The following is a 55329-nucleotide window of genomic DNA, read 5'->3' as shown; positions in this document are numbered from 1 at the left end:
GTGAGATCGAGACGCCTATGAACATGCTGAAGACAGCCCTGGCCGCACTTTGCATGGCGCTCGCGCCAGCAGCGGCGCAGGCGCAGCAGCCGGCCCCCGCGCCGGCCGCGGCGGCACCCGCCGCCGAGGCCGAAGCCGGCACGGCCGCCGAGAACGCGGTGGCGTCGGCAGCCGCCGACAACGCGGCAGCGCCCGCCAACGTGGAAGCGGCGAAGCCCGCCTTCCCCGAAGCGAAGCCAGTCGATGGCATCGGCCAGCCGGTCAACGGCGCGATCGGCCTTCAGCCGCAGGTGACCAAGCTGGGCGGTGAAGCGCACTGGATGCACGATTACATCCTGATGCCGCTCATGACGATCATATCGCTTTTCGTGCTCCTGCTCATGCTCTGGGTCGTCGCGCGCTATCGCGCCAAGGCGAATCCGGTTCCCTCGAAGACCACGCACAACACCTTCATCGAGGTGATCTGGACGCTGGTGCCGGTGCTGATCCTGGTCGGCATCGCGATTCCCTCGATCAGCCTGCTGGCGCGTCAGTACAAGCCGGCGCCCAAGGACGCGGTGACGCTCAAGGCGATCGGCAACCAGTGGTATTGGGGTTACGAATATCCCGATCATGGCATCGAGCTGACCGCGAACATGCTGCCGGAAGACGAAGCGAAGAAGCGCGGCGAGCCCGGTCTGCTCGCGGTCGACAATCGCGTCATCCTGCCAGTCGGCGTGCCCATCAAGGTTCTCGTCACCGCCAACGATGTGATCCATAGCTGGGCGGTTCCCGCCTTCTGGATCAAGATGGACGCGGTTCCCGGCCGCACCAACGAGGTGACCTTCACCATCGACAAGCCCGGCGTCTATTACGGCCAGTGCTCGGAACTGTGCGGCGCGCGTCACGCCTATATGCCGATCGCCGTCGAGGCCGTTTCGCCCGAGCAGTTCGCTGCCTGGGTCAAGACCAAGGGCGGCAAGATGCCCGCCGAAAAGGCTGCCGAGGAAGCGGCTGCGGCCGCCGCCGAGGCTGCGAACGCGGCCAATGCCGCGAACGCCGCCGCAGCGAGCAACGCCGCAGAGGCCGCACCTGCCGCGAACGCCACCAATGCCGCCGCCGCGGCCACCGGAAGCTGAACCCATGACCGATATCGCTGCAACACCTGCCGAGTTTCATGACGCACACGCGCATGATCATCATCACGACGCCGACCATAAGCCGGGCTTCTTCGCCCGCTGGTTCATGTCCACCAACCATAAGGACATCGGCACCCTCTACCTGATCTTCGCGATCATCGCGGGCATCATCGGCGGCGGCATTTCGGGCCTCATGCGCCTCGAACTCGCCGAGCCGGGCGTCCAGTATCTCCAGGCCTGGGCGGCGACGCTCGAAGGCCCGGGCGCCACGGCCGACCAGGCCAACCATCTCTGGAACGTGCTCATCACCGCGCACGGCCTGATCATGGTGTTCTTCATGGTCATGCCAGCCATGATCGGCGGCTTCGGCAACTGGTTCGTCCCGATCATGATCGGCGCGCCGGACATGGCGTTCCCGCGGATGAACAACATCAGCTTCTGGCTGCTCGTTCCCGCGTTCAGCCTCTTGCTCGGCTCGACCTTTGTTTCGGGCGGCACCGGCCTCGGCGCCGGCACCGGCTGGACGGTCTATGCACCGCTCTCCACCTCGGGTTCGGCCGGTCCGGCGGTCGACATGGCGATCCTGTCGCTCCACCTCGCGGGCGCCAGCTCGATCCTGGGCGCGATCAACTTCATCACCACCATCTTCAACATGCGCGCACCCGGCATGACCCTGCACAAGATGCCGCTGTTCGTGTGGTCGGTGCTCGTCACCGCCTTCCTGCTGCTGCTCGCGCTGCCCGTGCTCGCCGCGGCGATCACGATGCTGCTGACCGACCGTAACTTCGGCACCACCTTCTTCGACGCGGCCGGCGGCGGCGATCCGCTGCTCTACCAGCACCTGTTCTGGTTCTTCGGCCACCCCGAAGTGTACATCATGATCCTGCCGGGCTTCGGCATCGTCAGCCAGATCGTCGCGACCTTCTCCAAGAAGCCGGTCTTCGGCTATCTCGGCATGGCCTATGCCATGGTCGCGATCGGCGTGGTCGGCTTCGTCGTGTGGGCGCACCATATGTTCACCGTCGGCCTGACCGTGAACATGAAGATGTACTTCACCGCCGCGACGATGGTGATCGCGGTGCCGACCGGCATCAAGATCTTCTCGTGGATCGCCACCATGTGGGGCGGTTCGCTGAGCTTCAAGACGCCGATGGTGTGGTCGCTGGGCTTCATCTTCATGTTCACCGTCGGTGGCGTCACCGGCGTGCTGCTCGCCAATGGCGGCATCGACAACTACATGCACGACACCTATTACGTCGTCGCGCACTTCCACTATGTGCTCTCGCTGGGCGCCGTGTTCTCGCTCTTCGCCGGCTTCTACTATTGGTTCGCCAAGATGTCGGGCAAGAACTACAACGAGTTCCTGGGCCAGTTGCACTTCTGGCTGTTCTTCATCGGCGTGAACATCCTGTTCTTCCCGATGCACTTCCTGGGCCTTCAGGGCATGCCGCGTCGCTACCCGGACTATCCGGCTGCCTATGAGTACTGGAACCACATCGCCAGCACCTATGGCTACACGCTGATGCTGGCCGGCATGGTGGTGTTCTTCGTGAACGTCATCATCTCGCTCGCCGCGGGCAAGAAAGCCGCCGGCAATCCCTGGGGCGAAGGCGCGACGACGCTGGAATGGACGCTCTCCAGCCCGCCGCCCTACCACCAGTTCGAGACGCTGCCCAAGGTCGACTGACCGCAGCGAAACGGCAAAGAAAGAACGCCCCGATGAAAATCGGGGCGTTTTTTTGTGCGCCGGAATGAAGGCGACCGTTCTCTGGGTGGCCTGGCCCGATGAACCATGACGATCCGAATCGCCTACACCCTTTTCTCCGCGCCGCCTTCGGCCTATAGGCCCGGCTGAAATGACCCCGGCGACTTTGCCCTCCACCTTGATTCCAGCCGACTGGCGGGATTTCCTGGCGCTCACCAAACCCTCGGTGATGCGCCTGGTGGTGTTCACGGGCCTCTGCGGCCTGCTCGTCGCCCCCGGCGGCATTCATCCGGTGCTCGGCTTCACCGCGATTCTCTGCATCGCGCTGGGCGCGGGCGCGGCTGGCGCGCTCAACCAGTGGTACGAGGCGGACGTCGACGCGAAGATGAAGCGGACAGAGCAGCGACCGCTGCCCGCCGGGCGGATGGATCGCCAGTCCGCGCTCCATTTCGGTGTCGGCCTGTCCTTCTTCTCCGTGATCCTGATGGGGGTTGCGACCAACTGGCTCGCCGCCGGCATCCTGGCGGTTTCGATCCTGTTCTACGTCGTCGTCTATACGATGTGGCTGAAGCCACGCACGCCGCAGAATATCGTGATCGGCGGCGCCGCCGGCGCGTTCCCGCCGCTGATCGGCTGGGCCGCCGTCACCGGCGACGTCTCCGCGCTGCCGGCCCTGCTGTTCCTGATCGTCTTCCTGTGGACGCCACCACATTTCTGGGCGCTCGCGCTATGGGTGCGCATCGATTACGCCGCCGCCGGCATTCCGATGCTGCCCGTCGTCGCGGGCGAACGCACCACGCGCCGCCAGATCTTCCTTTACAGCTTGCCGATGGCCGCCGCCGCGATCGCGCCGTGGCCGCTCGGCCTTGCCGGCCCGGTCTACGGCATCTCGGCGATCGCGCTCACCGGCTGGTTCCTGGTCCGCGCCGCGATCGTCGGCTTCCGCCAGAGCACACCCGATGATGCGATGAAGCCCGAAAAGGCGCTGTTCGCATGGTCGATCCTCTATCTTTTCCTCATATTCGGCGCGCTCGTCGCCGACCATTGGCTGTCATGACCCCCGAAGAACAGAATCTCGTCCGCAAGCGCCAGAAGTCGCGCGCGATCGTCATGGGGCTGCTGCTCGTCGGCTTCGTCGTGCTGATCTACGGCATCACCATCGCGAAGCTGGCCGGTTCATGACCGACATGACGGCAGGCACGCTGGAGCGCGGCAAGCGCCGCACGGCCGTTTCGATGGTCATGCTCGTCACAGGCATGGTGTGCCTGGGCTATGCCTCCGTGCCGCTCTATCGCCTGTTCTGCCAAGTCACCGGCTTCGGCGGGACGACGCAGCGCGCAGAGGCCGGCACATTGGTCAAGCCCGTCGCTGGCAAGACGATCTCGATCCGCTTCGACGCGAATCACGCGCCGGCGCTGCCCTGGAGCTTCGAGCCGGAAAAACACGTCGAGACCGTGACGATCGGCGCCAACGAAATGGCGTTCTATTCGGCGAAGAATCTGTCCGACAAGCCGGTGACCGGTATCGCCAGCTACAATGTCAGCCCGACTCAGGCGGGCAAATATTTCACCAAAGTCGAGTGCTTCTGCTTCAGCCAGCAGACGTTGGAGCCGGGCCAGCAGGTGCGCATGCCCGTGATCTTCTTCGTCGATCCGAAGATCCTGGACGATCCGGACGCAAACGATATCAGCGAAATCACCCTCTCCTACACCTTCTTCCCGGTGGACCCGGAAAAAGGTTGAGGTTAGGGAACAGCCAAACAGGGTAAGGGACACGCCAAAATGGCCGGAGCGAAGAACCACGACTATCATATTCTGGCGCCGAGCCCGTGGCCGATCATCGGCTCGTTCTCGGCGCTCGCCATGGCGGCGGGCGGCATCATGTGGATGCACGACGTCGCGGGCGGCGGCTGGGTGTTCCTGGCCGGCCTGGCGGGCGTGCTCTTCACGATGTTCTCCTGGTGGTCCGATGTGATCAAGGAAGCCAATTCGGGCGATCACACGCCCGTCGTGCAGCTTCACCTGCGCTACGGCATGATCATGTTCATCGCCTCCGAAGTGATGTTCTTCGTCGGCTGGTTCTGGGCCTGGTTCGACTTTTCGCTCTTCCCCCGCCCCATCCAATATGTCGAAGGCGCGGTTGAAGTCATGGCGACCGGGATTGGCCAGTGGCCGCCCAAGGGCCTGGAAGTCCTGAACGCCTTCGAACTGCCCCTGCTCAACACGCTGATCCTGCTCTGCTCGGGCTGCACCGTCACCTGGGCGCACCACGCGCTGATCCATGGCGATCGCGAAGGCCTGAAGAAGGGCCTGTGGCTCACCATCCTGCTCGGCGCGCTGTTCTCCGCCATCCAGGCCTATGAATATGCGCATGCGCCGTTCGGTTTCGGCGGCAGCACCTACAGCTCGGCCTTCTACATGGCGACGGGTTTCCACGGCTTCCACGTGCTGATCGGCACGATCTTCCTGATCGTCTGCCTCGTCCGCGCCTATCGCGGCGATTTCACGCCCCGCCAGCATTTCGGCTTCGAAGCCGCCGCCTGGTACTGGCACTTCGTCGACGTAGTGTGGCTGTTCCTCTTCGTCGCCGTCTATGTCTGGGGCGGCTGGGGCGCGCCGGTTCACGGCTGACCTGATTGAAGTACCTCCAATGACCCATCAGGCCCCCGATGTCGCGCACGCCGCGCTCGGGGGCCTTTGTCCGCGCTGCGGCGCGAAGACCTTGTTTTCAGGCTGGGTGAAATTCGCGCCCGCCTGCGGGAACTGCGGCCTCGACCTCGCCCAGTTCAATGTCGGCGACGGGCCGGCAGCTTTTCTCATCATGATCGTCGGTGCGATCGTCACGATCGGCGCCGTCGTCCTCCAGCTTTCCGTCGAACCACCCTTCTGGCTGCATATCCTGATCTGGGTGCCGCTGACTCTGGCGCTGGTGATCGGCCTGCTCCGTATCGCCAAGGGCGCGCTCGTCTTGCTCGAATATCGCAGTCGCGCACGTGAAGGCCGGCTGGTCGAATGAAACGCTGGCCCATCATCCCGACGATCATCGTCGCGGCCGCGATCCTCGTCATGATCGCGCTCGGCATCTGGCAGTTGCGGCGCGCCGACGAGAAGAACGCGCTGATAGCGGTCTATGCCGCGAATCAGAAACAGGGTGAGATCGCCTATCCCGCGCTGGCGCCGATCCCCGAATATGCGCTGTTCAGGCCTTCGTCCGCCAACTGCCTGGAAGTGACCGGCTGGCGTAAGGAGGCGGGCCGCAGCGCCGATGGCCAATCCGGATACCGTTTCATCGCCGAATGCCGCACCGGCGCGGAAGGGCCCGGCCTGCTCGCGGATATGGGCGTGGGCCGCGATCCGCAGGCGGTGCCGGAATGGGCCGGAGGCATGGTGCATGGGCGAATCGCCACCGAGCCTCAGCATGGCAGCCTGATCGGCCAATTGGCAGGCAATGCGCCTCCGCCCCGCCCCATGCTGATCGCTACCGAAGCGGCGCCCGGCCTCAGCCCGAGCGCACCGCCGTCGATCGAGGACGTTCCGAACAATCATCTGGCCTATGCGGTCCAGTGGTTCCTGTTCGCGGGGATCGCGGGAATCATCTATTGGCTGGCACTGAAACGGCGCGGGCGCGTCCAAACGCCCTGAGTTCGGTTGCGCGCCCGCGCGCGCGCCGCTAAGGCCGCGCGGTCATGCGATATGTCAGCACCAGGGGGAGCGCACCTGCGCTCGATTTCGAGAGCGTCACGCTCGCCGGGCTCGCCACGGACGGGGGACTCTACGTCCCGGAAAAATGGCCATCGCTGTCGCATGAGGAGATCGCCGGCATGGCCGGGCTCTCCTATGTCGAAACCGCCGTGCGCGTCATGACGCCCTTTGTCGGCGACGCGCTGGACGAAGATGCTCTGCGCGCGCTCTGCACCCAGGCCTATGGCCGGTTCGAGCATGACGCGGTCACGCCGCTCGTCCAGCTCGATCACCGCCATTGGCTGCTCGAACTGTTCCACGGCCCGACGCTTGCCTTCAAGGACGTTGCCCTCCAGTTGCTCGGCCTGCTGTTCGAGCGTTTCCTGAGCAATCGCGACACGCACCTGACGGTCGTCGGCGCGACATCGGGCGATACCGGCTCGGCGGCGATCGACGCACTCGCCGGCCGGGCGAAGGTCGACATCTTCATGCTCCATCCCGATGGCCGCGTGTCCGATGTCCAGCGCCGCCAGATGACGACGGTGCTCGCGCCCAACGTCCACAACATCGCGATACAGGGCGATTTCGATCAGGCCCAGGCGATGGTGAAGGCGATGTTCGCCGATCCCGCCTTCTCGGGCCGCTTCGCGCTCTCGGCGGTCAATTCGATCAACTGGGCGCGGCTGATGGCGCAGGTGGTCTATTATTTCTACGCTGCCGTGCGCCTGGGCGCACCGCACCGCCCGGTCGCCTTCTCGGTGCCGACCGGCAATTTCGGCGACGTCTTCGCCGGTTATGTCGCGGCGAAGATGGGCCTGCCGGTGGCGCGGCTGATCGTCGCCACCAACATCAACGACATCCTGCATCGCGCACTCTCCGCCGGCGATTATTCGCAGGGCACTGTGGTGCCGACGGCGACGCCGTCGATGGACATCCAGGTCAGCTCCAACTTCGAACGGCTGTTGTTCGACCTGAACGGTCGCGACGCCTTCCAGCTCGCCGAATCGATGCGCGAATTCGAAACCAATCGCGCGATCTCGCTGACCACACGCCAGCGCGAGGGTGCAAACGCACTCTTCACAAGCGCGCGCGTCGATGGTGACGATATGCAGATGGCGATGCGCTGGGCCTGCGAACGGGCCGGCCAGGTGATCGATCCGCACAGCGCAATCGGCCTCGCCGCCGCCGCGCGCGCCGAGGATCTGGGCGCGGGCGTACCGATCGTTACGCTCGCGACCGCGCATCCGGCCAAATTCCCCGATGCGGTCGAACGCGCGACGGGCGCCCGCCCGGCCCTGCCACCGCGCGTCGCCAATCTGTTCGAACGCGAGGAGCGCTATACGGTGCTGCCGGCGACGCTCGACGCGGTCACCGCCTATATCGCAGAGCGCGCGACACCGCGGGGATGACGCTCGAAACCCTGATCGCGGAACCCTGGGCCGATTACGGGCTGATCGACTGCGGTCATGGCCGCAAGCTGGAACGCTACGGCCGCTATCGCTTCATCCGGCCTGAGCCGCAGGCGATGTGGGCACCGGCATCCGACGATTGGGACGCGCACGGCGAATTCGTGCCCGGATCCGACGAGGATGGCGGCGGGCGCTGGGAATTCGCCAAGCCGGTTCCGCGCGAGGGCTGGCCGCTCGCCTGGGACGAGGTTCGCTTCACCGCGCATTGCACGCCGTTCCGCCACCTCGGCTTCTTCCCGGACATGAGCCCGGTCTGGTCGTGGATGCGCGACCAGACCGGCGATCTGCCCAACCCCGCGATCATGAACCTGTTCGGCTATACCGGTGTCGGCACACTCGCCATGGCCGCGCGCGGCGGCGAGATGGTGCATGTTGATGCGTCGAAGAAATCGGTCGAGGCGGGCCGACGCAACGCGACGCTGTCCGGCCTGGCGGATCGCCCGGTGCGCTGGATCATCGACGACGCCGCCAAGTTCACCGCACGCGAGGTGCGGCGCGGCCGCCGCTATGACGGCATCCTGCTCGATCCGCCCAAATATGGCCGCGGCCCCGAAGGCGAAGTCTGGAAGCTGGAAGAAGGGCTGCCCGGCCTGATCGGCGACTGCAGCAAGCTGCTCGATGCCGAATCGCGCTTCTGCTTCCTCACCGTCTATGCCGTGCGCATGTCCGCGCTCGCGATCGGCGAACTGATGCGTCAGGCCATGGCTGGCCTGCCCGGCAAGGTCGAGGCCGGCGAACTCGCGGTGCGCGAAGAGCGTCGCGGATTGCTGCTGCCCACCGCGATCTGGGCGCGCTGGTCGCGGTAATCGGCGGCCTCAGTCTCAGCGCCAGAGCGATTTCCAGTTCGATGGAATCGTCGAACGACTCGGAAATCGCGGTAAAATAGAAAACCTAGAGCATGTGATCCGCTTCCAGTGGATCACATGCTCTAAGGCACGTCGATCACGCTCAGCCGCTGCGGCAAGGTGCCCGCCGGAACTTTCCTGATCTCCTTCAACCCGTCGAGATCGACGACGGAGATGCTGTTCGATTTGCGGTTGCTGACGAAGGCCACCTTCGAATCGGCACGGACCGCGATCCAGTTGGGATCCTCGCCGACCGGCACGGTGCCGCGCAGCTTGAGATCGGGCAGGCTGTAGACCGCGACATAATTGCCGGTCGATGCCGCGGCGACGATCGCGCTGCCGTCGGGCGTGATCGCCAGCCCGTGGTCGACGGTATGCGGATAGGCCTCCGGAGCCGGCACGCTGGCGGGCAGCTTCGGCAGCTCGACGACCTTTTCGAGCGCGCCGGTCGCGAGATCGCGCACCTCGAAGCCGTGGAAGCGCGAGAGCTGGTAATAGACCTTGCCGCGTTTATCGAACTGGAAGGGGCGCACACCTTCCCGCGTATTGATCGTACGGACGACATCGCCGCTGGCCGCGTCGTAGACAAGCATCGCATCGATGAACATGTTGCCGACCACAAGATGCTTGCCGTCCGGCGTCATCTTCGCGCCGTGATTGCCCATCACGCTGAACAGGCGCTTCAGGATACGCCCGGTTCGCGTGTCGAGCACGACGATCCAGCTCCGGTCGGCGAGCGTCACATAGAGTTCGCGGCCATTGCTGTTGACCGCCATGTGATTGGGCAGGCCGTCGACGAAGGTTTCCCAGACCAGCTTGTTCGTCGCGGTATCGATGCCATGGACGAGACCGCCTTCGCCCACGGTGCTCCCCAACGGACTGTTGTTGGACAGCATGACGTTGGTGAATGCCATCGTTCCGTCGGGCAGCCCCACGACATCGTCGGTATAGCCGCCGATCGGAATCCGGGTGACCGGCTCGAACGTGTTGGCATCGATCACGACGACTTCTTCGGACTTGCTGGCCTGCACATAGACCAGTTCTCGCGCGCTGCCGGCGCTCGCCATGAAAGGCGCCATCGCCAGGGCGAGCAACGTCGCGCATCGGCGTCCACAGAACCTCATGCTTCCCTCCGTCTTATTGTCCTGTCGTCGCGGCGCTCAGAATTCGTAGCGCGCGGAAATGCCCATGGTGCGCGGGGCGCCGATGGTCTTCACCGTGTATCCCAGGCCGGCACCCGCAACCGACACGCCGCTGGTATAATATTTCTTGTCGGCGATGTTGCGGACCCAGACGCCCAGATCGAGCGGCTGGCCGAAGGGTTGGCGCCATTCCAGCCGCGCATTCATCGTCGTGTATCCGGGATTGATGCCTTCAGGCAGGATATTGTCGTCGGACAACTGGGTCTTCGACTGGCTGTAGACATCGAACTGCGCCGTCGCCTCACCGGCGTTGCCGCCAAGTTCATGGCGCAGCAGGATGCTGCCGCCGCCCGAATGCTTGGGCGTGTTGGCGAACATGAAGCCCGATCGATCCTGCACGCCGCCGCCCACGATCGGCACCAGCCAGCTCTTATATTTGGCGTCGGCCAGGCTGTAATAGCCCCGGATCTGAATCGCGCGGATCGGCGACCAGAGGACATCCGCCTCGAAGCCGCGCACTCGCGCCGACGCCGCGTTGACGACGCGCGTGATGAGAATGGTCGAACTGCCGGTCGAGACCGTCTGGGTCTGCGTCCGCTGGATGTCCTCATAATCCTGATGGAAGAACGCCAGATTGGTGCGCAGCGTGCCGCCGCCGATGTGCCAGTCCGCCTTCAGGCCGATTTCATAGTCGGTGACGAATTCGGGTTCGAACGGCGCGAACTGCGCGGGGATGTTCGCGCGCTGGTTGACGCCGCCCGACCGGTAACCCTTGCGGCTCGCCACATAGAGCAGGTGATCGGGGCTGATCTGCCAATCCAGGCCCAAGGTCCAGGTCGGCGCGTCGGCCTTGTAACCGGCCTCGCGAACGCAGGGGGAAAGCGGGGTGCCGCCGACATCGGCGGTCAGCAGCGCACAATTGCCGTTGTTGAACGACGTGCGCGCGATCTCCCGCTGATCCCAGGTATAGCGCAGGCCCGCCGTCGCGGAGAGCCCGTCCAGCCCCGGTATCTTCAACGTCGCCTGCGCGAAGAGCGACTGGCTCTCGTTCTTGACGCGGCCGATGCTCTGCGCGTTCTGGATGAAGGTGGGGCGGTAATCGAGCAGCGTGTTCTGCCGTTCGGTGCCCTTCTCCATGAACAGATAGCCGCCGCCGATCCACTCCAGCGCGCCACCGAACGACGATCCGCTGATCTGCAATTCGTTGCTGTACTGGTTGCCGCGCAGGTTGACGGTACCGTTATACTGGTTCTGCGTGGTGCCGTCATAATCGAAGGCGGTCGTCGAGCGGACCCGGCGATATCCGAATATGTTCTTGATCGTGACATCGTCCAGATCGAACGCGGTGGTGTTGGCGATGGTGAGCGTTTTCACGTCGGTGCTGTCCGCGGGTATGGCGGTGCGCACCGAATGGAAGGGTTCGGTCCGGCTCGACGCGAGTTCGCCCAGCGCGAGCTGGCCGAGCGTGGTCGACGACAGCGTCGAACGCGCATTGAAGAGCTTGAAGGCGGTGCCGTTTTCGCTGGCCGCGAAATTGGTCACGAACAGCGTATTGGTCAGCCGGTCGCTGAGCTTCGCCTTGATGCCGAGGCGCAGCGAATAATTGTCGGCATCGTCATAGCGAATGCCGGTACCGATGCCCCGCGTATAACCGCGATGCGCATAGGTGCGGCCCGACAGACGGATCTGGATGGCATCGCTCAGCGGGACGTTCACCGCCCCTTCGAAAGAGCGCAGTCCGTAATCGCCCAGTTCGGTCGCGACATAGCCCTCGAACGAGTCCGTCGGCGCCTGGGGCACGATCAGGATCGCACCGCCCGTCGAATTGCGGCCGAACAATGTGCCCTGCGGGCCTTTCAGCACCTGCACCGAAGCCAGATCGTACATCGCGCCATTAAGACCGTGCGCTCGCGCCTGGATGACATCGGCGAAATAGACCGCGACCGACGGATCCTGCGAGAAGAGCGGCTCGAATTGCGATTGGGCGCGGATCACGAAGCGCGGGATGTTCGCGCTGAAGGCGCTCGGCAGCACCTGCAGCGACGGCACCGTGCGGGTGAGGTCGGACAATGACACGACCGACTGTCGCGCGAGATCCGCGCCGGCGATCGCGGTGACCGCGACCGGTACGTTCTGAAGCTGCTCTTCCTTGCGCCGCGCGACGACGACAATTTCCTCGAAGCCCGGAGCGCGTTCCTCAGCGGCGGTTTCGCTCTGTGCGGCGGCGCCCCCCTCCTGCGCATGCGCCGTCGCGGCGGCGAACAGCGCGCCCGGACAGACCGACGCAGACAGCATGAAACGAACGACCGGGTGCTGGATGAAGCATGTCATGAAATCTGATCCCCCGAAATGTGAAGCTGACGGCCGGCAAGGAAGCCCGCGAGCAGGCAAGCCGGCGACACGGCGACAGAGAAACGCGAGACGGGCGACAGGCATCGACGCAAGCCGAAACCGGCGGCGTGAACCATGTTCGGATGATCCATGACACCCTCCCTATTCGCGGCCTCTCTGGGCTGCTCGAGACTCAATATGACCAATATGATATCAATCGTCAACCAGGATAACGATTCTTCCGGCAACCATGCTCATGCCATAATCCCGCGTATTTCTAGATAATATGTATTAGTATCATATACTTATCTCTATTTTTAGAATCGGCGCCATGCAAGTTTTTTGCTCGCCACTGATATTTAATCGTATTGCTGGTTTACGATCTCGACGCGACACGATAGGTCGCCGCCGCAACGAGGGAGACAGGAATTGCGGGAATTGCCCAAGACCATGCGCGCGATCGAGATCGTCGCCCATGGCGCGCCCGAGATGCTACAGCCGACCGAACGCCCCTGCCCCCGGCCCGGATCCGGCGAGTTGCTGATCGAAGTCGCGGCCGCGGGCGTCAACCGGCCGGACGTGTTGCAGCGGGAAGGGAATTATCCGCCGCCGCCCGGTGCGAGCGACCTGCCGGGGCTGGAAGTCGCGGGAATCGTGCGCGCTTGCGGCGACGGCGTTTCCCCGTCCTGGCTCGGCCAGACCGTGTGCGCACTGGTGCCCGGCGGCGGCTATGCCGAATATTGCGTCGCGGCACCCGCGCTGTGCCTGCCCGGTATTGCGGGATTCAGCGTCGCGGAAATGGCGGCGATCCCTGAAAACTGGTTCACCGCCTATGACCATGTCGTACGTGGCTGCGGGCTGGCTAAGGGCGAGAGCCTGCTGGTGCATGGCGGCACGAGCGGCGTGGGCATCGCCGCGATCCAGCTCGGGCTGGCAACGGGCGCGCGCGTCTTCGCGACCGCCGGCAGCGACGCCAAGACCGCCTGGCTTGAGCGCATCGGTTGCGCGCAGGCCGTCAATTACCGCGAGACGGATTTCGTGTCGGCGCTGCGACAGGCCACCGATGATGCCGGCATCGATGTGATCATCGACATGGTCGCCGGGCCCTATCTTGCGCGCAATATCGATCTGCTGGCCCAGCGCGGGCGCATTTCACTGATCGGCGGGATTGGCGGCGTGGTCGCCGACGGGATCTCGATCGCACCGATCATGCTCAAACAGGCGATGGTGACGGGCAATGTGCTGCGCACCCGCCCCGCCGCCTACAAGGCGGAACTCGCCGCCTCGCTTCACCGCGCGGTCTGGCCGCTGTTCGAGCGCGGCGACGCGCGCCCGGTGATCGATCGCAGCTTCCCGCTCGACCGCGCCGCCGACGCACACCGGCTGATGGAAAGCTCAACGCATATCGGCAAGATCATCCTCACGCCCTGATCGCCTCCACAGCGACACCGGCCTCTTCGTCCAGCGCCGCGAGATACGCCTTGCGGCCGGACATCAGCAGGAAGATCGCGATCGTCAGGACGACGCCGCCCACCAGCGCGATCGATTTGCCGACGGCCAGCGGATCGCCGAAAAGACGGTCGGTCGCCAGCGCGATCAGCAAGGGACCGACACCCAGGCCGACGGCATTGTTCACGATCAGATAGACCGCCGAGACGCGCCCCCTGAACCTGCCCGGCGTCATGAGTTGCAGCGACGCCGCGGTGATGCCGCTCCACACCGCGCCGAACAGCGCGAACAGCAACACGCCGGCGATGACGAGCGCATGCGACGTCGCAAGCCCCATGGTCACGCCGGCGACGCCAAGGCCGAGCCCGATGATCGGCCCCAGGACAAAAGGCGCGTCACGACGCCCCTTGCTCACCAGCCGATCGTTGAAAGCGCCCCAGAAGAGCGTTCCCGAAGCGCCGAGAATGATCGTGCCCAGGCCGATGAGCAGGCCGACCTGATGCACCGGGAAGCCGTGACTGCGCATCAGATAGGTCGGAAGCCAGGCGCCGGCGCCATAGCCGAACAGGGAGAACAGCCCGAAACCGCCCATCAACGCCAGATAGGCATGACGGCGCCGCGACAATTGCCGCCACAGACCGCCAGCCTCGACAGCGGCTACGGGAGCACGGCGCGACGGCTCGCGCACCGCCATCATCAGCGCGGCGAGCAGCAGCCCCGGAAGCCCCACGCTGACGAACACCACCTGCCAGGGGCGCAGCACGCCGAGCAGCGGCACCGCCACCTCCCCCACCGACATCGAGGCTTCGATGACATAGCCGCCGATAATCGACGCTAGCCCGCTGCCGAAGACGACGCCAAGGCCGAAGACGGACATCGCGCGCGACAAATGGCTGGCGCGGAAATAATCGGTGATCATCGAATAGGCGCCCGGCCCCAGCGTCGCCTCCCCCACGCCCACGCCCATGCGCATCAGGAACAATTGTGCGTAGCTGGATGACAGCCCGCACCCGGCGGTGAAGAGCGACCAGGCGGCGACCCCGGTCGCGATCACGCCCTTGCGCGAGACGCGATCGACCAGCGCGCCCATCGGCAACCCCATCAAGGCGAAGAAGATGGCGAAGGCCGGACCGAGCAACAGGCTCATCTGCGTGTCGCTGAGCGCCAGATCCCGCTGGATCGGCACCACCATCAGCGCGATGATCTGCCGATCGATGAACGAGCAGGCATAAAGCGCACTCAGGACGCCGACCGCGAACCATCCCTGCGACGCACGCGGATAATCTTCAGCCCTTTGCACACCGGTTGACGCTTCTTCCATGCCCCATGGCTCCTCTGCCCAGACGCGTCATGGCTGACCAGATCGGCCATTTCCCGCACATCATGTACTGACACTAGAAGAAAATTTCGGCGATCAAAACCACCAAATGGCTACCCGGTTGACCCTTGCCAAGAACGACTTCAATATCTATTCGCAGCCACCAATCGGATCGAAAGGCAACTGGGTTGACGATAGATATCGCGACATTGGGCTTCTGGATGCACGACGAGGTCGCGGCACTGCTGGGCGACGGATTCCGCCTGCACAAGCTGTGGAACGCGAGCGATCTCGACGCCGCCGGCCCCGCGCTGGACGGGATGCGCGCCATTCTGACCTATGCCGGCGCCCAGCCCGTCGGCCGCGCATTGCTGGATCGCCTGCCCGCGCTGGAACTGATCGTCGTCATGGGTGCGGGGATCGACGCGATCGACGTCCAGGCGACCTCGGAACGCGGCATCACCGTCCTCAACACGCCCGGCACCAATGCCGACGACGTCGCCGAGCTGGCGATCGGCCTGATGATCGCGGCGGGCCGAGGCATCGTTTCGGCCGACGCCGCGATGCGCGCGGGCGACTGGATCAACCGCACCAGCGATCGATTGAGCGGGCGGTCGATCGGGCTTCTCGGCATGGGCAATATCGGCAGGGCGATCGCACGCCGCGCCGCCGCCTTCGACATGCCGGTGCATTACCACGCACGCACGCCGCAGCCCGATCTGCCCTATGATTTCCATGCCGAGCCCGGCGCGCTCACACGGGCGGTCGACGTGCTTGTCGTGGCCGCCCCCGCGACACCCGAAACATATCATGTCGTCGACGACGCGATGCTGACGGCGCTGGGCCCCAGGGGCATATTGGTCAATATCGCGCGCGGCTCGCTGGTGGACGAGGATGCGTTGCTCGCGGCGCTTTCCGAAGGACGGCTCGGCGCGGCGGGCCTCGACGTGTTCGAGCATGAGCCCGTTTATGCCCCCGCATTCCGGACGCTGCCGAACGTCGTGCTGAGCCCGCACAATGGCGCCAACACCTTCCAGGCGTTCGCCGCGACCCGGACGCTCGCCACCGCGCTGATGCGCGCGCATTTCGAGCAGGAAATAATCGAGGGAGAGGTGTGAGATGACCCTGACCGCCGTTGCGCCCGTCGAGCGCCACAACATCAAGATCGAAAGCATCCCGATCGGCGACCCGGAAAGCTTCGTCACGCCACAGCGCCAGAGCGTCGAGGAGGAACGGCTTTCGCGCAAGCAGCGCCTGGCCGCCGCCTATCGCATTTTCGGCCGCTTTCGGTTCGACATGGGCGGCGCCGGCCACATCACCGTGCGCGATCCCGAGCATCTCGATCATTTCTGGGTCAACCCGTTCGGCGTGCATTTCACCAAGATCCGCGTATCGGATCTGATGCTCGTCAATCATACGGGCGAAATCGTGACCCCGCCGGCACGGGTGAAACCATGGCTCAACCAGGCGGCGTTCGCGATCCATTCGCGCCTGCACGCCATGCGCCCGGACATTACCGCCGCCGCGCATTCCCACTCGCTCTACGGCAAGGCCTTCGCGTCGCTCGGCCGCCTGCTCGACCCGATCAGCCAGGATTCCGCGGCATTTTTCGAAGCGCATGCGCTCTACGACGAATTCACCGGCGTGGTGTTCGACACCAGCGAAGGCGAACGGATCGGCACGGCGCTGGGCCGGCACAATGCCGCCATCCTGCAGAATCACGGGCTGCTCACCGTCGGCCAGTCGGTGGAGGCGGCGACCTGGCGCTATCTGGCGATGGAGAATGCCTGCCAGACGCAATTGCTGGCGGAAGCCGCCGGCACGCCCATCAAGATGTCGCCGGAGATCGCCCGCCACACCCGCGATCAGCTTGGCGGCGAATGCGGCGCCTATTGCGGCTTCCAGCCCTATTGGGAGCAGATCACCGCCGAGGAGCCCGACCTGCTGGATTGAGCGCACCGATCAGGGACGAACGCCAAACAAAAGAACAGGGAGAGATCATGCCGGACGCCACATCCCCGCTTGTCCTGTACGACGACGAAACACCGGGCGTCGCCCGGATCAGGCTCAACCGCCCGGAACAGCGCAATGCGCAGGACTTCCCTCTGCTCTACGCGCTCAACGACGCATTCGATCGCGCGATCGCGGATGAAACGGTGCGCTGCATCATCCTGGGTGGCGAGGGCCGCGATTTCTCGGCCGGCCACGACCTCAAGGGTGCAGGCATGGCGCTCGGCCGGGATCGCCCCGCGACCGGCCATTGGGGCGGCTTCGACGAAGCCGGCGCGCATGGCTGGTATGCGAGCGAACAGGAGATCTATCTCGGCCTCACCAAGCGCTGGCGCAATCTGGCCAAACCCACCATCGCCGCGGTCAGGGGCAATTGCCTCGGCGCCGGGCTCGCGCTCGCCTGGGCCTGCGACCTGATCGTCGCCGCCGACGATGCGCGCTTCGCCGATCCTGTCGTCACCTTCGGCATGATGGGCATCGAATGGTTCGCCCATCCCTGGGAACTGGGCCCGCGCAAGGCCAAGGAACATCTGTTCACCTCCGATTCCTGGGATGCGCAGGAGGCGTGGCGGCTGGGCATGGTGAACCATGTCGTTCCCGTCGAAACGCTCGACGCCTTCGTGCTCGACATGGCCTCCAGGATCGCCGCCAAACCGGCCTTCGCGCTCAAGCTGGCGAAGGAAGCGGTCAATCGCTGCGTCGATACCGGGCAGCAGGCCACCGCGATCGACTCCGTCTTCGCGCTCCATCACCTGTGCCACCAGCACAACCAGCTCCTGTTCGGCCAGCTCATGGACCCGACCAACGCGCCGTCCTTCCTGCGCAAACCCACCGGCCAGGGCCAATCCGGCCGATGAGACTGGAGACGACGCCCGAACAACGGATGCTGGAAGACAGCATCCGTCGGCTCCTTGATGATTACGATGATCCGGCCGCGCGCCCAGCACCGGGCGAATTTCGACCGGACCTGTGGAGCGCGCTGGCGGAGCTCGGCATTCTCGGCATCGGGATCGCCGGCGAACATGGCGGCAGCGAGGGCGGATGCGACGAGATCGCGATCGTGGCGCGATTGCTGGGTAAGGCGCAGGTCCGCGCGCCGTTCGTGGAAACCGTCATCACCTGTGGCGGACTGATCGACCGGATCGGGACCGACACGCAACGCGAGACGCTCATACCGGCGCTTGTGGCCGGAAAGACCGTGATGGCGCTGGCGACGGGAGCGATCGACGCGCACCCTGCCGGCGACGGCGCGGTCCGGATCACGGGCGCGGCACGACTCGTCCCTGCCGGGGGATGGGCGGACATGTTCCTGGTGGCCGCCCGGGAAGCGGATGGAACGACCGCCATCTATCTCACCGGCCGCGACCAACCGGGCCTGTCGCTCTCCCCGGTGGCGACGATCGACGGGCGCCTTTCGGCCGATCTCGATTTCGATCTTCCGCTCGCCGCCGGCCATCGGCTGGGAACGGGTGACGCCGCCGGAATCCTCGCCCGCATCGCCGATCGCACCATCGCAGCACAGGCCGCCATGATATCGGGCGCGATCGACGCGATGCTCGACGCGACCCTGCAACACAGCCGTATCCGGGAACAGTTCGGCCGGCCGATCGGCGCCTTCCAGACGGTGCAGCACCGTATCGCACGCATGGCGGTGCTCGCCCAGGAAGCGCGCGCGGCCGCCGCCCTCGCGGCCGTGGGAGAGCGCGAACGCCCGGCATTCCGCGCACGCGCGATTGCCAGCGCCGTGCTCAGGGTGGCGGCGGTCGGCGATCATGTCGCGCGCGAGGCGGTGCACCTCCATGGCGCGCTCGGCATGACCGAGGCGCTCGGCATCGGCAGGCATTTGAAGGCGGTGTTCGCCTTCGCGCATATGCACGATCTGCGCGGCAGGCGACGCATGCTGGCGACCGCGATGCGCGACGCGGATACCGCACGCGCGCCCCTCGCCCAGCCCCCCGACCCGGACGATGACGGCATCGGCAGGACGCTCGCGCTTTCCCGCGACGAAGACCTGTTTCGCGCCGGCATCGCCGATTTCCTCGAAGACGCCCTTGATGCGGACACGAAGCGCGGCGCCAGGCTGACCGTGGGCGTATTCGCCGAACCGGCGGTGGCGCAGCCCTGGCATGCGACACTGTTCGAACGCGGCTGGATCGCACCCTATCTTCCCGCCGAAGCCGGCGGCACCGGCTGGAGCCCACTCCAGGCCTATCTGTTCGAGAGCGAATATGGCCGCGCCGGCGCGCCGCCCTTGCAGTTGCAGGGCATTCGCATGCTTGCGCCCGTGCTGCTCCGCTTCGGCACCGATGAGCAACAGCGCCGCCATCTGCCCGGCATATTTTCGGGCAAGGACATATGGTGCCAGGGCTATTCGGAGCCGGGCGCGGGATCGGACCTTGCCGCGCTGCGCACGACGGCGGTGCGTGACGGCGATCATTATGTCGTCAACGGATCGAAGATCTGGACCACCCAGGCCCAGCATGCGAACCGGATGTTCGCGCTTGTGCGCACCGCAAGCACGGGGCGGCGGCAGGACGGCATCAGCTTCCTGCTGATCGACATGGCCACCCCCGGCATCACCGTCAGGCCGATCGAGACGATCCCCGGCGAGCATGAGGTGAACGAGGTCTTTTTCGACGATGTCCGCGTGCCCGTCACCAACCGAGTCGGCGAAGAGCATCACGGCTGGGCTTGCGCCAAATTCCTGCTCGAGCACGAACGCGGCGGCAGCGTGGTCGCGCCGTCGCTGCGCGGCTATCTGGCCGGGGCGCTCGAATGCGTCGACGGTGATGCGTTCGATGATCGCATCGCCGATATCGCGGCCGCGATCGACGCGATCGAGATGCTGGAACTGCTCGCGATTGCCCAGCCCGAGGACGGGCTGGAGCCCGGCCTGTCGGCTTCCGCCCGCAAATTGCGGATGGCGGAGATCCGGCAGCAGATCGGCGCGCTCGCCTGCGATGCCCTTGGCCCGGACGCATTGCGCTGGCCGCTCGCCCGGCCACTGCACGAACAGCCGGCCAGCGATCCGATAGCGGAACGCCGGCGCGCGGCGGTGCCGATCGCGCTCAACGACCTCGCTTATTCGATTTTCGCCGGATCGAACGAGATCCAGCTTTCCATTCTTGCGCGCGGCATCGGGATGCCCGACCCGCGATGAGGGGCACGACCATGCCGGACGATTCCACGAGCACACGCGACCTTTCGGCCCTGCTCGATCCGAAAAGCATCGCGATTGTCGGCGCTTCACCCAATCCCCTGCGCATCGGCGGTATTCCGCTCGCCAACCTGCTGGCGCGAGGTTTTCCGGCGGACCGGATCCTGCCGGTCAATCCCAATCATGGCGAGATCCAGGGGCTGTGCTGCTACGCCGATATCGATGCCCTGCCATGGGCGCCCGACCTGGCGATCGTGGCGGTCGCCGCCGACGCGGCGCTCGACGCGCTCGACGCGCTCGATCGGCTGGGCGCCCGCGCCGCGATCCTGTTCGCCGCCGGCTTCGGCGAGGATCCGACCCCGGAAGGCCTGGCGCGCGATGCGAAGCTGAAGGCCTTCATCGCCGGCAGCGCGATGGCGATCGCCGGGCCGAACACGATCGGCATCGGCAATATCGCGACCGGGACCACCGCGTCCTTCCTCACCACATTGGGCGAGCCCCTGCCTGCCGGGCCACTCGCGCTGATCGGGCAGAGCGGCAACAGCGTGAGCATGATGGCCAGCGACGCGCGCGATTTCGGGATCGGCATGTCCTATTTCGTTTCGACCGGAAACGAGGCGGGCGTCGATTTCGCCGCCTATCTCGATCATTTCGCGGCCGATCCCGCGACCGGGGCCGTGCTCGGCTATTGCGAACAGGTGCGCGACGGCGCCGCGTTCATGAACGCCGCCCTCCGCCTCCGCGACGCCGGCAAGCCGTTGTTCCTCGCCAAGGTCGGACGATCGGAGAAGGGACGCGAAGCGACGATATCGCACACCGGGGCGATGGCGGGGGACGCGATCGTGACCCAGGCCGCGTTCCGCCAGCTCGGCATCGGCATGGGCCGCGATCCGGCCGAAGTCATGGATCTCGCCCGGCTGTGGAACACCGGCGCCCGCCCGGTCCGGCCCGGCGTCTGCATCGTCTCGCTGTCGGGCGCCGGCTGCGCCTTTCTTTCGGACATGTTCGACGATGCCGGCGTCCCCGTCCCGACCCTGCCCGATACGGTGCAGGCGCGATTGCGCACCGCCATTCCCAGCTATGGCATGGTCAGCAATCCCGTCGATCTGACCGGCAATGTCATCAACGACATGAATCATCTGCGCACGGTTCTGGACGCACTGATCGAATCCGACGCGATCGATTGCATCCTGATCTACATCATGGGCTCGCTGCTCGATGCGGCCGCGCCGATCCTGCTCGAGATCCGCCAGCGCACGGACAAGCTCATCGTCGCGCTCGATCCGTCGCATGCGCGCTCGGCAACGTCCTTGCGCGCCGCCGGAGTCGAGGTGTTCGCCGACGCGCTCCGCGCCGTTTCCGGCATCGCCGCCTATCTTCGCTGGGCGCAGGACATGGCGGACGGCCAGTGGCGACCGGCCGCACGACGCGCGATCGCGCGCCCGGACTGGCTTGAAGGCCTCCATGCAGGCGGCAGGCGGAGCCTCACCGAAGTGGAAGGCAAGAAATGGCTCGCCGAAGCCGGCATCCCGACCGTCGACGAGGTCGAGGCGGCGGACGAAGCGGCGGCACTCACCGCCGCCGAAGCGCTCGGCTATCCGGTAGTGATCAAGCTCTCCAGCCCGGACGTGGCACACAAGACCGAGATTGGCGGCGTCGCGCTCGACATCCGCGATGCCGACCAGCTTCGAACGGCATTCCGGTCGATCATCGCACGCGCGACCGCCGAACGGCCCGATGCGGAGATCAGGGGCGTCGTGGTGCAGAAACAACTTGCCGGGCAGGACATGCTGATCGGCATCACCCGCGATCCGACTTTCGGACCGGTGATGACATTGGGGCTGGGCGGCGTGCTGACCGAGCTCTATCGCGACATCGCCGTGCGCCTGCTGCCGGTGGATCGCCGGACGGCCAGGGCGATGCTGGAAGAACTCACCTGCGCGCCGTTGCTGACGGGCTTTCGCGGCCGGCCCATGGCCGATATCGACGCGCTGGCGGACGCGATGGCAGCAATTTCGGACCTGGCGCTCGCAACCCCGTATATCGCCGAACTGGAAGTCAATCCGATGATCGTGCGTCCCGCAGGCGAAGGCTGTTTCGCGGTCGATGCGCTCGTGCGATTAGCCGGTTGAACGGTCCTGCGGCCGATCCCCGCTATCGCGACAGAAATTCGAGCGCGGCCGCGTTCACCGTTTCCGGCCGCTCGGTCATCGGCCAATGGCCGACCCCTGAATAGACGATCACGGTCGCGTCGCTGCAACCGGTCGCGAATTTCAGCGCGCCCGAAACCGGGCAGATGCCATCCGCCGCGCCCCAGATCACAAGAACCGGCAGGTTCAGCGCACCGAGGCGGGCGGTGAGATCGGGCAATCGCATCGTGCCCAGCACTTCGGGCGGCTGCGTGCGTGCCACCAGCGTGCGCGCGGCCACAGCCCCGTCGCTGACGGCCGACGGGTCGGTGACGAAGCTTTCGAGCATGGTCCGCATGCGGGCTTCGTCCATCGCGCCCGGCTGCGGAGCCAGCATGCGCTGCACCATCGGCTGCGCGAAATAGGTTTCCCGGCTTTCGAGCGCGCCGGGCGCGATCAGCACGGCACGCGACACCAGATCGGGATAGCGCAGCGCCGCATCGATCGAGACCGCCCCACCAAGCGAATTGCCCAGGAAAGCGGCGCGGGCGATGCCGGCACGCGCCAGCGCCTCGACAAGGGTGTCGGTGAAGCGCTCGAGCGGATAGCCCTGATCGTCGACCGGTTTGCCGGAGGCGCCGAAACCGATCAGGTCCGGCACGACCACCCGGTATCCGGCATCGACAAATGCGTCGATATTGGCATGAAAATGCACCGGCCCACTGGCGCCGAGCCCCGCCCCGTGCACCATGACGACGGGTGTGCCCTGGCCGAATTCGGCCAGGCGGATATGCCCGCCGCCGTCGAGAGGCACGTCGCCAACACGCGGCTCGGCGCGAATCCTCATCGCGATGCGAGCTCGGCGGCCTTGCGCTGCTGTTCCCACAGCGCGAATTCCTGCGCCACGCCCTTGTCGCGCTCTTCCATGCCGCTCAGATGATTGGCTTCCGCCCAATCCCAGGACCGGCTGCGCGCGTCGTTCATGCGCTGGATATGCGGGATCACATATTCGGCGATCAGCTCATAGTGCCGCTTGGTCGCCGGATAGTCGGCCCAGTTGTGCGCACAATCGAGAATGGCGCCGAAGCCGCCGTTCGACTGTTCCCACAATTTGTCGATGCGCGCGATCAGATCGTCGGGCGTGCCGATCACGGTATGCTGCGCGATCATCGCGTCGATCTGTTCGTCCAGCGTCGCCGCATGCGCGCCGGGCTTGGCCACCGGGAAGGTCGCGACGCGCTGGAAATAATCCAGCCACTGGCCCAGCCCGTGGCGCACATTGGCACGCGCCTGCTCGCGCGTTTCGGCGATGTGGAAGTTCCCGACCACGCGCCAGTCGGCGCGGTTGATCATCTGGCCGTTCTGCCGCGCCGCATCGTTCCAGATGTCATAGGCGGCCTGGAGCGCATTGAACGCCGCGTCGGAAGAGGTGGTGGCCGAAAGCAGCCCCAGGCCATAGGTGCCCGCGATGCGCGGGCCGCCCGGCGACACCGCCGACGACATGAAGATCTGCGGGTGCGGCCGGGTATAGGGCAGGATGTGGCAGCGCGCGTCCTTGAGCTCCCAATGATCGGTCTTCATCGACACCGTCTCGCCGCGCAGCAGCGGCAGCAGCGCATCGAAGCCCTGCATCACATTGGTGCGCAATTCGGTCTGCGCCCGGCCGATCATATGCACGTCGGAGGGCAGGGCGCCGGGTCCGAAGCCGAACATGACGCGGCCGCGCGTCTGGTGATCGAGCTGGATGATGCGATCCGCCGTCATCAGCGGATTGTGATAGGGCAGAGAGATCACGCCGGTTCCGAAGCGGATATGCTTGGTGCGTTCGGCGGCGGCGGCGATGAAGATCTCGGGCGAGGCGATCACTTCGACGCCGGCGGAATGATGCTCGCCGATCCACGCCTCGTCATAACCCAGCCGATCGAGATGTTCGACAAGGTCGAGATCGCGATGGAGCGCCAGATGGACGCTCTTGTTCAGATTGGCGTGATAAGGCGCCATGAACGCACCGAACCGCAGACCCTGTTTTTCCAACACCTCGCGCATCGCGCCACTCTCCCATGACGCCGGACGCTCCTCGACGCCGGCACGGGAAAACTATGTCCGCACGCATCAATCGTCAACCCGGTTTATCTATCGCGAAATATCGCTTCGATTTCCAGGCCTTGGATCAGCCCCGGCCGATAAAGGGCATGGTGGTCGGCATGATCGTGAGCGACGCGATGTTCGCTCCGAGGGGAAGCGCGGCCATCTGCGCGACCGCCTGGGCGACGAGATCCACGGGGATCGTCGGTTCGCTGGCGATCCGCCCGTCCGCCTGCATCACGCCGGATGCCATCTGGCCGGTCATGACGGTCGCCGCATTGCCGATATCGATCTGTCCGCACGCGATGCCGTGGCGGCGACCTTCGAGCGCCGTCGCCTTGGTCAATCCGCTGACCGCATGCTTGCTGGCAGTATAGGCCGCCGCATCCGGGCGCGGCGAATGCGCCGAGATCGAACCGTTGTTGATGATGCGGCCGCCCTGCGGATCCTGCGCCCGCATCATCCGCATCGCGGCGCGCGTGCACAGGAAAACGCCGGTCAGGTTGGTATCCACCACCCGGCGCCAGTCCGCCGGATCCATGTCCGCGATCGGCGTTGGCGCCATGCCGGTGCCGGCGTTGTTGAACAGCAGGTCGAGCCGGCCGAAGCGCGCCGAAACATCGGCGAACAGTCGGTCGACGGAGGCCGCATCCGCCACGTCCGCGGCGATGGCGTGCGCACCCGATATCTCTCCGGCGGCCAGATCGATCGCGTCGCGCCGCCGTCCCGTCAATATGCAGGTGAAGCCGAGTTTCGCGAGTTCCATCGCCGCTGCCCGGCCGATCCCGCTGCCGCCGCCCGTTATCAGTGCCACCTTCATCCGCCGCCTCCCTGATCGATCGCGGATCGGTGGCATCGGCCATCGAAAAAGTCGACCAAAAAGACATCCGGGTTGACGAATCGATATTCGACGACATCATTCGGGAAGAAGCGAGGGGAATGACGTGAACGAAAATCGAAGCGGCCGGCGCTCGTCGGCATGGTTCGGGCTCGACAGCCCGACCGGGCTGATCCACCGATCCTGGCTGCGCAATCAGGGCATTCCCGCATCGATGCTGGATGGCCGGCCGGTCATCGGCATCTGCAACAGCTGGTCCGAACTGACGCCCTGCAACGCCCATCTCCGGGACCTTGCGGACTATGTGAAGCGCGGGGTCTACGAAGCCGGAGGCTTGCCGCTCGAATTTCCGGTCATGTCGCTCGGCGAGACGCTGATGCGGCCGACGACCATGCTGTACCGGAACCTCGTCAGCATGGATGTCGAGGAATCGATCCGCGCCAATCCGATCGACGGCGTCGTGCTGCTGTGCGGCTGCGACAAGACCACGCCCGCACTGGCGATGGGTGCGGCGAGCGTCGACCTGCCGACGATCGTGGTCTCCGGCGGCCCCATGCTCAACGGCAAGTTCGAAGGCGCCACGATCGGTTCAGGCACCAGCCTGTGGAGCATGTCGGACGATGTGCGCGCAGGGCGGATGACGATGGCGGAGATGGCGGGCGTCGAAGCCGCGATCTCGCGCTCGGCGGGAAGCTGCATGACGATGGGCACCGCCTCCAGCATGGCGGCGATGATGGAGGCCATGGGGCTGGCCTTGCCGCAGAACGGCGCCATCCCGGCGGTCGATTCGCGCCGCCGCATGCTCGCGCATGAATCGGGCCGGACGATCGTCGACCTGGTCGAGCGCGACATTCGCATGTCGCGCCTGCTCACGCGCCGCGCCTTCGAAAACGCGTTGCGGGTGAACGCGGCGCTCGGCGGATCGACGAATGTGGCCATTCACCTGCTCGCCATTGCCGGTCGCATCGGCGTTCCGCTCGACCTGGACGATATCGACCGTCTCAATCGCGACATCCCCTTGCTGGCGGACGTGATGCCCGGCGGCAGCCGGTTGATGGAGGATTTCTATTATGCCGGGGGCGTGCCCGCGGTGATGCGGCGGCTGGGCGGATCGATCGACCATGACGCACCCAGCGTCATCGGCCGGATCGGGGATATGGTGTCGGACGCGCCCTGCTGGGACGACACGATGATCCGTCCCGTCACCGATCCGATCAAACCCGCCGGCGGGATCGCCGTGCTGCGCGGAAATCTCGCGCCAGACGGCGCCGTCATCAAGCTTTCGGCGGCAAGCCCCGCCCTGCTGGCACATCGTGGTCCCGCGCTCGTGTTCGACGGCGTCGCCGATCTCAAGCGCCGGATCGACGATCCGTCGCTCGGCGCCACGGCGGACAGCGTCCTGATCCTTCGCGGCGCCGGCCCGCGCGGTTATCCCGGCATGCCGGAAGCGGGCAGCATCCCCATTCCCGCATCCCTTCTGGCGCAGGGCGTGAAGGATATGGTTCGGATCTCGGACGCGCGGATGAGCGGCACCTCCGGGGGCACCGCCATTCTCCATGTCGCACCGGAAGCGGCTATCGGCGGACCGCTGGCATTGGTCCGCGATGGCGACATGATCGAACTCGACGTCGCGGCGCGACGCCTGCACCTGGACATATCGCCGGAGGAACTTGCACGACGCGGCGCAAAGGCCTGGCAGGCCCCGTCACCCGTCTATGCCGGCGGCTATGCCGATCTCTACCAGATGCATGTGCAGCAGGCCGACCGCGGCGCGGATTTCGATTTCCTGATCGGCTGCCGCGGTTCGGATCCGCCGCCCGCCTATTGACCTTAGAGTCCGTTTGAGAAAGCCGGTACCAGCCCGCTCCCCCGCCCAACCTCCCGATCCAGTATGATCCTGTCGGGAGGTTGGGCGGGGGAGCGGGCGGAGCAGCCGAAGGTTCCGGCGATGCGAAGCATCGGTGGAATGGCTGCGGAGGGCGGTACCGCCATCAGAAAGCGCTCTTCCGCGCTTTCTCAAACCGACTATCCGTCAGGCGCGGCTGGCCGCCACGGCGCGCGCCTGTCCGCCCGAGCGCGCGGGGCCCTGCTGCGTGACTTCCTCGATATTCCACGCGTCCTTCGCAAGGTTCGGCGCGGCGGCGATTTCCACCATTACCTCCGCCCATATCTCCATCTTCTCCTGGCCGACGCGTTCGGCGACCGCCTCGAGCACGCTTTCCTGGCAGCGATCCAGCGCAGCCTCGAATTTACGGCCGGCGGGCGTGAGCTTCACCGATTTGGCGCGCCGATGCAGCGGATCGACTTCGACCTGGACCAGATTTGCGCGGAGCAGTCCGTGAATTGATTTGTGGAGCGCCTGTTTCGACGTGCCGTTCCGCACCGCCAATTCGCTGAGTGATCGAGCAACCCCCTTGCTCAGCGAATCCATCACGCGATGATGGTTGCGCCATAATTTGCGGCGCGTAAGCAAAACATCCGATTCCTTCGCGACGTTCATCAGCGCGAACCAGACGAGATGTACGTAGCGCTTGAGATCGTCGCTACCAGCAGTGCTCGGCACGATTCATTGTCCTGTCAGACCAATATCATAAAATGCGATAGGGCAGTCGAATGCCATTGTCGATTGGAGCGCATGGCGGAGCACGCCGGGCTTTCAATCGAATATATTGCTATCGGACGCCTTTCTCATGGTCCGACGCCCGCTTCAGCTCGCGAAATAGCCGTACCACAACAGAAGCAGGATCAGCCGGGGCGCGAAGGCCGACCGGCTGAAGCCCGTCAGGGTCGCGGCGACCAGCGCCGCGACCAGACCCGTGCCCAGTGCAAGCAGAAGCGGAGCGGCCGAGAACTGCGTGATCGCGGCGGGCAGCGCCATCACCACCGCCCACGCCGTTCCCGCCATGACAAAGGCGATCCGGCGCGACATCGGCGCCAGCATCGCCACCCCGCCAAGCGTGTGGAGCCGCTCGCTGCGCGACGCATGAGCGACCAGGCCAAAGATCAGCGGCAATAATGCCGCCGGACTGCCGATATGGCGATAATCGCCGAGCAGGCCGAGCAGGGCGGCGCCAGCCGCCAGGACCAGGAATGCGCGCCCGTCGCCGATCAGGCGGAACTCGGCTTTGAGCAGCCCGATCAACGGATGCGCGGAGATCCCCGCCGGCATTGTGGAGGGCGTGGCCGGCGCTGCAGGACGGAAGGCGAGGAGGCGCGTGAAAAGCCCCGGCCTCGACGGTTTCGGCCTGGCGATATGCGGGGCATGGATCAATCCAGATAGCGCGGCAAGCGCCACCGCGAGAGCCGCCCAGGTGACGCGCGAAGCCAGATAGCCGGGGGCGACCAGCCCGGCCATCGCGTCGAGCGGGGCACGGCCCGGCAGGATGCGGGTGACCCCAATGCTGAAATCGCCCATCGCCAGCGGCTGCGGCCCGGTCAGCGGACGGACGAAGCCCGTCATGTCGAGCATGTTGACCGCATAGGAGGATGGCAAGCTGCTGAGCACCGCCGGCACCGAGATCATGGTCAGCCACGCGATGAAGAACAGCGTCTCACCCCATCCGCCCCGCGTGAAACGCAACGAATCGACAAAAGTGCGGATCGCCGCGAGCATCATCAGGCTTGGCGCCGCCACGACCCATAACGTCAGCGCGATATGCCCGATATTGAGCGGACCGCTCCCGACCAGCCAGCCCAGGAACCAGCCCGCGACCGTCAGCGCGGCCAGGACCGCGAACAGCACCGCCACGTCCGCGTCGAAACGCCCGAGCGCGATCGCCACGCGCGATGCCGGGGTCACTTCCTCGATCTGCCAGGGCTGGATGCGCGTGACGTTCGAGCGGAGATACAAGAAACCGACGGGCAGCAACAATGTCGAGACGATGATGCCCAGGGTCACGCCCAGCGTGGCGGAGGTCATCACCGGCAGATGCCCACCTATGGCAACCTGCAGCCCCGTCCCGTCATCCTGCGCGACCATATAGCGCGCACCGATCGGCGCGATCAGCAGCAACAGCCACAGGCCGCGGCTGTACGAATATCGGGTCAGCGCGGTCCGGAGCGTCGAACGGACGACTGCGGCCATGCTCATGCCGGCCGCACCTGCCCACCCTCGACCCGCAGCACCGCGACGGCATGCGGCGCGAGTTCATCGGCAAGATGCGTGGTCATCACCACGGCTGCGGTCCGCGCACGCTCGACGACGAGAGCGCCGAGCAACCGGGCGGTCTCGCGATCGAGCTCGGCCGTCGGCTCATCCAGCGCCAGCAGTCGCGGCGCGCCGAGCAGCGCCTGAGCGAAGATCAGCCGCCGCCGCATGCCGCCCGAATAGGTGCCGATACGGTTGCCGATATCGGGGCCCAGGCCGATCGCTTCCGCAATGCCCGCGAACTGCGCGTCGGCCGCCGCAAGATCGAGCCCCTTCAGCGCGGCCATATGCATCGCGAAGGCGCGCGCGCTCAGATCGTCGGGCAGATCGACCGCCTGCGGCGCATAGCCGAGCGACCGGCGCAGCGCCGCGCGGCCGGCGGGAAGCGGTGTGCCGTCCCAGATCACCCGGCCCGCGCTGGGCCGTTCGGCGCTCGCCACCAGACGCAAAAGAGTCGATTTGCCCGCACCGCTGGGGCCGGTGAGCAAGGTGAGGCCGATCGGAAAATCGATCGTCACGTCATCAAGCACATGCTTGCGCCCGTACGATTTACGAACCTGATCAAGCTCAAGAATTTTCATATCAGGTGTCTTATATAAATAAGACAGCTCAGACAAGCGATATCGCGGCTATTCCCGGCCCGCCCGGATCGCCGCACCGGCGGCGAAAGGCCCCATGCCGACAAGGATCAGGCTCGCCGCCGCGAGCAGCTTGAGCCCGCCCCCGCCGAACTCACCGAGCGAGCCGGCGCCGAAGATGATCAGCGGCACCGCAAGCGGCAGCAGCAACAGCCCGGCAAGCGCGCCGGCGCCGCGCAGACCGGCGGTGATCGCGCCGATCATGACGCCCAGCGCAGCAAGGCCGGGCGTGCCCACCGCCAGGCCGATCTCAAGCCGCCACAATGTCACGCCGTCGAGATTGAGCAGGGCGGACGCAGGCAGGGTCGCCAGCATCAATGGCGGCCCGAAGCTCAGCCAGTGCGACAGGATCCGGGTTGCGGCGACAGCCTCGTCGCTGACGCCACGAATCGCAATCTGGTCGAGCACGCCGGCGCGCGTATCGGGCTCGATCAGTCGCTCGATCGGCAGCAGCGCCGCGAGCAAAGCCGCGATCCAGACCACGCCGCCGCCGGTTCGCGCGAGCAGTTGCGCATCCGGCCCTACCGCGAAGGGAAACAGCGTGGCGACCAGCAGGAAGAAGGCGACGGGCAGCAATGCTCCGCCCGCGCGATAGGCCAGCGCAACATCCCGGCGCACGAGCAGCAGCAACAGCCTCATCGCGCCGCTCCCAACGAGATCGTGCGCACGCCATCCAGCTTCAACGGCTGGTGCGATGCAACAAGCAGCAGCCCGCCACCCGCGCGATGCGCGGCCATCGCGGCTTCCAGCCGGCCGATCGATTCGGCATCGAGCCCGTTTCCGGGTTCGTCCAGCAGCCAGATCGGCGCGCCGCTCGCGATCACGCGCGCCAAAGTCGCGCGCTTGCGCTGCCCGGTCGAGAGCATCCTTACCGGCACCGATGCGAGCCGCGCCAGCCCCATCGCGTCCAGCGCGGACGCGACACGATCCATGCCATTGTCCAGCCGAGCCCAGAAGGCGATCGCGGCACCAAGGCTCGCCTGCGGATCGAGCGCAATATTCTCGTCGGCAAGCGCGATCCCGCCATCGCGCTCGACGGCGCCGACCGCCGGCTGCAACAGCCCGGCGGCAAGCCGGAGCAGGCTCGACTTGCCGATGCCGTTGGGTCCCGTCACCAGCGCCGCATCGCCGGGGCCAAGCGCGAAACCCAGCCCTTCGAACAGCAGCCGCCCGCCGCGCATGCAGGCGGCGTCCCGGAATTCGAGCCGCGCGCCGGTCACCCGCGCTCGACCTCTCGAACCTCGTCCTCCAGCGCATGCATGTCGGCATCCGACAGGCCGAAATGATGGCCGACCTCATGGATCAGGACATGCGTCACCAGCGCTTCAAGCGACACGCCGGTATCGACCCATTCGTCGAGCAGCGGCCGGCGATAGAGATGGATGGTGGCGGGCATGTCGCCGGTGGCGGCGGGCTGGCCGACCGGACGCCCCGAATAGAGGCCGGTCAGGTCGAACGGATCCTCGATTCCCATCTCGTCGAGAATCGCCTCTTCCGCGAAATCCTCGACGATCAGCAGCACACCCGAGAGATGGATGCGAAACCCCTCCGGCAATCGCTCCATCGCATCACGCGCCAGCGCCTCGATATCCGCCGCGCTCGGCGCATGGCGCGCCTGTTGACCTGTTCCCGACATGCCGCGACATAAGCAGAATAGCCGAGAGATGCCTAGGGAGGGATGCATGGTTGATCAGCTCAGCGAAGCGGAACGCGAAGACGCACTCGACGGGCTGCCCGACTGGGATCATGACGAAGGCCGTGACGCGATCTCACGCAGCTTCACCTTCGAGAATTTCTCCGAAGCCTTCGCATTCATGACGCGCGTCGCGCTGCTCGCCGAAGCGGCCGACCATCATCCCGAATGGTCAAACGTCTACAATCGCGTCGATATCCTGCTCACCACGCATGACGCGGGCGGGCTTTCCGAACGCGACATCGAGATGGCCGAGGCGATCGACGCACTGGTGGATTAAGGCTCGCCGGCCGTCAGGCCTATCTCCTGCCCAACCGCGTCCCAAGCTGCTTGCGCAGCATGCGCGGCATCCAGCGCGCAGCGAAGGCCATCGACTTCGCGGTCTTGCCGACGACGGTATGAACGCGGTCGCCATGCACGGCATCCCAAGCCGCCTGCGCCACATCCTCGACGGGCGTGAATTCCAGCCCCGCCGCCGCGACATTCTCACGCGCGGTGCCATTGCTGCCCGCCGTCACCGCATCGAGCAACGGCGTATCGATGAAGCTGGGCATGATCGATCGCACCTTGATGCCCAGCGGACGCCATTCGATGTCGAGCGCTTCGGTGAAGCCGCGCACGCCGAACTTGCTGGCCGCATAGACGGCCAGGCCAGGCCCGCCATAAAGGCCAGCCGCCGAACAGGTGTTGAGCATGCACGACCCCGGCGTCGCGCGCAGCAGCGGCAATCCGACATGCGCGCCGTTGATCACCCCCTTCAGGTTGATGTCGATCAACCGGTCGCTGTCCAATGGATCGCTGACGTCGAACTGGCCGCCAGCGGCAATCCCGGCATTGTTGAACAATATGTCGAGCCGTCCGCCGCTCGCCACCGAGAAGCCGTCGAGCGCACTCTGCCATTGGGCACGATCGCGTACATCCATCCGGTGCGTGCTCGACCGGCCCGGCGGCAGCATCGCGGCGGTTTCGGCGAGCCCGGCCTCGTTGATGTCGGCCAGCCCAACGAACCAGCCACGATCCGCGAACAGCTTCGCCGTCGCCCGCCCGATTCCCGATCCGCCGCCGGTGATGAAGATCGCCTTCATGATCGCCTCCCAGTCTCGCACACAACCATGACGACGGTGCGATTCCGGCTATTACTTACACAATGGTCAGTTAGTTCAAGCCACGCGCTACCGGAATCGTGAGGAGACCCGCTGGTCATTGATATCGCTTCGCTTTGTGCGCCCAATTTTCCGCGCGATGCATTAAGCAATGACGATGGCCGACGCTTCAGCAGTCCGTTTCGATACCGTGACCAAGGCCTATGACGGCCGGACCGCGGTCGATTCGCTGTCTCTCTCGATCGCGCGTGGCAGCTTCGTCGCGCTGGTCGGCGGGTCGGGATCGGGCAAGACGACATTGCTCAAGACCGCCAACCGGCTGGTCCGGCCCGACAGCGGCAGCGTCTCGATCGACGGTGAGGACGTGGCCGGGCTCGCGCCGCATCTGCTGCGGCGACGGATCGGCTATGTCTTCCAGAATATCGGGCTGTTCCCGCATATGAGCGTCGCGGAGAATATCGCTATCGGCTTCCGCCTGGAACGACGCGATCCCGGCGAGCGTGTCGCGCGCCTTCTCGATCTGGTCGACCTGCCCCGCGACATGGCGGTTCGCATGCCCGACGCGCTGTCCGGCGGCCAACGCCAGCGCGTCGGTGTCGCACGCGCATTGGCTCCCGAACCCACGCTGATGCTGATGGACGAACCGTTCGGCGCGCTGGATCCGGTGACGCGCGATCAGTTGGGCAGCGCCTATCGATCGCTTCATACGCGATTGGGGCTTACCACCATCCTCGTCACCCATGACATGGCGGAGGCGTTGCTCCTGGCCGATCGGGTGCTGGTGATGGCGGCGGGCCGGATCGTCGCCGATGCGACACCGCGGGATTTGCTGACCGGCAGGGCCGGTGCCATCGCCGATGCATTGGTCGCGGTGCCGCGCGCGCAGGCCGAACGGCTGTATCGGCTGGAGCATGGCGGATGAGCGAGGCGCTTGCCCGCCTGCCCGCGCTGCTCGCCGCGCATGTGCTGTTGTCGGCGGCGGCGCTGCTACTGGCGCTCGCGATCAGTCTACCGCTCGCCGTGATCGCGGCACGCCGACCGGCCGTCGCGCGGATCGCACTCGCCACCGCCAGCCTGATCCAGACGATCCCGGCGCTGGCGTTGCTGGCGCTTTTCTATCCCATATTGCTTGGCCTGTCGGCATTGATCGGAACGCGGATCCCGGCGCTCGGCTTCCTTCCCTCACTGCTCGCGCTGACGCTTTACGCGCTGCTCCCCATTCTCCGCAACGCGGTGACCGGGCTGACCGGCCTCGATCCGGCAGTGATCGAGGCGGCGGACGGTGTCGGCATGACGCCAGGGCAGAAATTGCGGCTGGTCGAAGCCCCGCTCGCCACGCCCGTGGTGATGGCCGGCATCCGCATGGCGGCGGTCTGGACGATCGGCGCGGCGACGCTTTCCACCACGGTCGGGCAACCCGGCCTGGGCGACCTGATCTTCGCTGGGCTGCAAACACAGGATTGGACGCTCGTTCTCATAGGCTGCCTCGCATCCGCCGCGCTGGCCCTGATCGCGGATGCGCTGCTCGGCCTGATCGCGCTCGGTCTCGCGAAACGGCGCCGGTTCGCGGTGTGGACCGGGCTTGTCCTGCTTGCGGGCGGCATCATTGCAGCCGCCCTGCCCCGGCTGCTCCCGGCGCCCGCGCGTGACACGGTGGTGATCGGCGCCAAGAATTTCTCCGAGCAATATATCCTTGCCCGACTGATCGGCGAACGCCTCAACGCGGCGGGCTATGCTGTCGAATATCGTGAGGGGCTGGGCTCGGCGGTGATCTTCCGCGCGCTCGCGGCGGGCGATATCGATGTCTATGTCGATTATTCGGGGACGCTCTGGACCAACGAGATGAAGCGCGGCGACGCGCCAGAGCGGGGTGCGATGATCGCCGCGATCGGCGACTGGACAAGGCGCGACCATGGCGTGGTGCTGGTCGGGCCGCTGGGCTTCGAGAACGCCTATGCGCTGGCGATGCGCGGGGCGGATGCGAAACGGCTGGGCCTGCGCACGATCGACGATCTCGCACGGACGAGCCCCAACATGACGCTGGGCGCCGATCTCGAATTTCTCGATCGCCCCGAATGGGCGATGCTGCGCGATGCCTATCCGCTGCGCTTCGCGGCGCAGCGTGCCTACAGCCCCACTTTCATGTTCCGCGCGCTCGCGAGCGGACAGGCGGACGTCATCTCCGCTTTTTCATCGGACGGGCGGATCGCGGCGATGAAGCTGGCGGTGCTTGCCGATCCGAAGGGCGCGATCCCAGGCTATGACGCACTGCTGCTCGCGGCCCCCCAGCGCGCCGGGGACGCACGCTTCCTCGCCGCGATCAGGCCGCTGGTGAACGCGATCCCTGTCGAGACAATGCGCGAGGCCAATTACCGCGTCGATCGCGATACCGACAAGCAAAGCCCGCAGGCTGTCGCACGCTGGCTCGACGCGCGGATTCGTCAACGGTAGAAAGCGCCCGATGCGTCCGTACATCCCGCGCCTGCTACTCCCGCTGCTGCTGATCGCCTTGCCCTGGCCGGTCGCGGCGCAGGTGGTGGCCACCTTTTACAGCCATGAATTCGGCGAGCATTTTCCGCACGCCTTCTTCATCCTGAAGGGCAAGACGATCGCCGAGGGCACGCCGGTCGACATCAACTACGGCTTCACGCCCAAATCGGTGACGCCGGCGATCCTGTTCGGATCGGTCGCGGGTCGCCTGGATACCGCCGATGCCCGCTATATCGCGCAAAGCGATCCCCAGTTCGCGGTGACGCTGAGCGATGCGCAATATCGCGCGATGCTGGCGGTGGTCGAACGCTGGCGGACACGGAAAAGCCCGAGCTACAATCTCAACAACGCCAATTGCGTTCATTTCGTCGGCGAAGCCGCTCAGGCGGCCGGACTGAAGGTGAGCTTTCCCAAGGCGCTGATGAAGAAGCCACGCAGCTATCTCCAGTCGCTGATCGCGCTCAATCCCCAGGTGACCATCATCAAGGGTTGACCGCAAGAAACAGGATGTTCCCGTCCTGTTCCCTTGCTATATTACCGCCATGAGCACCACGCAGACCGAGCGCGCCCGCGCCTTCGCCGCCCTCCACGTCAAGGGCGATCCTGTCATCCTTTACAATATCTGGGACGCCGGCAGCGCCGCCGTGGTCGCGCAGGCGGGCGCCAGGGCACTGGCGACCGGTAGCGCCTCGGTCGCCGGCGCCAACGGCTTCACCGACGCGCAAGGGCTGCCAATGGCTGCGGCGCTCGCCAATCTCGAACGGATCACGGCGGTGGTGGACCTGCCGGTGACACTCGATTTCGAAGGCGGCTATGCGACCGATCCCGCCGAGGTGGCCGAGAATGTCGCCAAGGTGGCCGCCGCCGGGGGCGTGGGCATCAATTTCGAGGATCAGGTGATCGGCGGCGAAGGGCTTCACGGCATCGCGGATCAGTCAGCGAAGATCGCCGCGATCCGCGCCGCGCTGGGCGCCGACTTCTTCATCAACGCCCGCACCGACATCTTCCTGAAGGCATCGGCCGATACGCATGACGAAGCGATGGTCGACGCGGCGCTGGAACGCGCGCGCGCCTATGCCGATGCCGGGGCCAGCGGCTTCTTCGCGCCCGGCATGAAGGACGAGGCGCTGATCGCCCGGCTGACCGAGGGCACGGCGCTCCCCGTCAACATCATGGATTATCCGGGCGTGCCCGCCGCCGGGCGCCTCGCCGCGCTGGGCGTGGCGCGGATCAGCCACGGCCCCTTCCCCTGGCGGCTGGCGATGAAGGCGCTGGAGGACGGCGCCAGAGCCGCCTTCGCCTAAGGTTTTTCAGTATTTGTCATTCCCGCGAACGCGGGAATGACAAGTGAGGTTGGTTATCTCCCCCCAACCCGTTCCAGCGGGTTACTGTGGCTCCAGACGCGGACCGGCTTGCCGTCCTTGCCCATCTCGAAGGTCAGCGGCTCGGCAAGCGTGTCGTCGGGCCGGATGCGGCGGAACACATTGCCTTCGACATGCCGGTAACGATCGAGATCCTCGACCGGATTGCCCGCATAAAGGCCGATGCCGACCAGTTCCTCGCCATAGGGCAGGATATAGGTGTCGTAATCATAGCCGGGACGGTTGTAGACGCCCTCATAGACCGACAGATCGACGTTGGGCGCGGGCTTGGCGGCGGTCGGCGTCGCCGGCTTGTCCGGGAACGTCGCATTGATGTCTCCCGCGACCAGATCGTAGAGCCCGCGCGTGATCGCTTCCGGACTGACGTCGTTGACGTTGACCATCGCGATCACCGCAACCTTGTCTTGCGGGCGCATCATCAGGCTTGTGCGATAGCCAGGGCAATAGCCGCCATGGCCGACCAGGGTCTTGCCCTTGTAGTTATAGACCGCGAAGCCGAGACCCCAGGTTTCGTCGGTCTTGTCGGGCGACATCCAGTGGACGCGCTGCATCTCGCGCAAGGTCGAGGACTTGATCACCGGATCGCCGCCGTCGAGCGCGCGGAACTGCCATGAGGCGAAACGGCCAAGATCCTCGACCGTCGAGGCGAAGCCGGCCGCCGGCGCGATCGCGTTGACCGTGTAGAAGGGGAAGGTCGCGCGCTCACCCTTGCCGTTGCGCGTCTTGTAGCCGACGGCGAACGCCTTGCCGTGAAGCGCTCTCGGCAGTTCGGACGTGGTGCTCGAAAGCCCGATCGGATCGAGCAGCCGCGCCTTTATATAAGCATGATAATCCTGGCCCGACGCCGCCTCCACCTGCTGGCCCAGCAGCGTGAGGCCCAGGTTCGAATATTGGAGATAGTCGTAGGCGCGATAGAGATTGGTCTGTTCGGACAGCCGCTTCTTCACGGTATCGAGATCGGGAAAGGATGCTGTCGACCAATAAGGCGTGTCCGACTCACGCGGCAGCCCGGCGACATGCGACATGATCGCGCGCGCGGTGACCGGACCATCGGGCTTGTCGACGTCGTGGATATTGTACCAGGGCAGATAGTCCCCAACGGGCTTGTCGATGTCTAGCTTGCCCTGATCGCGCAACTGCATCGCCGCGAGCGCGGTGAACAGCTTCGAGACCGAACAGATGCTGTAGCGCGTCTGCGGGGTCGCCGGCACTTTTGCGGCCAGATTTGCGTAGCCGAAGCCCTTCGACCAGATGATCTTCTGATCGTGGACGATCGCGACCGAGGCGCCCGGCACGGCTTCCTGCTCCAGATAGGTTTCGAGCCATTTTTCCGCGGCGCGCAATTTCGCGTCCAGCTTCGCCTGTCCTGCCGCATCCTGCGCCTGTGCCGGAACCGCCAGCCCCAACATGGCCGCGGTCGAAAGAAAATGCCCGAATTTCATGCCTGTTTCCCCGCTGCGAAAGGCACAGGCTAGGGCGCCGTGAAGCCGTTGAGAAGTGGGCCACTGTTACAATTTGCGACAGAGGCTTTCGGGATGCTGACCGATCCATTCCCGGAACGTTCAGCGCGAATCGCGCATTGAGTGCTCGTGCCGGCGGTCACCGCCTCTCGAATCGGGGGCGAGCCGGCAGGAGAATGAGGAGTAAGATCATGCGTAAGTTGATCATCGGCATCCTGATGGCGGCCACCGTCATGCCCGCCACCGCCATGGCCCAGTCGCCCGGCGAACTGCGCCGCGACCGGCAGGATATCCGCCAGGAACAGCGCGAGCTCAACCGCTCGATCCGCCGTGGCGACCACCCGCGCGAAGTGCGCGAGCAGGCCCGCGATGTCCGCGACGCCCGCCGCGAATATCGCGAGGATCTGCGCGACCGCGATCGCGCCTGGGGCCGCAACGACTGGCGCAATCATCGCCAGGGCAATCGTGGGCTCTACGCCCGTGGCAATTGGCGCGCGCCCTTCCGCTACCAGCAGTTCCGGGCCGGCGTTCGTATCCAGCCGACCTATTACAACCAGCGCTACTGGATCGCAGATCCCTGGCGCTATCGCCTGCCGCGCCCCTCGATGAACCAGCGCTGGGTGCGCAACTATGACGATCTGATGCTCGTCGACATCCGTCGCGGTATCGTGATCGACGTGATCCGCGGCTTCTACTGGTAACGGCGGACGCCCGCTGAACAGGCGGCTCCGGGGAAGTATCCCCGGGGCCGCTTGCCGTTAAAGGCCATGGCGTTATATCCGGGCAATACACGAGTTCCGGAGTTTCCAATGTCCATGTTCCCCATCCGCGCGCTGCTTATCGCCGCGGCGGCCACACTTCCCGTTCCGTTGCTTTCCCAGCCCCCGGCCGCGCCGGCCGTCGCGGAATCGCCCGACGCCGCACTCAAGCGACTGTTCGCCGAAAGCGACGAAGCCAGCCTGAAGCGCAACCCGATCTCCGCGATCTTCCGCGGCGACCTGCGCTATGCCGACAGGCTCGGCGATTTCGGGTCCGATGCCTATTTCGACGCCGAACGCGCCGCCGCGCAGCAGGATCTGAAGCGCCTGAAGGCGATCGACCGCGCCGCGCTGACGCCCGTCAACCAGATCGCCTATGACGTGTTCGAATATAATATGCTCGACACGCTGGAGACGCTGACCCCCGAATATCTGGCGGTGACGGCGGTGCGGCCGATCGACCATTTCTTCGGCCTGCACGTCTTCTATCCCGGTTTCGCATCGGGCAAGGGCGCCGCGCCGTTCAAGACGCTGACGGACTATGAGAACAATCTGAAGCGCCACAGGGACTATGTCGCCGCGCTCGACCGTTCGATCACCCGTTTCCGCGAAGGCATGAAGAGCGGCGTCACCCAGCCCAAGCTGATCGTCAACAACATGATCGACCAGTTCGACCTGCAAATCGCGCAGGGCGTCGAGGGATCGACCTTCTACGAGCCGGTCAACCAGTTCCCCGCCGGCATCTCCGCCGCCGATCAGGCGCGGCTGAAGCGTGACTATGCCGCCGCCATCCGCGACGGCATCCTTCCCGCCTATGTGCGGATGCGCGATTTCCTGAAGACCGAGTATCTGCCCGCCGCGCGCGACGGCGTCGGCCTGGTCCATATGAAGGGCGGCGCCTGGCTTTATGAGAAGCTGATCAAGAGCAACACCACGCTGCCGATGACCGCGGACCAGATCCATCAGCTCGGCCTGTCCGAAGTCGCGCGGATCCGGGGCGAGATGGAAACGATCAAGAACAAGGTCGGCTTCAAGGGCACGCTCGCCCAGTTCTTCGACCACATCCGCACCGATCCCAAGTTCAAGATGACCTCGCGCGACGCGATGCTCCAGCGCTATTACGATATCGGCAAGCGGGTCGATGCGCGGGTGCGTGAGCAATTCTCGACCATCCCGAAGATGCCGCTTGAGATCCGCTATTACGAAGCCTATCGCGAAAAGACCTCGGCGGGCGGTTCCTACGAGTCCGGCCTGGCGGACGGATCGCGCCCCGGTGTCTTCTATTTCAACGCCTATGATCTGCCGTCGCGCACGACGCCGGGCATGGAGACTCTGTTCCTCCACGAAGGCGTGCCCGGCCATCACTTCCAGATCGCCTTGTCGATCGAGAACACCGATCTCCCCGCCTTCATGCGCTTCGGCGGCAACACGGCCTATAACGAAGGCTGGGGGCTCTATGCCGAAACGCTGTGGAAGGAACTCGGCATGGAAACCGATCCCTATCAGCGCTTCGGCGGGCTCGACGACGAAATGCTGCGCGCGATGCGGCTGGTGGTCGATAGCGGCATCCACGCCAAGGGCTGGACCCGCGATCAGGCGATCCAGTACATGCTCGACAATTCGAGCATGGGGAAGACCGACGCCACCGCCGAGGTGGAGCGCTATATCGCCATTCCCGGTCAGGCGCTCGCCTATAAGGTCGGCCAGCTCACCATTTCGCGACTGAAGGCCAAGGCGCAGCAGGCGCTGGGCGCGAAATTCGATCCGCGCGAATTCCACGCGGAAGTGCTGATGACCGGATCGCTGCCGATGCCGGTGCTGGAAAAGAAGATCGACGACTGGATCGCGTCGAAGAAATAGCCTCTCCAGTCCCGTTCGGGCTGAGCCTGTCGAAGCCCCCCCGTCCTTTCTTCTGCTTCCGCGGCGAAGAAGGACAGGGCTTCGACAGGCTCAGCCCGAACGGTTGTCATATCCGTACGAGATTCCGTCCTTCACATTGCATTTCATCGACGCTCGTCCGCCGTCGATCGACCAATAGTCCCGCTCTCCCGGCGACCGCGCTATCCGCGCGCGACCATGAGACCGCAGCCTGCCCCGACATCGCATCCACTGATCCGCGCGCTGATCGCCGCGGCATTGCTGCTGCCGATCGCCGCGCTGCCCCTCGCTTATCCCGACGATCGGCCGGCTGAAGTGGTTCGGGGCTGAATCTACGCAAGCGCCGAACATGCGGCGCTTTCCCGTTCACTTCGAGCAGCATCGAGCGAAGTCGAGATGCGCCCGTCGAGAAGCGCTGCACCGGACTTCTCGACTACGGTTCTCGACAAGCTCGAACCTGCGCTCGAAGCAAACGGTAGGGGCAGCCTCAAACCCGCTTGTAGAAGATCGTCGTCGCTTCCGGTGTGCCCGCTACATTCAGCGCATAGTCCGGAATGCTGCCGACCTCGATCCAGCCCATCCGCCGATAGATACGCTCGGCGGCAACGCCCGCGGTATCGAGCACGAGCAGGCTGAGCTCCATGGCGCGCGCCTGTGCTTCCGCCGCCGCCATCAACACCACGCCCGCGCCCTGCCCTCGCGCATCGGGATGAACGAGCAGCTTGGCGATATCGCCGCGATGCGGCTGATTGTCGGTACCCGCGCGCACCACCATCACGGTACCGACCGGCGCTTCTCCGTCAAAAGCGACGAGCAGCGCGCATCCGCCATCCGCGATGCCGGCACGGCGTGCGCGCCAGAAATCGGCCGCGCGATCCTGCGTCAGATCCGCGAGAAAACTGACAGAAGCCCCATCCGCCACGCAGGCGAACAGCACTGCGCCGAGCGCGTCCGCATTGGCGTCGACCCATTCGGCATCGACGGCGCGGACCGCGATCACGCCGCCAGCGCCTCTGCGATCAGCTTGCGGCTGTTCTCCATGCCGTAGAGCGCGATGAAGCTGCCCATGCGCGGCCCCTGTTCGGCGCCCAGCAACGTCTCGTAGAGCGCTTTGAACCAGTCGCGCAGGTTTTCGAACCCGCCTTCCTTGCCGACCGCATAGACCTCGTTCTGAATCGTCTCCGCATCGGCATCGGCGGGCAGCGCCGCCAGCCGCGTGTCGAGATCGCGCAGCGCCCTGGCCTCCAATTCGGTCGGGGCGCGGCGCTTGAGCGTCGGCGCGACGAAATCGCGATGATAGGCGAGCGCATGGTCGATCAACCGGTCGAGCGCCGGATATTTCGCGGGATCGGCATCAGGCACATAATTGCCCAGATAGCCCCAGACCTGATCCTTGCCCGCCTCGCCCATCACGCCGACCAGATTGAGCAGCAGGCCAAAGGTCACCGGCAGCGCCTCCGTCGGAACATCGCCATTATGGATGTGATGGACGGGATTGCCGAGCTTCTGTTCGATCGGCTGGTTGGGCCAGTTGGCGCGGAACTGCCAATAATCGTCCACCGCGCGCGGGATCACGCCCATGTGCAGCGCCTTCGCCTTGCGCGGCTCGCGATAGATATAGAATGCCAGGCTCTCGTCCGGACCATAGGTCAGCCACTGCTCCAGCGTCAGGCCATTGCCCTTGGACTTGGAGATCTTCTCGCCCTTCTCGTCGAGGAACATCTCGTAATTGAAGCCCTCGGGCGGGCGGGCGCCGAGCACGCGCGCGATCTTCGAGCTTTGGGTGACCGAGTCGATCAGGTCCTTGCCCGACATTTCGTAATCGACGCCCAGCGCGACCCAGCGCATCGCCCAGTCGACCTTCCATTGCAGCTTGGCCGCACCCGACAGGATCGACTGCTCGACCGTCTCGCCCTCATCCTCGAAGCGGACGATGCCGTTCTCCGCGTCCACCACGGTAACGGGCACCTGAAGGACAATGCTCGACTTCTTCGAGATCGGCAGCACCGGCGAATAGGTCGCCTGACGCTCCTTGCCGAGCGTGGGCAACATCACCCCCATGATCGCGTCATAGTGCCTCAGGATCAGCTTGAGCGTCTCGTCGAAACGGCCGGAGGCATAGACCTCGGTCGAGCTCATGAATTCATAGTCGAAGCCGAAGCGGTCGAGAAACTCGCGCAGCATCGCATTGTTGTGATGCGCGAAGCTCTCATGCGTGCCGAAAGGATCGGGAATCTGGGTCAGCGGCTTGCCGAGATGACCGCGCAGCATCTCCTGATTCGGCACATTGTCCGGCACCTTGCGCAGGCCGTCCATATCGTCGCTGAACGCGATCAGCCGTGTCGGCACGTCCGAAATCGCCTGATAGGCTTGGCGCACCAGCGTGGTACGCAGCACTTCGTTGAAGGTGCCGATATGCGGCAGGCCTGACGGTCCATATCCGGTTTCGAACAGGATATGGCCCTTGGCCGGCGCGCCATCGGGATAACGCTTGAGCAATTTGCGCGCTTCCTCGAATGGCCAAGCCTTCGAATCGATCGCTGCGGCGCGCAAGTCACTCACTGGTGTTGCCCTTTCGTTCTTGTTCGGCATAACGGGGATGAATGGCCGCCTCTTTGCCCTATCCCGCGCTGCATGCAAGCCATGCCGGCATCTGGATCGCATCTCCCGATGGGGAGACGCGCGGCGTGAGCCGTGGCGAGGCGATCGCGCTGGCCGCCGAAACGCCGATGATCGTGCTCAACGCGCCACTTATCGGCCAGCGGCTGGGCTATCCCGAACTCTCCGGGCTCGACCTGTTGGAGCTGTTCGCCTTCATCCATCCGGCGCGTTTCGCGGTGCCGACACCCAAGGGTCTGGCGCGCGCGATCGGGCTGGCTCCGCCCGAGGATGATGCGAGCGCCGCCGAATTCCTGCGCCGCGCCGCGCAGGCGCTGCTGGCACGATCCGACGATCCGCACTGGGCTGAGCGCGAAGGCGCCTATGGCATGGCGCAATCGCTGCAGCGATTGCGCTGGCCATGGGGCGGGATCCTGCTCGACACGCTGAAGCGGCCCGACAGCAACGAGCGCTGGCTGTTCGCCCGGCTTCCCGAATGGGAGGAGAAGGCGCCACGCGCGGCACCGCGCACCGTTTCGCTCGCCGTACCCGACGTGATCGACCGACTCGACCTGCTGACCGGCCATGGCGCGGAGATCCGGCCGGGCCAGCGCGGTTATGCCGAGGTCGTGACCCAGACCTTCGAGCCGCGCGCGCGGCGGGACGAGCCCAATATGATCCTGGCCGAGGCCGGCACCGGCATCGGCAAGACGCTGGGTTATCTCGCCCCCGCCTCGCTCTGGGCCGAGCGGGCGGACGGCGCGGTGTGGATATCCACCTACACCAAGGCGCTGCAACGCCAGCTCAGTCGCGAGAGCGAGCGCCTGTTTCCCGATCCCAAGCTGCGCCGCCACAAGGTGGTGGTCCGCAAGGGCCGCGAGAATTATCTGTGTCTGCTCAACCTAGAGGACGCGCTGCAAGGCGGCTTTGCCGGGCGCGCGGCGATCCTGGCGCAGCTCGTCGCGCGCTGGGCCGCCTATTCGGCCGATGGCGACATGGTGGGTGGCGACCTGCCGGGCTGGCTGCCCTCGCTGTTCCGCCGCAACGGATCGACCGCGCTGACCGACCGGCGGGGCGAATGCGTCTATGCCGGCTGCCCGCACTACCGGAAATGCTTCATCGAGCGCGCGGCGCGCGCGAGCGCGGACGCCGACATAGTCATCGCCAACCATGCGCTGGTGATGGTCAATGCGGCGCGCGGGCGCGAGGCGGCGAACCGGCCGAGCCGGATCGTCTTCGACGAAGGCCATCATCTGTTCGACGCGGCCGACGCGATGTTCTCGACCGCGCTGTCGGGCCAGGAGGCGATCGAATTGCGGCGCTGGATCACCGGTCCTGAAGGATCGTCGCGCGGGCGCCGTCGGGGCCTTGCCGCCCGCCTGTCCGACGTGGCGAGTTATGACGACGAAGGGAGCCGCGCGATCTCCGCCGCCGTCAGCGCGGCACAGGCGCTGCCCTCGGACGGCTGGCTCCAACGACTCAATGAGGGCGCGCCATTCGGTGCGATCGAAGCGCTGCTCGCGGCTGTGCGCGGCACCGTGTTCGGCCGCGATGCCGGCGAGGATGCCGGCTATGGCCTGGAAACCGAGATGGCCGAGCTCGACGGTGCGATCGTCGAAGCCGCGCAGCCCGCGGCGGCAGCGCTCGATGCGATCCTGCGCCCGCTGGTGGCGCTCGGGCGTCGGCTGGAAGCGGTGATGGAGGACGGCCCGGACTGGCTCGACGGTCAGGCGCGCGCGCGCGTCGAAGGCGCGATCGCCAGTCTCGGCTGGCGCGCAGACATGCTCGGTGGCTGGCTGTCGCTGCTTTCGCGCATCGGCGGCCCCGCCGATCCCGATTTCGTCGACTGGCTGGCGGTCGACCGGATCGAGGGTCGCGAGATTGATATCGGCCTGCATCGCCACTGGCTCGACCCGACACGCCCGGTCGCGGAGATCGTGCTGAAACCGGCGCATGGCGTGCTCGTCACCTCCGCTACGCTCAAGGGCGGCGGCGACTGGGACACCGCCGAGGCGCGCACAGGCGCCCCGCACCTCGCCCATCCGCCGCATCGATTCGAGGCGCCGAGCCCGTTCGACTATGCGGCGCAGGCTGAAGTGCTGATCGTCACCGATGTGAAGAAGGGCGACATCGCGCAGCTCGCCGGCGCCTTCGGCAAGCTGATCGTCGCGGCCGAGGGCGGTACCCTGGGCCTGTTCACCGCGATCCGGCGGCTGCGCGCCGTCCACGCCCGCATCGCCGACCGGCTGGCGCGCGACCGGCTGCCGCTTTACGCTCAGCATGTCGATCCGATCGACACCGGCACGTTGGTCGATATCTTCCGCGACGATCCCCGTGCCTCGCTGCTCGGCACCGACGCCCTGCGCGACGGCGTCGACGTGCCCGGCGAATCGCTGCGCATGGTGGTGATGGAGGGTGTGCCCTGGCCCAAGCCCACCGTGCTCCATGCCGCGCGGCGGCTGGCGGGCGGCGGCAGCGCCTATGACGACCGGCTCATCCGCGCGCGGCTGGCGCAGGCGTTCGGGCGGCTTATCCGCCGCGCCGACGATCGCGGGCTGTTCGTGATGCTGTCTTCCGCCATGCCCTCCCGGCTGCTCACAGCCTTTCCCGCCGGCACCCCGATCAACCGCGTCACGCTGGACGAAGCCGCAGCGCGCGTGCGCCAGCGACTTTCATCCGTCACGATTTCGGGGCAAGAGGCCGCGACAAGGATCACGGAGAGGAAATGAAGACGCTCAGCCTGCTGCGCCACGCGAAATCGAGCTGGGACGACCCGGTGGCGCGCGATTTCGACCGTGCGCTCAACAAGCGCGGCATTCGCGGCGCGCGGCTGATGGGCGAATATATGCGGCGCGAGGGGCTGGAGTACGACCATGTCGTCTCGTCACCCGCCGTGCGCTGCACTGAAACGCTCGACTATCTGTGGGAGGGCATGGGCCGCACGCTTCACGCGACCTGGGACCGGCGCATCTATCTCGCATCCTGCGTCACTCTGCTCGACGTGGTGAACGATCGGCCTGATTCAGCCGATCATGTGATGATGTGCGGCCATAATCCGGGGCTGGAAGACCTGATCCTGCTGCTCGTCCCCGATCGCGCCGGCGATGCACTGCGCGACTCGGTCGAGGAGAAATTCCCGACCGCCGCGCTCGCCGAGATCAATTTCGATGTCAGCCGCTGGGCCGATGTGAAGGCGGGAAGCGGAAGCTTCGTCCGCCTGATGCGACCGCGCGACCTGGATGCCGCGCTGGGCCCCGAAATCGATGGCTGAGCCACTGCTGCGCCGTGCCACCGCCGCCGACGCCGACCGGCTTTCGCTGCTGGGCCAAACCACCTTCCTCGTTGCCTTCTCGTTCGACCATCCTGGCGATGCGCTGGTCACGCATTGCCGCACCCAGCATTCGCCCGAACTCTATGCCGATTGGGCCGAGCGCGCCGATCATGCGCTCTGGCTGGTCGAAACCGAGCTCGGCGCGCCGATCGGTTATGCCGCGATGACCCCGCCCGCGCTCGACATCCCGGTCGATGAAGGCGATCTCGAACTCAAGCGCATCTATGCGCTCACCGGCTGGCAGAATGTGGGGCTGGGGCGACGGCTGATGGACGCGGTGATCGCCGAGGCGCGGACGCGCGGCGCGAAACGGCTCTATCTGTGCGTCTACGAGATCAACGAAGCCGCACAGCGCTTCTATGCGCGCTGCGGCTTCGCCCGGGTCGGCCGGCAGGATTTTCGAGTCGGCGACGTGATCTTCAACGACTGGATCCTGGCGCTCGAACTATAACGCGAGCCCGACTCGGTTCAGCGAATCAGGCGTCGGCGAGCGCGCGAGCCAGATCGGTCCGAACCTGACGCAGTGCCGGCAGCATGCCTGTGGCCACTGCCGGCACGGATGGCTGCGGAGCGGCGGCGGGCGCGGCCACTGGCGCCATCTCGGCAGGGGGCCCCATGCGCTGGCTCAGCAGCTTTTGGACGCCCTTGATCGTATAGCCTTCCTGGTTGAGCAGCCGATTGATCCGCTGCGCCAGCGCAACATCCTCGGGCCGATAATAACGCCGCTTACCGGCGCGCTGGAGCGGCCGAAGCTGGGGAAAGCGCGTTTCCCAATAGCGCAGGATATGCTGCGGCAGGCCGAGCGAATCGGAAAGCTCGCCGATGGTCAGGAACGCGCCGGCAGCCTTGTCGCTCATGGCGGGGTCACCCGGCCTTGACGATGCGGTCGCGCAGCATCTGGCTGGCGCGGAAGGTGAGCACGCGCCGGGGCGCGATCGGTACCTCTACGCCCGTCTTCGGATTGCGGCCGACGCGCTGGCCCTTATCGCGCAACACGAAGCTTCCGAAGCCCGAAATCTTCACGTTCTGGCCGTCGGACAGGGCACCGCACATATGGGCCAGGATCTGTTCGACAAGCTTGGACGATTCCGCGCGCGACAGCCCGATTTCGCGGTGTACCGAATCGGCGAGATCGGCCCGGGTCAAAGTGGGTGCAGCCATGGAGAATCCCTCAGTCTAAGCGCCGATTTTCATCTTATCGTCACAGTGCCGCACGTCAATTCACCGACTGCCCCTATAACGGGACTGTCTCACCAGCGGACAACCGCGGCACCCCAGGTGAATCCGCCGCCCATCGCTTCCAGGACGACGATGTCGCCGCGCTTGATGCGACCATCGGAAACCGCGGTATCCAGCGCCAGAGGCACCGACGCCGCCGATGTATTGGCGTGCTGGTCCACCGTCACCACGACCTTGTCGGGCGACAGGCCAAGCTTGCGCGCGGTCGCATCCAGGATGCGCGCATTCGCCTGATGCGGCACCATCCAGTCGATATCGGCGGACGAAAGCCCGGCGGCCTCAAGCGACTCACCCAGCACCGACGCCAGGTTGACCACCGCGTGCCGGAACACCTCGCGCCCCTTCATCCGCACCTTGCCGACGGTTCCCGTCGTCGAAGGGCCGCCATCGACATAGAGCAGCTCGTTATGGCGGCCGTCGGCATGGAGCTTCGACGAAAGCACGCCGCGCTCACCCTCTTGCGCGCTCATCACGACCGCGCCGGCGCCATCGCCGAACAGCACGCAGGTATTGCGGTCTTCCCAGTCGAGAATGCGGCTGAAGGTCTCGGCGCCGATCACCAGCGCATTGTTCGCGGCCCCCGAGCGAATCATGCTGTCGGCGACCGAAACGGCATAGAGGAAGCCCGAGCAGACCGCCTGGACGTCGAACGCCACGCAATCGTCGATGCCGAGCGCCGCCTGCACCCTGGTGGCGGTGGCGGGAAAGGTCTGGTCGGGTGTCGCGGTTGCGAGCACGATCAGGTCGATCGAGGCGGCATCCAGCCCGGCCGCGGCGAGCGCCTTTCGCGAAGCGTCGGTGGCGAGCGTCGAGGTGGTCTCGTCGGGACCGGCGATATGGCGGAACCGGATGCCAGTGCGCTCGACGATCCATTCGTCGGACGTATCGACCGTCTCCGCGAGTTCGGCATTCGAGACACGGCGCTTGGGCAGTGCCGATCCAGTCCCAACAATCGCCGCGCGACGCGTCATGCCTTATGTGTCTCCGGGCGCTGATGCGCCTTGAAATTGGCGAGATCCTCGGTGATCCGCGCCGTCAGATTGTCCCGAACCATGCGCGCGGCCACACCGATCGCATTGGCCACACCGATCTCGTTCGCACTGCCGTGACTTTTCACCACCAGCCCGTTGAGGCCGAGGAAGACCGCGCCATTGTGATTGTTGGGATCGAGATGGTGGCGCAGCAACTCGGCGGCAGGCCGCGAGATGATGAAGCCGAGCTTGGACCGCAGCGAACTGGTGAAGGCCCGGCGCAGCAGGTCGGTCACGAATCGCGCCGTGCCCTCGGCGGTCTTGAGCGCGATATTGCCCGAGAAGCCGTCGCAGACGATCACATCGACTTCACCGCGCGACAGCCGGTCACCCTCGATGAAACCGGTGAAGTTCATCGGCAGATGCGTCGCCTCACGCAACATCGCGGCGGCATCCTTGATCTCGTCGGTGCCCTTCAATTCCTCGGTGCCGATGTTGAGCAGCGCGACGCGCGGGCGCTCAAGCTCGAGCGCGGAGCGCGCATAGGCGGCGCCCATCACCGCGAACTGAATGAGGTTTTCGGTGTCGCACTCGGTATTGGCGCCGAGATCGAGCATCACAACGTCGTTCTCGCCCAGGCTGGGGAGCAACGCGGCAAGCGCCGGACGATCAATGCCCGGCATGGTGCGCAGCGCGAGCTTGGACATCGCCATCAGCGCGCCGGTATTGCCCGACGACACGGCGGCGCCGGCCTCGCCAGACTTCACCGCCTGGATGGCAAGCCCCATCGACGTGGTCTTGGCGCGACGAATCGCCTGGCTGGGCTTTTCGGCGCCCGCCACGGTTTCAGGCGCGTGGACGATCTCCGACGCGGCGCTGAGATTGGGATGATTCTTCAGCCCTTCGCGGATCTGCGCTTCGTCGCCGACCAGCAGGAAGCGCATCCCGTCATTGGCGCGGCGCGCACGCGCCACACCCGCCAGCATGACCGCAAGGCCCTCATCGCCGCCCATCGCGTCGATTGCGATCCGCGGCGATGTAGACACCGGTCAGTGCTCCTCGAAAGGGTGCGGCGTCAGCCTTCGGCCGAGACGATCTCGCGACCGTTATAGTGGCCGCAGGCCGTGCACAGATTGTGCGGGCGCTTCAGTTCGCCGCAATTCGGGCATTCCTGGTACGACTCGACCTTGAGCGCATCATGGCTGCGACGCATGCCGCGCTTGGACGGCGAGGTTTTTCTCTTGGGGACAGCCATTCCGGCACCTGTTCCAGTTCTTCAAAGCCTTGGGTGCGACTACGCCTGCGCCATGATAACCAACGGCGGATGAAGGCCGCAGGCCATGCGGCCGGCTCGTCGCGAGCGAACCGCGCCTATAGCGATTCTGGCCGGAGTTGCAAGGGCTCAGCATCCATGCAAGTTTCCCATCGCAACGGACGGGGGTGCGCGAATGATCATATTGCCGGTGACGCTAACGATCGCGGGCGCCGCGGCGCTGCTCAACATCTGGCTCGCGATGCGCACGGGGCGCCTGCGCGTGAGCGAGAAGGTGTCGATCGGGGACGGCGGCAATCCCAGGCTGCTCGCACGGATGCGCGCCCACGCCAATTTCGTCGAATATACCCCGTTCTTCCTGATCCTGCTGGGCCTGATCGAACTCGCGCGCGGCACCTCCCTCTGGCTGTGGGGAATCGGCGTGGTCTATGTGCTGGCGCGAATCGCGCACGCATTCGGCATGGATGCGGAGAAGCCCGGCAAGCTGCGGCTGATCGGCATCGCGGTGACCTTCATCGCCCTGATCGCCCTTGCTGGTTGGGCGCTCACCATTCCCTATTTCGGATTCAAGCCGACGGTGACGGAGATCGCGGCGGTCGGCTGACGCCATTTGCCAAAGCGCGGGGATGCCGCCCCATCCACACCTTGGAACGCTCAAGCGGCGCGCGGCCTGATATCACAACCGGAACGCGATGCTCTCCAGCCGCCAGCGATCGTCCAGTCCGGGTATCTCGAATGTCTCCGAATCGAAATTTTTCGGCGGGTGTGCACCCACGACTTCGGCGCGGATGTAACGCCCGGTTTCCCGCATCAGGATGCGGGCGCCGGGAAAGCGCTTGCGCAATGCCCTGGCGATGGCCGCCGCCTCCTCCGACTGTCTCGAACTGTCCAGAGCGCAGGGCACACCGTCGACCAGTTCGGAAGTCGCGACGCGCAACGCCTTGATGCCGTCGGCGATGATGCTGAGCGAAATGATCGCCGCCGCCACCGAATCGGCCCACCACCAGCCCATGCCGAGCCCGGCAACGCCCAGGAATCCAGCCACGCCGGTCTGCCAATTGGCCTTGTTCATCAGCGCATCGGTATGGAGCAGCTTGTCGCGCAGCCTTTTGGCCAGCGGCAATTCCATATGGCCGATCACGAGCGGCGGAATGGTGGCATAGGCCTGCGCCGCGAGCATGAACCACCCCAGCCAGATATCGTGCCCGAACAGCCGGGCCGAACCGATCGAGACATGCTCGGCGGTGACCAGCGCCACCACGGCGTCGCGCAGCAGGAACAGGCCGACAGCCGCAAGCGCGACGGCGGCGATCAGGAAACCCAGGCCGTTCACCCGATCGAAGCCATAATGGAAGCGCGCATTGGACGAGCGCCGCTCGAACCGCGCGGCGACCAGGAAAGCGATCGGCGGAACCAGGCCGAGCATATCCTCCACCCAGGCGGTCTTCATCGCCTGGCTCGATCCCATCGCCAGTCCCATCGCGACGATGATGCTGATGGACCAGCCGACATTCCACCATTCAAGGCGGACCGCCGCCGCCATGTCGGCACGGATTTCCGCCGGATGACCTCGCCTTTCGCTCATACGTCGTTCTTCGGATGACCGTCGCGGACCGCGCGTTCGAGCAGCATGATCCAGCGATTCTCGCCATTGCGTGCGATCGGGCTGAGCAGGATACGATCCTTGCCGAGCATCGTCTCCGAAATCGGCTCGATCACCATCGCATCAGCGATCCAGGGAGAGTCCTCCGTCATATCGCCGATCACAAGGTCGAGCTGCCCATGATCGAGCCGCAGTAATAGAGGCTCGGCGGCGGCGCGCACGATCTCCGGCCTCGCGCCCGCCGCCCTGCCGACCCGATCGAGATAGGCGGCGATCACCGCGCGGTCGCGCGTTTCCGCCTCGCCCGCGACCAGCCCGACGCGCATCACCCGTTCGGCGCGGATATGATCGAGCGTTCCGCCGATATCGCGCGGATAATCCTGGCAGGCCGCCAGCATCGCCATGAACAAGACGGGCAAATATTTCATTGCGCAGGCCCAACGGCCCGCGCGCCATCCCGGTTCCGTCAGCGCCCGATCGCGGCGTCGCCCACAAAGGGATTGGTGCGCCGCTCATGCGCGAAATTGCTCATGGGACCATGGCCCGGCACGAAGGCGGTATCGCCGCCCAGCGGCCACAGCTTGCCGGTGATCGCATCGAGCAGGTCCTGATGATTGCCCATCGGGAAATCGGTGCGCCCGATCGATCCCTGGAACAGCACGTCCCCGACGATCGCCAGCTTCGATTCGGGGTGATGGAAGACGACATGTCCCGGCGTGTGGCCGGGGCAGTGGATGACGTCGAACACCAGATTGCCAACGGTCACGGTGTCGCCATCCTCCAGCCAGCGATCGGGCTCGAAGACCTTGCCGTTGACGCCATAGTTGCGGCCGTCATCCTCCAGGCGCGAGATCCAGAAGCGATCGGCCTCGTGCGGCCCCTCGATCGGCACGCCGAGTTCCTTCGCCAACGTCCCCGCTTCGCCGCAATGATCGATATGACCATGGGTGATCAGAATCTTCTCGATCTCGACGCCCGCCTGCGCCGCGGCGGCCTTCAGCCGCGACAGATCGCCGCCCGGATCGACGAACGCCGCCTTGTTGGTTTCGGTGCACCACAACAGCGTACAATTCTGCTGGAGCGGCGTGACCGGCACGATCGCGGCCTTGAGCGGAGGATTAGGCGTGTTCATGCCGCCGGACATGGCGGCGAACGTCCGGTGATGCAAGGCGCGCCGCATCGGGCGGGCATGGGAGCTGCTTTCAGGGTGCGCTCCGCTCCGCATGCGCGCCAGCCAGGATCAGCGCGAACATATTGTCGGGATCGGTCCACTCCCTGAGCGGCGTCCAGCCGCCCGCGCGCAACAGCAGCCGGGCGTCGCGCTCGCCATATTTATGGCTGTTCTCGGTATGGACGCTCTCGCCCGCCTTCATCGAGAAACACGCGCCCTCAATACGGAATTCGACATCGCGAACCGCCTCGAGATGCATCTCGATCCGGGCATAGAGGTCGTTCCAGATCGCCAGATGGCGGAAAGCCTCCACCGGAATCGTCCCGTCAAGCTCGCGATTGATGCGATGGAGCAGGTTGAGGTTGAAGGCGGCGGTGACGCCCTGCGCGTCGTCATAGGCGGGTACCAGCACATCCTCGCCCTTCACGCGATCCATCCCGATCAGCAACAGCGATCCGACGCCCAGCGAGCGCCGCATCGCGCGCAGCAGGTCGACCGAGGTGCGCGCGATCATGTTGCCGATGGTCGACCCCGGAAAGAAGCCGAGCTTGGGCATCGCCTCGATCGCGGGGGGCAGCGGGATCGGCTGCATGAAATCCGCCTCGACGGGCTCGATCCTCAGCCCGGGAAAGTCCCGCGCGAGCGCGGCCGCGGATTCGCGCAGGAACGCGCCCGAAATATCGATGGGCACATAGGCGCCGGGATCGACCGCGCGGAGCAGATGCGGAGTCTTGGTCGACGACCCCGATCCGAATTCGATCACCGCGCGTCCCGGCCCGGCAATCTCTCCGACATCGGCGCAATACCGCGCCAGCAGGCCGGTTTCGATCCGCGTCGGATAATATTCGGGCAGCCTGGTGATCTGCTCGAACAATTCGGACCCGCGTCGATCGTAGAACCAGCGCGCAGGGATGGCGCGGCGGCGGGTATTGGCGAAGCCCTTCAGCACATCGGCGCGAAAGGCGGGGTCGGCGGTCTCCGCCGGGCGCGGCGGGGCATCCTGCTCGAGCAACATGGCTAGAGATCCTTCGCGAGGCGGACGCCGGCGAATTGCCAGCGCTGATGGGGATAGAAGAAATTACGATAGGACGCGCGCGAATGACCGCGCGGCGTGGCGCAGCTCGCCCCGCGCAGCACGCACTGCCCGCTCATGAACTTGCCGTTATATTCGCCGACCGCGCCGGCGGCCGCGCGAAAGCCGGGATAGGGCAGATAGGCCGATCCGGTCCATTGCCAGACATCGCCGAACATCTGCCGCAGGCCGGTGCCGGCGGCGGCCGCGCGCGGGCGCACCGGCCCCGCCTGGTCGAGCTGGTTGCCCGATGCGGAATCGACGGCGGCGGCCGCGCTTTCCCATTCCGCTTCGGTCGGTAGCCGTGCGCCCGCCCAACGGGCGAAGGCGTCCGCCTCGTAAAAGCTGATATGCGAAACCGGTGCGGCGGGGCGGACGGGATGGAGGCCGTCGAGCGCGAAATCCGCCCAGTCGCCATCGATGCGGCGCCAATGGAGCGGCGCTTCGATCCCCTCGCGCCGCACCCAGGCCCAGCCATCGGACAGCCAATGTTCGGGCCGTTGATAGCCGCCATCGTCGATAAAGGCCCGCCATTCGCTATTCGTGACCGGCCGGTCCGCCAGCGCATGACGGCGCAGCAACGCCGGATGACGCGGGCCTTCGCAATCGAAAGCGAAATCCCCCTCTTCCGCCGCCATGTCGCGGCCGATCTCGACGATGCCGTGCGCGCCCTCGATCCAGCGGATCGGCGCGGGCGGCGGCGCCGGCGGATCACGCTCGACACGCCACATCGCCGGCGCCAGCGGATTGAGCGCGAACAGGCTCAATATGTCAGTCTGCAACAATTCCTGATGCTGCTGCTCATGATGGCAACCCAATTCCACCAGCGCGCGCGCCTGATCCGACAGGCCCGGCAGCGCGACCTCCAATGCCGCGTCAACATGCGCGCGCCAGGCCCGAATCTCGTCCAGAGACGGGCGAGTGAGCATACCCCGCAAGGGCCGGGCATGGCGCGCGCCTTCCGCCTCGTAATAGCTGTTGAACAGGAAGGGCCAGCGTTCGTCGTAAAGCCGGTAATTCGCGACATGATCGCGCAACACGAAGGTTTCGAAGAACCAGGTGGTGTGCGCCAGATGCCATTTCGCGGGCGATGCATCCTCCATCGACTGGACGCTGGAATCGGCATCGGACAGCGGCGCCGCCAGCGCCTCGCTCAGCCCGCGCACCCGCCGGAACAGCGCGTGCAGCGCATCGGGAAACGCGGTGTCGAGACGAGTCGCCATGTCAGTCCCCTATTTCCAGGATC

The 55329-nt window shown here is 65.7% G+C and carries 56 protein-coding genes; 30 read left to right on the top strand and 26 right to left on the bottom strand.

What is annotated here, in order from left to right; translation table 11 throughout:
* Positions 1 to 17: 17 nt before the first annotated feature.
* The 10 genes from coxB to ACODTA_RS22880 all read left to right on the top strand — a co-directional run bounded on the left by coxB (position 18) and on the right by ACODTA_RS22880 (position 8778).
* The gene (coxB, locus tag ACODTA_RS22925) at positions 18 to 1118 is read left to right on the top strand and encodes a cytochrome c oxidase subunit II (RefSeq protein ID WP_489068980.1); all 1101 of its coding nucleotides are present in this window, start codon (positions 18 to 20) and stop codon (positions 1116 to 1118) included.
* A 4-nt stretch (positions 1119 to 1122) separates the two neighbouring features.
* Positions 1123 to 2805, top strand: a complete 1683-nt coding sequence (gene ctaD, locus ACODTA_RS22920; protein ID WP_489068978.1) for a cytochrome c oxidase subunit I — start codon at positions 1123 to 1125, stop codon at positions 2803 to 2805.
* Positions 2806 to 2974: 169 nt separating this feature from the next.
* The gene (locus ACODTA_RS22915; RefSeq protein ID WP_489068976.1) at positions 2975 to 3880 is read left to right on the top strand and encodes a heme o synthase; all 906 of its coding nucleotides are present in this window, start codon (positions 2975 to 2977) and stop codon (positions 3878 to 3880) included.
* Positions 3877 to 4005 (top strand): hypothetical protein, encoded by a 129-nt coding sequence (locus ACODTA_RS22910; protein ID WP_489068974.1) that lies wholly within the window; start codon positions 3877 to 3879, stop codon positions 4003 to 4005. The genes ACODTA_RS22915 and ACODTA_RS22910 overlap by 4 nt, the downstream gene beginning before the upstream one ends.
* Complete coding sequence (locus ACODTA_RS22905) at positions 4002 to 4565, top strand: cytochrome c oxidase assembly protein (RefSeq protein ID WP_489068972.1); 564 nt, start codon at positions 4002 to 4004, stop codon at positions 4563 to 4565. The genes ACODTA_RS22910 and ACODTA_RS22905 overlap by 4 nt, the downstream gene beginning before the upstream one ends.
* 39 nt (positions 4566 to 4604) lie before the next feature.
* A complete protein-coding gene (locus tag ACODTA_RS22900) occupies positions 4605 to 5453 on the top strand; it encodes a cytochrome c oxidase subunit 3 (RefSeq protein WP_222992501.1) in 849 nt (282 codons plus the stop codon).
* Positions 5454 to 5472: 19 nt separating this feature from the next.
* A complete protein-coding gene (locus tag ACODTA_RS22895; RefSeq protein WP_489068969.1) occupies positions 5473 to 5838 on the top strand; it encodes a DUF983 domain-containing protein in 366 nt (121 codons plus the stop codon).
* Positions 5835 to 6464 carry an SURF1 family protein gene (locus ACODTA_RS22890; protein WP_489068967.1) on the top strand — a complete coding sequence of 210 codons (630 nt, stop codon included), beginning with the start codon at positions 5835 to 5837 and terminating at the stop codon, positions 6462 to 6464. Before ACODTA_RS22895 ends, ACODTA_RS22890 begins: the two co-directional genes overlap by 4 nt.
* Positions 6465 to 6508: 44 nt before the next feature.
* Positions 6509 to 7912 carry a threonine synthase gene (thrC, locus tag ACODTA_RS22885; RefSeq protein ID WP_489068965.1) on the top strand — a complete coding sequence of 468 codons (1404 nt, stop codon included), beginning with the start codon at positions 6509 to 6511 and terminating at the stop codon, positions 7910 to 7912.
* The gene (locus ACODTA_RS22880; protein ID WP_489068963.1) at positions 7909 to 8778 is read left to right on the top strand and encodes a class I SAM-dependent methyltransferase; all 870 of its coding nucleotides are present in this window, start codon (positions 7909 to 7911) and stop codon (positions 8776 to 8778) included. Before thrC ends, ACODTA_RS22880 begins: the two co-directional genes overlap by 4 nt.
* Before the next feature lie 122 nt (positions 8779 to 8900).
* Here the strand turns inward: ACODTA_RS22880 and ACODTA_RS22875 are convergent, their stop codons facing one another.
* Together ACODTA_RS22875 and ACODTA_RS22870 are read right to left on the bottom strand one after the other, a co-directional pair.
* The gene (locus tag ACODTA_RS22875) at positions 8901 to 9941 is read right to left on the bottom strand and encodes a YncE family protein (protein WP_489068961.1); all 1041 of its coding nucleotides are present in this window, start codon (positions 9939 to 9941) and stop codon (positions 8901 to 8903) included.
* A gap of 36 nt (positions 9942 to 9977) precedes the next feature.
* Complete coding sequence (locus ACODTA_RS22870) at positions 9978 to 12254, bottom strand: TonB-dependent receptor (protein ID WP_489068959.1); 2277 nt, start codon at positions 12252 to 12254, stop codon at positions 9978 to 9980.
* A 56-nt stretch (positions 12255 to 12310) separates the two neighbouring features.
* On the opposite strand from ACODTA_RS22870, the gene ACODTA_RS22865 reads away from it, so the two are divergent.
* Together ACODTA_RS22865 and ACODTA_RS22860 are read left to right on the top strand one after the other, a co-directional pair.
* Positions 12311 to 12523, top strand: coding sequence for a hypothetical protein (locus ACODTA_RS22865; protein ID WP_489068957.1), 213 nt, complete (start codon positions 12311 to 12313; stop codon positions 12521 to 12523).
* Between the two features lie 196 nt (positions 12524 to 12719).
* Entirely contained in the window at positions 12720 to 13721 is a 1002-nt protein-coding gene (locus ACODTA_RS22860) for an NAD(P)H-quinone oxidoreductase (protein ID WP_489068955.1), read from the top strand.
* Here ACODTA_RS22860 and ACODTA_RS22855 read toward each other — a convergent pair.
* Positions 13711 to 15060, bottom strand: coding sequence for an MFS transporter (locus ACODTA_RS22855; RefSeq protein ID WP_489068953.1), 1350 nt, complete (start codon positions 15058 to 15060; stop codon positions 13711 to 13713). The two genes, ACODTA_RS22860 and ACODTA_RS22855, sit on opposite strands and share 11 nt — an antisense overlap.
* A 185-nt stretch (positions 15061 to 15245) precedes the next feature.
* On the opposite strand from ACODTA_RS22855, the gene ACODTA_RS22850 reads away from it, so the two are divergent.
* Genes ACODTA_RS22850 through ACODTA_RS22830 form a run of 5 tightly spaced genes read left to right on the top strand, consistent with a single transcriptional unit; the run spans position 15246 to position 22356 of the window.
* Complete coding sequence (locus ACODTA_RS22850; protein WP_489068951.1) at positions 15246 to 16175, top strand: NAD(P)-dependent oxidoreductase; 930 nt, start codon at positions 15246 to 15248, stop codon at positions 16173 to 16175.
* Position 16176: 1 nt separating this feature from the next.
* Positions 16177 to 17010, top strand: coding sequence for a class II aldolase/adducin family protein (locus ACODTA_RS22845; RefSeq protein WP_489068949.1), 834 nt, complete (start codon positions 16177 to 16179; stop codon positions 17008 to 17010).
* A 47-nt stretch (positions 17011 to 17057) separates the two neighbouring features.
* Positions 17058 to 17924, top strand: a complete 867-nt coding sequence (locus ACODTA_RS22840) for an enoyl-CoA hydratase (RefSeq protein WP_489068947.1) — start codon at positions 17058 to 17060, stop codon at positions 17922 to 17924.
* Complete coding sequence (locus ACODTA_RS22835; RefSeq protein WP_489068945.1) at positions 17921 to 20227, top strand: acyl-CoA dehydrogenase family protein; 2307 nt, start codon at positions 17921 to 17923, stop codon at positions 20225 to 20227. Before ACODTA_RS22840 ends, ACODTA_RS22835 begins: the two co-directional genes overlap by 4 nt.
* Positions 20228 to 20238: 11 nt before the next feature.
* On the top strand, positions 20239 to 22356 hold the full coding sequence (locus ACODTA_RS22830; protein ID WP_489068943.1) for an acetate--CoA ligase family protein: 2118 nt from the start codon (positions 20239 to 20241) through the stop codon (positions 22354 to 22356).
* A gap of 22 nt (positions 22357 to 22378) precedes the next feature.
* Here ACODTA_RS22830 and ACODTA_RS22825 read toward each other — a convergent pair whose 3' ends face one another.
* The 3 genes from ACODTA_RS22825 to ACODTA_RS22815 form a co-directional block, all read right to left on the bottom strand.
* The gene (locus tag ACODTA_RS22825; protein ID WP_489068941.1) at positions 22379 to 23200 is read right to left on the bottom strand and encodes an alpha/beta fold hydrolase; all 822 of its coding nucleotides are present in this window, start codon (positions 23198 to 23200) and stop codon (positions 22379 to 22381) included.
* Positions 23197 to 24399 carry an LLM class flavin-dependent oxidoreductase gene (locus tag ACODTA_RS22820; RefSeq protein ID WP_489068939.1) on the bottom strand — a complete coding sequence of 401 codons (1203 nt, stop codon included), beginning with the start codon at positions 24397 to 24399 and terminating at the stop codon, positions 23197 to 23199. The genes ACODTA_RS22825 and ACODTA_RS22820 overlap by 4 nt, the downstream gene beginning before the upstream one ends.
* 124 nt (positions 24400 to 24523) lie before the next feature.
* On the bottom strand, positions 24524 to 25258 hold the full coding sequence (locus ACODTA_RS22815) for an SDR family oxidoreductase (RefSeq protein ID WP_489068936.1): 735 nt from the start codon (positions 25256 to 25258) through the stop codon (positions 24524 to 24526).
* Between the two features lie 124 nt (positions 25259 to 25382).
* On the opposite strand from ACODTA_RS22815, the gene ACODTA_RS22810 reads away from it, so the two are divergent.
* Entirely contained in the window at positions 25383 to 27104 is a 1722-nt protein-coding gene (locus ACODTA_RS22810; protein WP_489068934.1) for an IlvD/Edd family dehydratase, read from the top strand.
* Positions 27105 to 27308: 204 nt separating this feature from the next.
* Here the strand turns inward: ACODTA_RS22810 and ACODTA_RS22805 are convergent, their stop codons facing one another.
* The 6 genes from ACODTA_RS22805 to ACODTA_RS22780 all read right to left on the bottom strand — a co-directional run bounded on the left by ACODTA_RS22805 (position 27309) and on the right by ACODTA_RS22780 (position 31697).
* Complete coding sequence (locus ACODTA_RS22805; RefSeq protein ID WP_489068932.1) at positions 27309 to 27839, bottom strand: MarR family winged helix-turn-helix transcriptional regulator; 531 nt, start codon at positions 27837 to 27839, stop codon at positions 27309 to 27311.
* A 144-nt stretch (positions 27840 to 27983) separates the two neighbouring features.
* Complete coding sequence (locus ACODTA_RS22800) at positions 27984 to 29366, bottom strand: hypothetical protein (protein WP_489068930.1); 1383 nt, start codon at positions 29364 to 29366, stop codon at positions 27984 to 27986.
* Entirely contained in the window at positions 29363 to 29953 is a 591-nt protein-coding gene (locus ACODTA_RS22795; protein ID WP_489068929.1) for an ATP-binding cassette domain-containing protein, read from the bottom strand. The genes ACODTA_RS22800 and ACODTA_RS22795 overlap by 4 nt, the downstream gene beginning before the upstream one ends.
* 99 nt (positions 29954 to 30052) lie before the next feature.
* Positions 30053 to 30700 (bottom strand): heme exporter protein CcmB, encoded by a 648-nt coding sequence (locus ACODTA_RS22790; protein WP_489068927.1) that lies wholly within the window; start codon positions 30698 to 30700, stop codon positions 30053 to 30055.
* Positions 30697 to 31281, bottom strand: a complete 585-nt coding sequence (gene ccmA / locus ACODTA_RS22785; RefSeq protein ID WP_489068925.1) for a heme ABC exporter ATP-binding protein CcmA — start codon at positions 31279 to 31281, stop codon at positions 30697 to 30699. The genes ACODTA_RS22790 and ccmA overlap by 4 nt, the downstream gene beginning before the upstream one ends.
* On the bottom strand, positions 31278 to 31697 hold the full coding sequence (locus ACODTA_RS22780) for a metallopeptidase family protein (RefSeq protein WP_489068924.1): 420 nt from the start codon (positions 31695 to 31697) through the stop codon (positions 31278 to 31280). The genes ccmA and ACODTA_RS22780 overlap by 4 nt, the downstream gene beginning before the upstream one ends.
* A 46-nt stretch (positions 31698 to 31743) precedes the next feature.
* Between ACODTA_RS22780 and ACODTA_RS22775 the strand changes: the two genes are divergently transcribed.
* Positions 31744 to 32034, top strand: a complete 291-nt coding sequence (locus ACODTA_RS22775) for a 4a-hydroxytetrahydrobiopterin dehydratase (RefSeq protein ID WP_489068923.1) — start codon at positions 31744 to 31746, stop codon at positions 32032 to 32034.
* Positions 32035 to 32053: 19 nt separating this feature from the next.
* Here ACODTA_RS22775 and ACODTA_RS22770 read toward each other — a convergent pair whose 3' ends face one another.
* Positions 32054 to 32839 (bottom strand): SDR family oxidoreductase, encoded by a 786-nt coding sequence (locus ACODTA_RS22770; protein ID WP_489068922.1) that lies wholly within the window; start codon positions 32837 to 32839, stop codon positions 32054 to 32056.
* A gap of 169 nt (positions 32840 to 33008) precedes the next feature.
* On the opposite strand from ACODTA_RS22770, the gene ACODTA_RS22765 reads away from it, so the two are divergent.
* From ACODTA_RS22765 to ACODTA_RS22750, 4 genes are read left to right on the top strand one after another with little or no spacing between them, the layout of a single operon-like run.
* A complete protein-coding gene (locus ACODTA_RS22765) occupies positions 33009 to 33779 on the top strand; it encodes an ATP-binding cassette domain-containing protein (protein ID WP_489068921.1) in 771 nt (256 codons plus the stop codon).
* Positions 33776 to 35308 (top strand): ABC transporter permease/substrate-binding protein, encoded by a 1533-nt coding sequence (locus ACODTA_RS22760; RefSeq protein ID WP_489068920.1) that lies wholly within the window; start codon positions 33776 to 33778, stop codon positions 35306 to 35308. Before ACODTA_RS22765 ends, ACODTA_RS22760 begins: the two co-directional genes overlap by 4 nt.
* A 10-nt stretch (positions 35309 to 35318) precedes the next feature.
* Positions 35319 to 35840: a hypothetical protein gene (locus tag ACODTA_RS22755; RefSeq protein ID WP_489068919.1), complete on the top strand. Its 522-nt coding sequence runs from the start codon at positions 35319 to 35321 to the stop codon at positions 35838 to 35840.
* Positions 35841 to 35889: 49 nt separating this feature from the next.
* On the top strand, positions 35890 to 36651 hold the full coding sequence (locus ACODTA_RS22750; RefSeq protein ID WP_489068917.1) for an isocitrate lyase/PEP mutase family protein: 762 nt from the start codon (positions 35890 to 35892) through the stop codon (positions 36649 to 36651).
* A 53-nt stretch (positions 36652 to 36704) separates the two neighbouring features.
* Here the strand turns inward: ACODTA_RS22750 and ACODTA_RS22745 are convergent, their stop codons facing one another.
* Positions 36705 to 38171, bottom strand: coding sequence for a serine hydrolase (locus ACODTA_RS22745; RefSeq protein WP_489068915.1), 1467 nt, complete (start codon positions 38169 to 38171; stop codon positions 36705 to 36707).
* Positions 38172 to 38380: 209 nt separating this feature from the next.
* Here ACODTA_RS22745 and ACODTA_RS22740 point away from each other — a divergent pair, with 209 nt between their 5' ends.
* The 3 genes from ACODTA_RS22740 (at position 38381) to ACODTA_RS22730 (ending at position 41155) form a co-directional block, all read left to right on the top strand.
* Entirely contained in the window at positions 38381 to 38890 is a 510-nt protein-coding gene (locus ACODTA_RS22740) for an RcnB family protein (RefSeq protein ID WP_489068913.1), read from the top strand.
* Between the two features lie 108 nt (positions 38891 to 38998).
* On the top strand, positions 38999 to 40807 hold the full coding sequence (locus tag ACODTA_RS22735) for a DUF885 domain-containing protein (RefSeq protein WP_489068911.1): 1809 nt from the start codon (positions 38999 to 39001) through the stop codon (positions 40805 to 40807).
* A gap of 216 nt (positions 40808 to 41023) precedes the next feature.
* Positions 41024 to 41155 carry a hypothetical protein gene (locus ACODTA_RS22730; RefSeq protein ID WP_489068909.1) on the top strand — a complete coding sequence of 44 codons (132 nt, stop codon included), beginning with the start codon at positions 41024 to 41026 and terminating at the stop codon, positions 41153 to 41155.
* 157 nt (positions 41156 to 41312) lie between these two features.
* Here the strand turns inward: ACODTA_RS22730 and ACODTA_RS22725 are convergent, their stop codons facing one another.
* On the bottom strand, positions 41313 to 41825 hold the full coding sequence (locus ACODTA_RS22725) for a GNAT family N-acetyltransferase (protein ID WP_489068907.1): 513 nt from the start codon (positions 41823 to 41825) through the stop codon (positions 41313 to 41315).
* Entirely contained in the window at positions 41822 to 43417 is a 1596-nt protein-coding gene (locus ACODTA_RS22720; protein ID WP_489068905.1) for a lysine--tRNA ligase, read from the bottom strand. The genes ACODTA_RS22725 and ACODTA_RS22720 overlap by 4 nt, the downstream gene beginning before the upstream one ends.
* A gap of 11 nt (positions 43418 to 43428) precedes the next feature.
* Here ACODTA_RS22720 and ACODTA_RS22715 point away from each other — a divergent pair, with 11 nt between their 5' ends.
* From ACODTA_RS22715 to ACODTA_RS22705, 3 genes are read left to right on the top strand one after another with little or no spacing between them, the layout of a single operon-like run.
* On the top strand, positions 43429 to 46152 hold the full coding sequence (locus ACODTA_RS22715) for an ATP-dependent DNA helicase (RefSeq protein WP_489068903.1): 2724 nt from the start codon (positions 43429 to 43431) through the stop codon (positions 46150 to 46152).
* Positions 46149 to 46694 (top strand): SixA phosphatase family protein, encoded by a 546-nt coding sequence (locus ACODTA_RS22710; RefSeq protein ID WP_489068901.1) that lies wholly within the window; start codon positions 46149 to 46151, stop codon positions 46692 to 46694. Before ACODTA_RS22715 ends, ACODTA_RS22710 begins: the two co-directional genes overlap by 4 nt.
* Positions 46687 to 47205 carry a GNAT family N-acetyltransferase gene (locus ACODTA_RS22705; protein WP_489068899.1) on the top strand — a complete coding sequence of 173 codons (519 nt, stop codon included), beginning with the start codon at positions 46687 to 46689 and terminating at the stop codon, positions 47203 to 47205. Before ACODTA_RS22710 ends, ACODTA_RS22705 begins: the two co-directional genes overlap by 8 nt.
* Before the next feature lie 25 nt (positions 47206 to 47230).
* Here ACODTA_RS22705 and ACODTA_RS22700 read toward each other — a convergent pair whose 3' ends face one another.
* The 5 genes from ACODTA_RS22700 to rpmF all read right to left on the bottom strand — a co-directional run bounded on the left by ACODTA_RS22700 (position 47231) and on the right by rpmF (position 50219).
* Positions 47231 to 47611, bottom strand: coding sequence for a MerR family transcriptional regulator (locus ACODTA_RS22700; protein WP_489068897.1), 381 nt, complete (start codon positions 47609 to 47611; stop codon positions 47231 to 47233).
* A gap of 7 nt (positions 47612 to 47618) precedes the next feature.
* A complete protein-coding gene (locus ACODTA_RS22695; protein ID WP_222992539.1) occupies positions 47619 to 47915 on the bottom strand; it encodes an integration host factor subunit alpha in 297 nt (98 codons plus the stop codon).
* Between the two features lie 89 nt (positions 47916 to 48004).
* Positions 48005 to 48964: a beta-ketoacyl-ACP synthase III gene (locus ACODTA_RS22690; RefSeq protein WP_489068895.1), complete on the bottom strand. Its 960-nt coding sequence runs from the start codon at positions 48962 to 48964 to the stop codon at positions 48005 to 48007.
* On the bottom strand, positions 48961 to 50010 hold the full coding sequence (gene plsX, locus ACODTA_RS22685) for a phosphate acyltransferase PlsX (protein WP_489068893.1): 1050 nt from the start codon (positions 50008 to 50010) through the stop codon (positions 48961 to 48963). Before plsX ends, ACODTA_RS22690 begins: the two co-directional genes overlap by 4 nt.
* Before the next feature lie 29 nt (positions 50011 to 50039).
* Positions 50040 to 50219 (bottom strand): 50S ribosomal protein L32, encoded by a 180-nt coding sequence (rpmF, locus tag ACODTA_RS22680; RefSeq protein WP_222992542.1) that lies wholly within the window; start codon positions 50217 to 50219, stop codon positions 50040 to 50042.
* Between the two features lie 193 nt (positions 50220 to 50412).
* On the opposite strand from rpmF, the gene ACODTA_RS22675 reads away from it, so the two are divergent.
* The gene (locus ACODTA_RS22675; protein ID WP_489068891.1) at positions 50413 to 50841 is read left to right on the top strand and encodes an MAPEG family protein; all 429 of its coding nucleotides are present in this window, start codon (positions 50413 to 50415) and stop codon (positions 50839 to 50841) included.
* Between the two features lie 72 nt (positions 50842 to 50913).
* Here ACODTA_RS22675 and ACODTA_RS22670 read toward each other — a convergent pair whose 3' ends face one another.
* The 5 genes from ACODTA_RS22670 to egtB all read right to left on the bottom strand — a co-directional run bounded on the left by ACODTA_RS22670 (position 50914) and on the right by egtB (position 55306).
* Positions 50914 to 51822, bottom strand: coding sequence for a cation efflux transmembrane domain-containing protein (locus tag ACODTA_RS22670; RefSeq protein WP_489068889.1), 909 nt, complete (start codon positions 51820 to 51822; stop codon positions 50914 to 50916).
* Positions 51819 to 52268 (bottom strand): hypothetical protein, encoded by a 450-nt coding sequence (locus tag ACODTA_RS22665; protein ID WP_489068887.1) that lies wholly within the window; start codon positions 52266 to 52268, stop codon positions 51819 to 51821. Before ACODTA_RS22665 ends, ACODTA_RS22670 begins: the two co-directional genes overlap by 4 nt.
* 38 nt (positions 52269 to 52306) lie before the next feature.
* On the bottom strand, positions 52307 to 52972 hold the full coding sequence (locus ACODTA_RS22660) for an MBL fold metallo-hydrolase (RefSeq protein WP_489068885.1): 666 nt from the start codon (positions 52970 to 52972) through the stop codon (positions 52307 to 52309).
* A 70-nt stretch (positions 52973 to 53042) separates the two neighbouring features.
* Positions 53043 to 54023 carry an L-histidine N(alpha)-methyltransferase gene (egtD, locus tag ACODTA_RS22655; RefSeq protein ID WP_489069037.1) on the bottom strand — a complete coding sequence of 327 codons (981 nt, stop codon included), beginning with the start codon at positions 54021 to 54023 and terminating at the stop codon, positions 53043 to 53045.
* Positions 54024 to 54028: 5 nt separating this feature from the next.
* Positions 54029 to 55306, bottom strand: a complete 1278-nt coding sequence (egtB, locus tag ACODTA_RS22650; protein ID WP_489068883.1) for an ergothioneine biosynthesis protein EgtB — start codon at positions 55304 to 55306, stop codon at positions 54029 to 54031.
* Positions 55307 to 55329 lie beyond the last annotated feature (23 nt).

Source organism: Sphingomonas sp. FG14, assembly GCF_057809675.1.
Note: the sequence above shows the minus strand (reverse complement) of the source record. Positions and strands in the feature narration are given on the sequence as shown.

What these genes read in the sequence shown, in the direction of transcription:
- ACODTA_RS22855 (WP_489068953.1), bottom strand. Translation starts at nt 15,060, where the DNA reads ATGGAAGAAGCGTCAACCGGTGTGCAAAGGGCTGAAGATTATCCGCGT.
- ACODTA_RS22665 (WP_489068887.1), bottom strand. Translation starts at nt 52,268, where the DNA reads ATGAAATATTTGCCCGTCTTGTTCATGGCGATGCTGGCGGCCTGCCAG.
- ACODTA_RS22695 (WP_222992539.1), bottom strand. Translation starts at nt 47,915, where the DNA reads ATGGCTGCACCCACTTTGACCCGGGCCGATCTCGCCGATTCGGTACAC.
- ACODTA_RS22750 (WP_489068917.1), top strand. Translation starts at nt 35,890, where the DNA reads ATGAGCACCACGCAGACCGAGCGCGCCCGCGCCTTCGCCGCCCTCCAC.
- ACODTA_RS22755 (WP_489068919.1), top strand. Translation starts at nt 35,319, where the DNA reads ATGCGTCCGTACATCCCGCGCCTGCTACTCCCGCTGCTGCTGATCGCC.
- ACODTA_RS22765 (WP_489068921.1), top strand. Translation starts at nt 33,009, where the DNA reads ATGACGATGGCCGACGCTTCAGCAGTCCGTTTCGATACCGTGACCAAG.
- ACODTA_RS22760 (WP_489068920.1), top strand. Translation starts at nt 33,776, where the DNA reads ATGAGCGAGGCGCTTGCCCGCCTGCCCGCGCTGCTCGCCGCGCATGTG.
- ACODTA_RS22895 (WP_489068969.1), top strand. Translation starts at nt 5,473, where the DNA reads ATGACCCATCAGGCCCCCGATGTCGCGCACGCCGCGCTCGGGGGCCTT.
- ACODTA_RS22710 (WP_489068901.1), top strand. Translation starts at nt 46,149, where the DNA reads ATGAAGACGCTCAGCCTGCTGCGCCACGCGAAATCGAGCTGGGACGAC.
- ACODTA_RS22705 (WP_489068899.1), top strand. Translation starts at nt 46,687, where the DNA reads ATGGCTGAGCCACTGCTGCGCCGTGCCACCGCCGCCGACGCCGACCGG.
- ACODTA_RS22720 (WP_489068905.1), bottom strand. Translation starts at nt 43,417, where the DNA reads ATGCCGAACAAGAACGAAAGGGCAACACCAGTGAGTGACTTGCGCGCC.
- ACODTA_RS22675 (WP_489068891.1), top strand. Translation starts at nt 50,413, where the DNA reads ATGATCATATTGCCGGTGACGCTAACGATCGCGGGCGCCGCGGCGCTG.
- ACODTA_RS22835 (WP_489068945.1), top strand. Translation starts at nt 17,921, where the DNA reads ATGAGACTGGAGACGACGCCCGAACAACGGATGCTGGAAGACAGCATC.
- ACODTA_RS22740 (WP_489068913.1), top strand. Translation starts at nt 38,381, where the DNA reads ATGCGTAAGTTGATCATCGGCATCCTGATGGCGGCCACCGTCATGCCC.
- ACODTA_RS22715 (WP_489068903.1), top strand. Translation starts at nt 43,429, where the DNA reads ATGGCCGCCTCTTTGCCCTATCCCGCGCTGCATGCAAGCCATGCCGGC.
- ACODTA_RS22845 (WP_489068949.1), top strand. Translation starts at nt 16,177, where the DNA reads ATGACCCTGACCGCCGTTGCGCCCGTCGAGCGCCACAACATCAAGATC.
- ACODTA_RS22915 (WP_489068976.1), top strand. Translation starts at nt 2,975, where the DNA reads ATGACCCCGGCGACTTTGCCCTCCACCTTGATTCCAGCCGACTGGCGG.
- ACODTA_RS22745 (WP_489068915.1), bottom strand. Translation starts at nt 38,171, where the DNA reads ATGAAATTCGGGCATTTTCTTTCGACCGCGGCCATGTTGGGGCTGGCG.
- ACODTA_RS22700 (WP_489068897.1), bottom strand. Translation starts at nt 47,611, where the DNA reads ATGAGCGACAAGGCTGCCGGCGCGTTCCTGACCATCGGCGAGCTTTCC.
- ACODTA_RS22775 (WP_489068923.1), top strand. Translation starts at nt 31,744, where the DNA reads ATGGTTGATCAGCTCAGCGAAGCGGAACGCGAAGACGCACTCGACGGG.
- ACODTA_RS22780 (WP_489068924.1), bottom strand. Translation starts at nt 31,697, where the DNA reads ATGTCGGGAACAGGTCAACAGGCGCGCCATGCGCCGAGCGCGGCGGAT.
- ACODTA_RS22825 (WP_489068941.1), bottom strand. Translation starts at nt 23,200, where the DNA reads ATGAGGATTCGCGCCGAGCCGCGTGTTGGCGACGTGCCTCTCGACGGC.
- ACODTA_RS22790 (WP_489068927.1), bottom strand. Translation starts at nt 30,700, where the DNA reads ATGAGGCTGTTGCTGCTGCTCGTGCGCCGGGATGTTGCGCTGGCCTAT.
- ctaD (WP_489068978.1), top strand. Translation starts at nt 1,123, where the DNA reads ATGACCGATATCGCTGCAACACCTGCCGAGTTTCATGACGCACACGCG.
- ACODTA_RS22840 (WP_489068947.1), top strand. Translation starts at nt 17,058, where the DNA reads ATGCCGGACGCCACATCCCCGCTTGTCCTGTACGACGACGAAACACCG.
- ACODTA_RS22800 (WP_489068930.1), bottom strand. Translation starts at nt 29,366, where the DNA reads ATGAGCATGGCCGCAGTCGTCCGTTCGACGCTCCGGACCGCGCTGACC.
- ACODTA_RS22905 (WP_489068972.1), top strand. Translation starts at nt 4,002, where the DNA reads ATGACCGACATGACGGCAGGCACGCTGGAGCGCGGCAAGCGCCGCACG.
- ACODTA_RS22830 (WP_489068943.1), top strand. Translation starts at nt 20,239, where the DNA reads ATGCCGGACGATTCCACGAGCACACGCGACCTTTCGGCCCTGCTCGAT.
- ACODTA_RS22670 (WP_489068889.1), bottom strand. Translation starts at nt 51,822, where the DNA reads ATGAGCGAAAGGCGAGGTCATCCGGCGGAAATCCGTGCCGACATGGCG.
- ACODTA_RS22820 (WP_489068939.1), bottom strand. Translation starts at nt 24,399, where the DNA reads ATGCGCGAGGTGTTGGAAAAACAGGGTCTGCGGTTCGGTGCGTTCATG.
- ACODTA_RS22735 (WP_489068911.1), top strand. Translation starts at nt 38,999, where the DNA reads ATGTCCATGTTCCCCATCCGCGCGCTGCTTATCGCCGCGGCGGCCACA.
- thrC (WP_489068965.1), top strand. Translation starts at nt 6,509, where the DNA reads ATGCGATATGTCAGCACCAGGGGGAGCGCACCTGCGCTCGATTTCGAG.
- ACODTA_RS22770 (WP_489068922.1), bottom strand. Translation starts at nt 32,839, where the DNA reads ATGAAGGCGATCTTCATCACCGGCGGCGGATCGGGAATCGGGCGGGCG.
- ACODTA_RS22870 (WP_489068959.1), bottom strand. Translation starts at nt 12,254, where the DNA reads ATGCTGTCTGCGTCGGTCTGTCCGGGCGCGCTGTTCGCCGCCGCGACG.
- egtB (WP_489068883.1), bottom strand. Translation starts at nt 55,306, where the DNA reads ATGGCGACTCGTCTCGACACCGCGTTTCCCGATGCGCTGCACGCGCTG.
- ACODTA_RS22660 (WP_489068885.1), bottom strand. Translation starts at nt 52,972, where the DNA reads ATGAACACGCCTAATCCTCCGCTCAAGGCCGCGATCGTGCCGGTCACG.
- ACODTA_RS22900 (WP_222992501.1), top strand. Translation starts at nt 4,605, where the DNA reads ATGGCCGGAGCGAAGAACCACGACTATCATATTCTGGCGCCGAGCCCG.
- ACODTA_RS22890 (WP_489068967.1), top strand. Translation starts at nt 5,835, where the DNA reads ATGAAACGCTGGCCCATCATCCCGACGATCATCGTCGCGGCCGCGATC.
- ACODTA_RS22875 (WP_489068961.1), bottom strand. Translation starts at nt 9,941, where the DNA reads ATGAGGTTCTGTGGACGCCGATGCGCGACGTTGCTCGCCCTGGCGATG.
- ACODTA_RS22690 (WP_489068895.1), bottom strand. Translation starts at nt 48,964, where the DNA reads ATGACGCGTCGCGCGGCGATTGTTGGGACTGGATCGGCACTGCCCAAG.
- ACODTA_RS22910 (WP_489068974.1), top strand. Translation starts at nt 3,877, where the DNA reads ATGACCCCCGAAGAACAGAATCTCGTCCGCAAGCGCCAGAAGTCGCGC.
- coxB (WP_489068980.1), top strand. Translation starts at nt 18, where the DNA reads ATGAACATGCTGAAGACAGCCCTGGCCGCACTTTGCATGGCGCTCGCG.
- ACODTA_RS22815 (WP_489068936.1), bottom strand. Translation starts at nt 25,258, where the DNA reads ATGAAGGTGGCACTGATAACGGGCGGCGGCAGCGGGATCGGCCGGGCA.
- ACODTA_RS22730 (WP_489068909.1), top strand. Translation starts at nt 41,024, where the DNA reads ATGAGACCGCAGCCTGCCCCGACATCGCATCCACTGATCCGCGCGCTG.
- ACODTA_RS22880 (WP_489068963.1), top strand. Translation starts at nt 7,909, where the DNA reads ATGACGCTCGAAACCCTGATCGCGGAACCCTGGGCCGATTACGGGCTG.
- rpmF (WP_222992542.1), bottom strand. Translation starts at nt 50,219, where the DNA reads ATGGCTGTCCCCAAGAGAAAAACCTCGCCGTCCAAGCGCGGCATGCGT.